Source organism: Undibacterium sp. Dicai25W (genome assembly GCF_049340505.1).
Taxonomy (GTDB): Bacteria; Pseudomonadota; Gammaproteobacteria; order Burkholderiales; family Burkholderiaceae_D; genus Undibacterium; species Undibacterium jejuense.
The window spans coordinates 536,317-593,987 of sequence record NZ_JBMPOQ010000001.1; the positions used below are offsets into that span (position 1 = coordinate 536,317).

Annotated in this window: 54 protein-coding genes (1 of these 54 running past the window's edge); 28 read left to right on the forward strand and 26 right to left on the reverse strand. The window is 47.2% G+C overall.

Annotated elements, in window-relative coordinates; all coding sequences use genetic code 11:
- Both ftsZ and ACO0KY_RS02535 read left to right on the forward strand, forming a co-directional pair.
- Window positions 1-245: the final stretch of a cell division protein FtsZ gene (gene ftsZ, locus ACO0KY_RS02530; protein WP_186911044.1), read on the forward strand. The gene continues 955 nt to the left of window position 1, outside the view; the window shows 245 of its 1,200 coding nt (coding positions 956-1,200); the start codon falls outside the window, past its left edge; it ends in the stop codon at window positions 243-245.
- A gap of 413 nt (window positions 246-658) precedes the next feature.
- On the forward strand, window positions 659-1,165 hold the full coding sequence (locus ACO0KY_RS02535) for a peroxiredoxin (RefSeq protein ID WP_423043939.1): 507 nt from the start codon (window positions 659-661) through the stop codon (window positions 1,163-1,165).
- Between the two features lie 48 nt (window positions 1,166-1,213).
- Here ACO0KY_RS02535 and ACO0KY_RS02540 read toward each other — a convergent pair whose 3' ends face one another.
- Window positions 1,214-1,606: a GNAT family N-acetyltransferase gene (locus tag ACO0KY_RS02540; protein WP_423044158.1), complete on the reverse strand. Its 393-nt coding sequence runs from the start codon at window positions 1,604-1,606 to the stop codon at window positions 1,214-1,216.
- A gap of 165 nt (window positions 1,607-1,771) precedes the next feature.
- Here ACO0KY_RS02540 and lpxC point away from each other — a divergent pair, with 165 nt between their 5' ends.
- On the forward strand, window positions 1,772-2,707 hold the full coding sequence (gene lpxC, locus ACO0KY_RS02545; protein ID WP_422992193.1) for a UDP-3-O-acyl-N-acetylglucosamine deacetylase: 936 nt from the start codon (window positions 1,772-1,774) through the stop codon (window positions 2,705-2,707).
- A 101-nt stretch (window positions 2,708-2,808) separates the two neighbouring features.
- Here the strand turns inward: lpxC and dxs are convergent, their stop codons facing one another.
- Genes dxs through ACO0KY_RS02560 form a run of 3 tightly spaced genes read right to left on the reverse strand, consistent with a single transcriptional unit; the run spans window position 2,809 to window position 5,853 of the window.
- The gene (dxs, locus tag ACO0KY_RS02550; protein ID WP_423043941.1) at window positions 2,809-4,686 is read right to left on the reverse strand and encodes a 1-deoxy-D-xylulose-5-phosphate synthase; all 1,878 of its coding nucleotides are present in this window, start codon (window positions 4,684-4,686) and stop codon (window positions 2,809-2,811) included.
- A gap of 13 nt (window positions 4,687-4,699) precedes the next feature.
- Window positions 4,700-5,587: a polyprenyl synthetase family protein gene (locus ACO0KY_RS02555; RefSeq protein ID WP_423043943.1), complete on the reverse strand. Its 888-nt coding sequence runs from the start codon at window positions 5,585-5,587 to the stop codon at window positions 4,700-4,702.
- The gene (locus tag ACO0KY_RS02560) at window positions 5,584-5,853 is read right to left on the reverse strand and encodes an exodeoxyribonuclease VII small subunit (protein WP_423043945.1); all 270 of its coding nucleotides are present in this window, start codon (window positions 5,851-5,853) and stop codon (window positions 5,584-5,586) included. The genes ACO0KY_RS02555 and ACO0KY_RS02560 overlap by 4 nt, the downstream gene beginning before the upstream one ends.
- A 380-nt stretch (window positions 5,854-6,233) precedes the next feature.
- Here ACO0KY_RS02560 and ACO0KY_RS02565 point away from each other — a divergent pair, with 380 nt between their 5' ends.
- A complete protein-coding gene (locus ACO0KY_RS02565) occupies window positions 6,234-8,513 on the forward strand; it encodes a DUF1631 family protein (RefSeq protein WP_423043947.1) in 2,280 nt (759 codons plus the stop codon).
- Window positions 8,514-8,671: 158 nt separating this feature from the next.
- On the opposite strand, the gene ACO0KY_RS02570 is transcribed toward ACO0KY_RS02565, so the two are convergent.
- Both ACO0KY_RS02570 and ACO0KY_RS02575 read right to left on the reverse strand, forming a co-directional pair.
- Window positions 8,672-9,631, reverse strand: coding sequence for a lipase secretion chaperone (locus tag ACO0KY_RS02570; RefSeq protein WP_423043949.1), 960 nt, complete (start codon window positions 9,629-9,631; stop codon window positions 8,672-8,674).
- Between the two features lie 35 nt (window positions 9,632-9,666).
- Window positions 9,667-10,599 (reverse strand): lipase family alpha/beta hydrolase, encoded by a 933-nt coding sequence (locus ACO0KY_RS02575; protein WP_423043951.1) that lies wholly within the window; start codon window positions 10,597-10,599, stop codon window positions 9,667-9,669.
- A 518-nt stretch (window positions 10,600-11,117) separates the two neighbouring features.
- Here ACO0KY_RS02575 and ACO0KY_RS02580 point away from each other — a divergent pair.
- Entirely contained in the window at window positions 11,118-12,218 is a 1,101-nt protein-coding gene (locus ACO0KY_RS02580) for an aromatic ring-hydroxylating oxygenase subunit alpha (protein ID WP_422997828.1), read from the forward strand.
- Between the two features lie 232 nt (window positions 12,219-12,450).
- Window positions 12,451-13,308: a sulfurtransferase gene (locus ACO0KY_RS02585; RefSeq protein ID WP_423043954.1), complete on the forward strand. Its 858-nt coding sequence runs from the start codon at window positions 12,451-12,453 to the stop codon at window positions 13,306-13,308.
- A 78-nt stretch (window positions 13,309-13,386) separates the two neighbouring features.
- Here the strand turns inward: ACO0KY_RS02585 and ACO0KY_RS02590 are convergent, their stop codons facing one another.
- Complete coding sequence (locus tag ACO0KY_RS02590; RefSeq protein WP_390312936.1) at window positions 13,387-14,139, reverse strand: ZIP family metal transporter; 753 nt, start codon at window positions 14,137-14,139, stop codon at window positions 13,387-13,389.
- A 134-nt stretch (window positions 14,140-14,273) separates the two neighbouring features.
- Window positions 14,274-15,155, reverse strand: a complete 882-nt coding sequence (locus ACO0KY_RS02595) for a dienelactone hydrolase family protein (protein WP_186911031.1) — start codon at window positions 15,153-15,155, stop codon at window positions 14,274-14,276.
- Window positions 15,156-15,610: 455 nt separating this feature from the next.
- Between ACO0KY_RS02595 and ACO0KY_RS02600 the strand changes: the two genes are divergently transcribed.
- Both ACO0KY_RS02600 and ACO0KY_RS02605 read left to right on the forward strand, forming a co-directional pair.
- The gene (locus ACO0KY_RS02600; protein WP_423043956.1) at window positions 15,611-17,047 is read left to right on the forward strand and encodes an ATP-binding protein; all 1,437 of its coding nucleotides are present in this window, start codon (window positions 15,611-15,613) and stop codon (window positions 17,045-17,047) included.
- A 309-nt stretch (window positions 17,048-17,356) separates the two neighbouring features.
- Window positions 17,357-19,054, forward strand: coding sequence for an L-lactate permease (locus ACO0KY_RS02605; RefSeq protein WP_423043958.1), 1,698 nt, complete (start codon window positions 17,357-17,359; stop codon window positions 19,052-19,054).
- Between the two features lie 67 nt (window positions 19,055-19,121).
- Here the strand turns inward: ACO0KY_RS02605 and ACO0KY_RS02610 are convergent, their stop codons facing one another.
- The 8 genes from ACO0KY_RS02610 to rbsK form a co-directional block, all read right to left on the reverse strand.
- Window positions 19,122-19,520 (reverse strand): cytidine deaminase, encoded by a 399-nt coding sequence (locus tag ACO0KY_RS02610; protein WP_423043960.1) that lies wholly within the window; start codon window positions 19,518-19,520, stop codon window positions 19,122-19,124.
- 72 nt (window positions 19,521-19,592) lie between these two features.
- Entirely contained in the window at window positions 19,593-20,435 is an 843-nt protein-coding gene (locus ACO0KY_RS02615) for an isopenicillin N synthase family oxygenase (protein WP_186911027.1), read from the reverse strand.
- 9 nt (window positions 20,436-20,444) lie between these two features.
- A complete protein-coding gene (locus ACO0KY_RS02620) occupies window positions 20,445-21,437 on the reverse strand; it encodes a nucleoside hydrolase (RefSeq protein WP_186911026.1) in 993 nt (330 codons plus the stop codon).
- Window positions 21,438-21,592: 155 nt separating this feature from the next.
- Window positions 21,593-22,564 carry an ABC transporter permease subunit gene (locus tag ACO0KY_RS02625; RefSeq protein ID WP_186911025.1) on the reverse strand — a complete coding sequence of 324 codons (972 nt, stop codon included), beginning with the start codon at window positions 22,562-22,564 and terminating at the stop codon, window positions 21,593-21,595.
- The gene (locus ACO0KY_RS02630; RefSeq protein ID WP_423043963.1) at window positions 22,561-23,640 is read right to left on the reverse strand and encodes an ABC transporter permease; all 1,080 of its coding nucleotides are present in this window, start codon (window positions 23,638-23,640) and stop codon (window positions 22,561-22,563) included. Before ACO0KY_RS02630 ends, ACO0KY_RS02625 begins: the two co-directional genes overlap by 4 nt.
- A gap of 80 nt (window positions 23,641-23,720) precedes the next feature.
- On the reverse strand, window positions 23,721-25,250 hold the full coding sequence (locus ACO0KY_RS02635; protein ID WP_186911023.1) for an ABC transporter ATP-binding protein: 1,530 nt from the start codon (window positions 25,248-25,250) through the stop codon (window positions 23,721-23,723).
- A 110-nt stretch (window positions 25,251-25,360) separates the two neighbouring features.
- A complete protein-coding gene (locus ACO0KY_RS02640) occupies window positions 25,361-26,356 on the reverse strand; it encodes a BMP family lipoprotein (RefSeq protein ID WP_186911022.1) in 996 nt (331 codons plus the stop codon).
- Window positions 26,357-26,601: 245 nt separating this feature from the next.
- Window positions 26,602-27,531, reverse strand: a complete 930-nt coding sequence (rbsK, locus tag ACO0KY_RS02645) for a ribokinase (RefSeq protein WP_186911021.1) — start codon at window positions 27,529-27,531, stop codon at window positions 26,602-26,604.
- A 423-nt stretch (window positions 27,532-27,954) separates the two neighbouring features.
- On the opposite strand from rbsK, the gene ACO0KY_RS02650 reads away from it, so the two are divergent.
- Together ACO0KY_RS02650 and ACO0KY_RS02655 are read left to right on the forward strand one after the other, a co-directional pair.
- Window positions 27,955-29,082 (forward strand): carbohydrate kinase family protein, encoded by a 1,128-nt coding sequence (locus ACO0KY_RS02650; protein WP_423043966.1) that lies wholly within the window; start codon window positions 27,955-27,957, stop codon window positions 29,080-29,082.
- Window positions 29,067-29,981: a pseudouridine-5'-phosphate glycosidase gene (locus tag ACO0KY_RS02655; RefSeq protein ID WP_186911019.1), complete on the forward strand. Its 915-nt coding sequence runs from the start codon at window positions 29,067-29,069 to the stop codon at window positions 29,979-29,981. Before ACO0KY_RS02650 ends, ACO0KY_RS02655 begins: the two co-directional genes overlap by 16 nt.
- Before the next feature lie 117 nt (window positions 29,982-30,098).
- Here the strand turns inward: ACO0KY_RS02655 and ACO0KY_RS02660 are convergent, their stop codons facing one another.
- The 7 genes from ACO0KY_RS02660 to ACO0KY_RS02690 form a co-directional block, all read right to left on the reverse strand.
- Window positions 30,099-31,457: a DUF3426 domain-containing protein gene (locus tag ACO0KY_RS02660; protein ID WP_423043968.1), complete on the reverse strand. Its 1,359-nt coding sequence runs from the start codon at window positions 31,455-31,457 to the stop codon at window positions 30,099-30,101.
- A gap of 5 nt (window positions 31,458-31,462) precedes the next feature.
- On the reverse strand, window positions 31,463-32,374 hold the full coding sequence (prmA, locus tag ACO0KY_RS02665; protein WP_186911017.1) for a 50S ribosomal protein L11 methyltransferase: 912 nt from the start codon (window positions 32,372-32,374) through the stop codon (window positions 31,463-31,465).
- A 165-nt stretch (window positions 32,375-32,539) separates the two neighbouring features.
- Entirely contained in the window at window positions 32,540-33,907 is a 1,368-nt protein-coding gene (gene accC, locus ACO0KY_RS02670; RefSeq protein ID WP_423043970.1) for an acetyl-CoA carboxylase biotin carboxylase subunit, read from the reverse strand.
- 66 nt (window positions 33,908-33,973) lie between these two features.
- Window positions 33,974-34,432: an acetyl-CoA carboxylase biotin carboxyl carrier protein gene (accB, locus tag ACO0KY_RS02675; protein WP_423043972.1), complete on the reverse strand. Its 459-nt coding sequence runs from the start codon at window positions 34,430-34,432 to the stop codon at window positions 33,974-33,976.
- 144 nt (window positions 34,433-34,576) lie between these two features.
- Window positions 34,577-35,014, reverse strand: a complete 438-nt coding sequence (gene aroQ, locus ACO0KY_RS02680) for a type II 3-dehydroquinate dehydratase (protein WP_423043974.1) — start codon at window positions 35,012-35,014, stop codon at window positions 34,577-34,579.
- 72 nt (window positions 35,015-35,086) lie between these two features.
- Complete coding sequence (locus tag ACO0KY_RS02685) at window positions 35,087-35,629, reverse strand: TlpA disulfide reductase family protein (protein WP_186911013.1); 543 nt, start codon at window positions 35,627-35,629, stop codon at window positions 35,087-35,089.
- A 35-nt stretch (window positions 35,630-35,664) separates the two neighbouring features.
- Window positions 35,665-36,258: a hypothetical protein gene (locus ACO0KY_RS02690; protein WP_423043977.1), complete on the reverse strand. Its 594-nt coding sequence runs from the start codon at window positions 36,256-36,258 to the stop codon at window positions 35,665-35,667.
- A gap of 93 nt (window positions 36,259-36,351) precedes the next feature.
- Here ACO0KY_RS02690 and mpl point away from each other — a divergent pair, with 93 nt between their 5' ends.
- The 9 genes from mpl (at window position 36,352) to ACO0KY_RS02735 (ending at window position 44,658) form a co-directional block, all read left to right on the forward strand.
- A complete protein-coding gene (mpl, locus tag ACO0KY_RS02695; protein ID WP_186911012.1) occupies window positions 36,352-37,746 on the forward strand; it encodes a UDP-N-acetylmuramate:L-alanyl-gamma-D-glutamyl-meso-diaminopimelate ligase in 1,395 nt (464 codons plus the stop codon).
- Window positions 37,743-38,324 (forward strand): YqiA/YcfP family alpha/beta fold hydrolase, encoded by a 582-nt coding sequence (locus tag ACO0KY_RS02700; protein ID WP_423043979.1) that lies wholly within the window; start codon window positions 37,743-37,745, stop codon window positions 38,322-38,324. Before mpl ends, ACO0KY_RS02700 begins: the two co-directional genes overlap by 4 nt.
- Window positions 38,302-38,958, forward strand: coding sequence for a chorismate--pyruvate lyase family protein (locus ACO0KY_RS02705; protein ID WP_423043981.1), 657 nt, complete (start codon window positions 38,302-38,304; stop codon window positions 38,956-38,958). The genes ACO0KY_RS02700 and ACO0KY_RS02705 overlap by 23 nt, the downstream gene beginning before the upstream one ends.
- 137 nt (window positions 38,959-39,095) lie before the next feature.
- On the forward strand, window positions 39,096-41,216 hold the full coding sequence (locus ACO0KY_RS02710; RefSeq protein WP_423043983.1) for a ribonuclease catalytic domain-containing protein: 2,121 nt from the start codon (window positions 39,096-39,098) through the stop codon (window positions 41,214-41,216).
- Between the two features lie 51 nt (window positions 41,217-41,267).
- Window positions 41,268-42,161: a TonB family protein gene (locus ACO0KY_RS02715; protein WP_423043985.1), complete on the forward strand. Its 894-nt coding sequence runs from the start codon at window positions 41,268-41,270 to the stop codon at window positions 42,159-42,161.
- Complete coding sequence (gene aroE, locus ACO0KY_RS02720) at window positions 42,158-43,042, forward strand: shikimate dehydrogenase (RefSeq protein ID WP_423043987.1); 885 nt, start codon at window positions 42,158-42,160, stop codon at window positions 43,040-43,042. The genes ACO0KY_RS02715 and aroE overlap by 4 nt, the downstream gene beginning before the upstream one ends.
- A 27-nt stretch (window positions 43,043-43,069) precedes the next feature.
- Complete coding sequence (mtgA, locus tag ACO0KY_RS02725; RefSeq protein WP_423043989.1) at window positions 43,070-43,765, forward strand: monofunctional biosynthetic peptidoglycan transglycosylase; 696 nt, start codon at window positions 43,070-43,072, stop codon at window positions 43,763-43,765.
- The gene (locus ACO0KY_RS02730) at window positions 43,762-44,226 is read left to right on the forward strand and encodes a hypothetical protein (protein ID WP_423043991.1); all 465 of its coding nucleotides are present in this window, start codon (window positions 43,762-43,764) and stop codon (window positions 44,224-44,226) included. Before mtgA ends, ACO0KY_RS02730 begins: the two co-directional genes overlap by 4 nt.
- 42 nt (window positions 44,227-44,268) lie before the next feature.
- Window positions 44,269-44,658, forward strand: coding sequence for a diguanylate cyclase (locus ACO0KY_RS02735; RefSeq protein ID WP_423043993.1), 390 nt, complete (start codon window positions 44,269-44,271; stop codon window positions 44,656-44,658).
- Between the two features lie 21 nt (window positions 44,659-44,679).
- Here ACO0KY_RS02735 and ACO0KY_RS02740 read toward each other — a convergent pair whose 3' ends face one another.
- Complete coding sequence (locus ACO0KY_RS02740) at window positions 44,680-45,453, reverse strand: substrate-binding periplasmic protein (RefSeq protein ID WP_423043995.1); 774 nt, start codon at window positions 45,451-45,453, stop codon at window positions 44,680-44,682.
- A gap of 64 nt (window positions 45,454-45,517) precedes the next feature.
- A complete protein-coding gene (locus ACO0KY_RS02745) occupies window positions 45,518-45,808 on the reverse strand; it encodes a YbaK/EbsC family protein (protein ID WP_423043997.1) in 291 nt (96 codons plus the stop codon).
- A gap of 152 nt (window positions 45,809-45,960) precedes the next feature.
- Between ACO0KY_RS02745 and ACO0KY_RS02750 the strand changes: the two genes are divergently transcribed.
- Window positions 45,961-46,761, forward strand: a complete 801-nt coding sequence (locus ACO0KY_RS02750) for a glutamate racemase (protein WP_423043999.1) — start codon at window positions 45,961-45,963, stop codon at window positions 46,759-46,761.
- A gap of 95 nt (window positions 46,762-46,856) precedes the next feature.
- Here the strand turns inward: ACO0KY_RS02750 and recG are convergent, their stop codons facing one another.
- Window positions 46,857-49,001: an ATP-dependent DNA helicase RecG gene (gene recG / locus ACO0KY_RS02755; protein WP_423044001.1), complete on the reverse strand. Its 2,145-nt coding sequence runs from the start codon at window positions 48,999-49,001 to the stop codon at window positions 46,857-46,859.
- Between the two features lie 206 nt (window positions 49,002-49,207).
- Between recG and queA the strand changes: the two genes are divergently transcribed.
- From queA to ACO0KY_RS02795, 8 genes are all read left to right on the forward strand, one after another.
- The gene (queA, locus tag ACO0KY_RS02760) at window positions 49,208-50,266 is read left to right on the forward strand and encodes a tRNA preQ1(34) S-adenosylmethionine ribosyltransferase-isomerase QueA (RefSeq protein WP_423044003.1); all 1,059 of its coding nucleotides are present in this window, start codon (window positions 49,208-49,210) and stop codon (window positions 50,264-50,266) included.
- A 63-nt stretch (window positions 50,267-50,329) separates the two neighbouring features.
- The gene (tgt, locus tag ACO0KY_RS02765) at window positions 50,330-51,463 is read left to right on the forward strand and encodes a tRNA guanosine(34) transglycosylase Tgt (protein WP_423023414.1); all 1,134 of its coding nucleotides are present in this window, start codon (window positions 50,330-50,332) and stop codon (window positions 51,461-51,463) included.
- A gap of 237 nt (window positions 51,464-51,700) precedes the next feature.
- Window positions 51,701-53,224 carry a flavin monoamine oxidase family protein gene (locus tag ACO0KY_RS02770; RefSeq protein WP_423044005.1) on the forward strand — a complete coding sequence of 508 codons (1,524 nt, stop codon included), beginning with the start codon at window positions 51,701-51,703 and terminating at the stop codon, window positions 53,222-53,224.
- 250 nt (window positions 53,225-53,474) lie between these two features.
- On the forward strand, window positions 53,475-53,810 hold the full coding sequence (gene yajC / locus ACO0KY_RS02775; RefSeq protein ID WP_186910999.1) for a preprotein translocase subunit YajC: 336 nt from the start codon (window positions 53,475-53,477) through the stop codon (window positions 53,808-53,810).
- A 76-nt stretch (window positions 53,811-53,886) separates the two neighbouring features.
- On the forward strand, window positions 53,887-55,788 hold the full coding sequence (gene secD, locus ACO0KY_RS02780; RefSeq protein ID WP_423044007.1) for a protein translocase subunit SecD: 1,902 nt from the start codon (window positions 53,887-53,889) through the stop codon (window positions 55,786-55,788).
- A 27-nt stretch (window positions 55,789-55,815) separates the two neighbouring features.
- Window positions 55,816-56,754, forward strand: coding sequence for a protein translocase subunit SecF (secF, locus tag ACO0KY_RS02785; RefSeq protein WP_423044009.1), 939 nt, complete (start codon window positions 55,816-55,818; stop codon window positions 56,752-56,754).
- Window positions 56,755-56,834: 80 nt separating this feature from the next.
- Complete coding sequence (locus ACO0KY_RS02790) at window positions 56,835-57,092, forward strand: hypothetical protein (RefSeq protein ID WP_423044011.1); 258 nt, start codon at window positions 56,835-56,837, stop codon at window positions 57,090-57,092.
- A gap of 119 nt (window positions 57,093-57,211) precedes the next feature.
- Window positions 57,212-57,604, forward strand: coding sequence for a VOC family protein (locus tag ACO0KY_RS02795; protein ID WP_186910995.1), 393 nt, complete (start codon window positions 57,212-57,214; stop codon window positions 57,602-57,604).
- Window positions 57,605-57,671 lie beyond the last annotated feature (67 nt).

Below are 57,671 nucleotides of genomic sequence, written 5' to 3' on the forward strand. Positions count from 1 at the left end.
ACATCCAGTTAGTACAAACACCAATGCTGCGCACAGGCACTAACAATGAACCAATGATGGCTGCTGCTGGTGTGGCAAGCACGACAGTATCTAACGGCATGGCAAGCGCGGCACCAGCATTTGACGGTCTGAGCAAACCAGCTGTATGGCGTCGCGAGTCTGCTTCTGATACCGTTCGTGCGCTGGAAAAAAATGGCATGGAAACGTACGATATCCCTGCCTTCTTGCGCAAACAAGCTGATTGATTATTCTTGCGTGCCGGATCAGGCAGAGTCAGCTAGCAGCTTTAGTGACAAGCTGGTATTGACGGCGAAATAAGAATCCGCATCGATATGATGCGGATTTTTTTCCTTTTTTTTTCCTTTGCTCAGCCTTGATGAGGCGAAATACATGCCAACATCTATAATTGCAAGCGACACTTCGCTTGCAGACCTAATTATATTGGCAGCGTCTAGTGTAGCCCCTCCCCTTTTTGAGTGTCTTTTTAGGAAGGTATTGAATACTCAGGTCGATATTTGATCAGCTTTCTGCAAGTTTTTTGTTACTCAGGCATACTTCCGGCGTGCGCGGGCATTTGCTGTTTATGCTATGCACCCCGCCACCCATTGCCATGCCAACCCGGCGGCAGATTATTTTGAACTACACGAAAGGAATGATGATGAGCATACAAATCGGTCAACAGTTACCAGCGGGCAGTCTGGCAGAATTTATCGAAGTGGAAGGCGAGGGCTGCAGCATAGGTCCAAATACTTTTCAGGTGGCAGATTTGGTGAAAGGCAAAACGATTGCAATCTTTGGTTTGCCAGGTGCTTATACTCCGACATGCTCAGCAAAACATGTTCCTGGTTACATTGCTCACGCCGCAGACTTAAAAGCTAAAGGCGTTGATGAGATCTGGTGTATCTCTGTGAACGATGCGTTCGTGATGGGCGCATGGGGTCGCGATCAGAAGGCAACTGGCGTTGTTCGCATGATGGCCGATGGCAATGCGGATTTTAGTAAGGCTTTGGGTCTGGATGCAGATTTCAGTAAATTTGGTATGGGTACGCGTTCACAGCGCTATTCATTGTTGGTAGTTGACGGTGTCGTTAAACAACTCAACATTGAAGAAGGCGGTAAATTTGAGGTATCCAACGCCGAAACTTTGTTAGCTCAACTCGCTTAACTCAGTGATATTAAGGCAGCGCTTTGCCATTCTGGCTGGCGCTGTTTTCTATATTGTTTTATGCATAATATGGGACTGCATGCCAAAGCCCAGATTATCGTAAAACTGTATTGCATTGCTATTGAAGTCAAACACTTCCAACCTTACTTCTGCCGCTCCGTTTTGCTTGCCCCATTGGCAAGCTGCATCCATCAAGGCTTTGCCTATTCCGGTTTGGTGGTGATGTTGATCAACCACGATAGTGCCAATACGACAGATCTTGTTAGTGTGTAAAAACGGATTTTTCATGGTTTCGCTGATGCTGGCGGTGATATAACCGATCATCACACCCCCGATCTCGGCAATCAGATGGACATTCTCCGGCAAATCCAATCTTGCTTTCCAGAATAGACGTTCAAAAGTCGGATCGATATTTTTAACAAATACCTGCGGTGCAGCCAGATGATGTTACTGGTTGATTTGTTGACTCAGTGAGCAAATGCCATCGAGATCGGCAGCGATGGCAGCACGAATGCTCAGGGATGGGTTCGTCATGGGATTCTCTGGTTTTGGACTCATTTTGCACAGTGTTACATGGAGTTTGGAATGAATCGCTATAATATCGGCATGTTAAAGCAAACAACAATTAAACAATTAGTCAAAACCGTCGGTGTCGGTTTGCATTCTGGTACGAAAGTAGAGCTGGTATTGCGACCAGCGCCGGTCGATACCGGTATTATTTTTACCAGAACTGATCTCGAGCCTCCACTGGTTTTTCCTGCTGACGCCATGAGTGTCGGCGATACCCGTATGGCATCCACTTTGTCCAATAATGGGCAGCGTGTGTCGACGGTTGAGCATTTATTATCAGCCTGCGCCGGACTCGGTGTTGATAATTTATACATCGATGTCAGTGCTGAAGAAATTCCTATCATGGATGGTTCGGCTTCTTCATTTGTGTATTTATTGCAGCAAGCCGGTTTGCAAGAACAGTTGGCACCGAAGAAATTCATCCGTGTTTTAAAACCAGTCGAAATCCGCGAGGGTACAGGTAAAGCGGAAAAATGGGCTCGCCTCGAACCATATGATGGTTTTAAATTACATTTTTTCATTGAGTTCAATCATCCTGCTGTAGATGGTACTGTGCAGACGGCAGAGGTTGATTTTGAAAAAGTGTCGTTTGTGAAAGACGTGGCCAGAGCCCGGACTTTTGGATTTATGCAGGACGTAGAAATGTTGCGTGGCATAGGTTTGGCGCGCGGTGGCTCGATGGAAAACGCGATCGTAATGGATGAGTACCGGATACTGAATTCCGATGGGTTGCGCTTTGATGATGAGTTTGTACGCCACAAAATTCTCGACGCGATCGGCGACTTATATTTAATCGGTCATCCATTCCTGGCGAGTTACACAGCGCATAAATCTGGTCATGGTCTGAACAACCAATTGCTCCGAGCTTTGTTAGCCCAACCCGACGCCTATGACATCGTCACGTTTGATGATGTACAAGGCGCACCGGTAAGCTATTCTGAGCAGAGTCAGCGCGAGTGGACGTTGATGTGAATATATGAACCAGGGCTTGTTCCAGGTTTTAGATAGAAAAATGGCCACCGTCAATTTACACGGTAGCCATTTTTTTAGCCCTACACTTCGTTTCTAACTACTCAGGAGTTTGCTGCGAGTTTAGGCACTGTGTTGAAAATCTCAGGAAAACGAGTGCGTATTGATGCTTCTATTCCTTTAGCATCCAAACCGCATTGACTCAGCAGTAGATGTACATCGCCATGATCAATAAACTTATCTGGAAGACCGAGGATCTGGATTGGAATTTGAATTCCAGCTTCTGACAATGCTTCCGCAACCGCCGAACCTGCACCGCCCATTGTGCAGCCTTCCTCCACTGTGATTAACGCATCATGTGTGGCGGCCAGTGACTTGACCAATTCTGTATCAAGAGGTTTGATGAAACGCATATTGGCGACGGTGGCGTTGAGCGCCTCAGCCGCCTGGATTGCTGGATGAACCATAGAGCCAAAAGCCAGAATGGCAACTTTTTGACCTTGACGCTTCATTTCACCTTTACCAATAGGCAACGTGTCTAAATTACTTTCGACTTTCGAGCCTAAGCCAGCACCGCGCGGATAGCGAATCGCTGCCGGTCCTGGATAATGGTAACCAGTGCTTAACATCTGACGGCACTCGTTTTCATCGGCAGCAGCCATCACCACCATATTTGGAATGCAGCGCAAATACGCTATGTCGTAGTTACCCGCATGGGTAGCACCATCGGCACCAACCAGACCCGCACGATCAAGCGCGAAGGTAACGTCCAGATTTTGTAAAGCGACATCGTGTATCAACTGATCGTAGGCGCGTTGCAAGAACGTCGAGTAGATCGCCACCACAGGTTTTAATCCTTCACAAGCCAGGCCAGCAGCAAAGGTGACCGAGTGTTGTTCTGCAATGCCAACGTCAAAATAGCGTTTTGGGAATTGCTTTTCAAATTCCACCATGCCTGAGCCTTCGCGCATCGCTGGCGTGATGCCGATGAGCTTCTTGTCAGCGGCCGCCATATCGCACAGCCATTGGCCAAACACCTGTGTGTAAGTCAGCTTGCTCGACGTGCTTGGTTTGATCCCTTCGGCCGGATTGAACTTCCCAGGACCGTGGTACAAGACTGGATCTGCTTCTGCCAATTTGTAGCCTTGGCCTTTTTTAGTGACCACGTGTAAGAACTGTGGACCTTTCAGGTTACGAATATTTTGCAACGTCGGGATCAGCGATTCCAGATCATGACCGTCAATAGGGCCAATATAATTGAAGCCAAATTCTTCAAACATGGTGGCAGGAACCAACATGCCTTTAGCGTGTTCTTCAAAACGTTTGGCTAATTCCAACATTGGCGAAGGTAAAACCGATTTACCGACATTGCGTGCTGCGGCATAAAATTTGCCTGACATTAAACGCGCCAGATAACGATTCAAAGCGCCGACCGGAGGTGAGATCGACATGTCGTTGTCGTTCAAAATCACCAGCATATTGATGTCGTCATACACACCAGCATTATTGAGTGCTTCAAATGCCATACCCGCGGTCATCGAGCCATCGCCGATCACCGCAACGGAATGTCTGTCTTCCCCTTTGGTACGGGCAGCTAATGCCATCCCCAAAGCGGCAGAAATCGACGTCGACGAGTGTGCGGTACCAAATGTATCGTACTCACTTTCTGAACGACGCGGGAAACCTGAAATACCATCGAACTGGCGCAGTGTATGCATCATATCGCGACGACCAGTAACGATTTTGTGTGGGTATGTCTGATGCCCCACATCCCAAACGACGCGATCCTCTGGCGTGTTGTAGACGTAATGCAAAGCGATCGTTAGCTCTACCGTGCCGAGGTTGGAAGATAAATGACCGCCTGTTTTAGAAACTGACTCAAGCACGTATTGGCGTAGCTCGGCTGCGTACGAATGTAATTGCTGACGGGTCAAATGACGCAGGTCAGCAGGGGAGTTAATTTGTTGAAGTAAATTCGTCATAGAAGTCTGCCGGTTATGCTTGTCTTTGCACGATCAGATCGGCCAGGTCGTGCAGGTATTGTGCGTTTTCGCCAAACGGCAACAAAGCGTTGTGTGCATCGTTGCATAGTTGTGCTGCTAAAGTTTGTGAAGCCGGTAAGCCCAATAAGCTGACGTAGGTCGGCTTATTATCCGCAGCGTCTTTGCCAGCGGTTTTGCCCAGTGTTGCTGAATCTGCAGTAGCATCAAGGATATCGTCCACAACCTGGAATGCCAGGCCAATTGCAGCCGAATAGGCATAAAGCGCTTCGGTTTCGCTGCTCGATAGGGTTTTTCCACTCATCGCGCCAAGCAATACTGAAGCACGAAGTAAGGCGCCAGTTTTTAAGCGGTGCATTTGTTCCAATTGTTCACGGCTCAACGCCAGACCAACGCTAGCGAGATCAATTGCCTGGCCACCACACATGCCAACTGACCCTGAAGCTTGTGCCAGTACGCGTACCATGGACAACTTCATCTGTGCATCGCCATTACCTTCCGATAAAACAATAAAGGCTTGTGCTTGCAAAGCGTCACCGACCAGCAAGGCAGTGGCTTCGTCATATTTGACATGCACCGTTGGTTTGCCGCGGCGCAACTCATCGTCATCCATGCACGGCATATCGTCGTGAACTAAGGAGTAAGCGTGAATCATCTCGACTGCACATGCAGCACGACTTAATAATTCTTCCGGGGCGTTAAACAAACGTCCGGCAGCAAACACCAACAAAGGGCGTACCCGTTTTCCGCCGTCCAGGGCGGCGTAGCGCATCGCTTCATGCAGTTGCTGCGGAACGATGTCACATTGCGGAATGTATTCTGAGAGTGCTTGTTCGCAATTTTCCTGGGTATTTTTCATCCAGGTGCGGAAATCCAGACTCATGCGAGATCCTCGTCGTTATCCACGTTAAAAGGTTTTAGAATTCCAGTTTCGAGCACTTTGACCTGCTGCTCAATCTTATCGAGCTGATTTGCGCAATATTTAATTAACTCAGAGCCTCGCTGATAAGCCACAACAGATTGTTCCAGCGCCAAATCGCCTGCTTCCATTTGCTTTACCAATTCGCTTAATTCCTCCATTGCGGCCTCAAACGAAGCTGGTGGAGAAGCCATTTCTTGCGTAGTTGCAATGGTGTTTTTTTTAGGCATAAAATGTTTATTTACAAATATGGCGCACAAATACGCGAAAAAGTTTAACCCTCTATTTTAGAGCAATCTATTCATATTGGCGCTAAATTGTCATAGTTATACAAGAAATACTTACAAAATGTAATGTTTGTTTCAGTTGTGAAATCGAATTGTTGGTATACGGTAATTAAAATAAAAAAAGATGCCAAAATTGTGAATACAACATTTCCACATGGAAATTAAGCGTATATAGTTCCACATAGAAAGGTGTTTATTTTTCCGCCTTTTCAGGGAAATTGGCTGTCGTTAGCTTAAGTTGTAAAAATGTAAAACCCATCGCTAGCATACATGTTTAGTTGTTATGCTGTCGATGAAGTGTCGAATCTTGTCGGACTTTAATTATGAGTCATTCCAAAATCACATCTTCTGAACTGGCGGGAGCAGTTATTCCTCGCCCGGAGATGTTGCGTGGTTTGACTCCGTTAGCCAGTCACCTAACTATTGCACAGGTAGATGCGTTTTCGGCGCGACTAGCAAATGCTTTACTGGCCTATTCTGAACAAAGCATGGATTCGCGCATCGCCAATCTCAGCTTTAATGCGGGCCAATTGCTTAAGAAAAATGCTTACGCGTTCTATCACATCGCCTCAGTAGAGCTTGAAAAAGTATTTAAGCACGAAACCGAGCTGTTACTCACAGCTGGTGATGTTAAAAAAGCGGTTGAAACTAAAGACGGTGACTTTAGTTTGGTTAGTTATGAAGAAATGGACCAAAAGCTGACCTTGAGCCGGGTGAGCAGAGCGATAGAGCTCGATAGCGCGGAACAATATGCAGCCTTGAATATGCGATTGTCTCACCTGCTCGACCGAGAGACTTTAAGCATTGGGCAAAATCCATTTCGTCCCGAGGTTTTTTTGCGCGCGCTATATGTCGCCTGGTGTGCTTTTGACCCGGAAGAAAGCAGTCGCGAACTCATTTTGCCGCTGCTTCGCGTCGACATTTTGTTTGATCTCGAGCCTATATTGCTGGAACTTAATCAGTGGTTGATCAATAAGGGCGTATTGCCTGATTTGCAAGAATCATATCGGATACAGCGTAAGCAAAGCAAGTCACACGTTGTTGAAAAAGACAATGATGCTCAAGTCGATTCAACGAATGAATTTGGTGAAGAATCCAGCAGCAACCAAAATCCAGTGCGTCGCAAATTAAAGGCATTTTTGTCTGGTGGTCGTGGCAAAAAACATCGATCCGGTGATCCATCTTCTTCTCATTTCGGCGCTAACCATCAAAGCTCCGATTATGGTGTCCCCGGCAGCACAGACGACGCGATCAATTCGGCCCTTTTCCGGCAGTTGGGTGAGTTCCAAAAGAGTGTCAAATTTCAGCAATTAATGTCTGAGGCGCAAGATGTTATGCGCCTGTCGCAGATGCGTGAACATTTGTCTGAAAGCATGGGAACTGGCGTAGAAAAGCACACGCTGGATTTGTTGTCGCAGGTTTTTGATAGTGTTTTCCGCAATCAGGATATTCCCGCGCATGTCAAAGAATTGATTTCGGTATTGCAAATTCCGGTACTCAAAGCGGCCCTGATCGATAAAGAGTTTTTCTTTCAGGAGCAACATCCTGCGCGCCGCCTGATTGATTTATTGTCACGTTATAGTCCTGCACTGGATAAAACTAAAGGCAAACAAGATCCGCTGTATCAGACCATGCAAAAGAATGTGCAGCGGGTTTCACAAGAGTTTGATCAGGAAATTGCCTTGTTTGATGAGGTCGTCAACGACCTCGAATCCTTCATTGCTAAAGAAGAGCAAGCTAGCGCGCAGGCATTAGAAGCACCTATTCAGAAGGCGCTTCGTAAAGAAAAAATCAAGCAAGCCAACATTACTGCCACACATGAGGTGGCGATTCGTGTCGGCAGTGGCGAAGTGGTCGCATTCATAGAAACCTTCCTGGAAAATCGCTGGACGAAGGTATTGACGCTCGCCTACACAGTGCAGGAAGAAAAGCCACACGCTGTTGCTGATGCGATCAAAACCATGGACGATTTGATTTGGAGTGTAAAACCCAAGATCACATTGCAAGAGCGTCAGGAATTATTGAATCGTCTGCCAGCTATTTTGGCACGCCTGAATAAATGGCTGAGCCTGATTAAATGGGAAGATGTTGATCGCGTACAGTTTTTCGCTGATCTCGCAGAATGTCATGCTTCGATTGTAAGGGCGCCGTTAGAACTTTCCCCAGAGCGCCAGGTTGAAATTGCGGTTGAGGCAGCTCAAAAAGCAGCAGAACGTCGTTTGGAAAAACGTGTAGCCGCTGAACAAGCTGCCGCATCTGCGCCTCCACCAATATCAGAAGAATACGTCACCACGGTATCTCAGTTAGAGCGCGGCATCTGGTTGGAATTTATCAAAGAAAACGACGAAGCCCTGAGAGTCAGATTGGCCTGGGTGAGCCCTATGCGCAGCCTTTACATCTTCACTTCCAGCGAAAAAGAAAAGAGCTTCTCTATTGGCGCGCCAGAACTGGAAAAAGTCTTTAGCGAACAACGTGCGAAAATTTTGGTGCTCGATAAGGTTGTTGACAGAGCATTGCTGGAAGCGCTTGACCATATCCCTGACGAAAATAGTGACAGCGTAGAATCTGCTGATACAACGAACGTCGCTGAAACAACAGCATAGCGAGTAATACGGTTATCTACTGCTTGCTTCCCTTCCTGCTAAAAGCACGCAACTAAGACGGCATGCGTGGCGCTCGCAACCCACCGTATCTGATCTTACTCAACCGCATCGAGTTGGGCCGTCTATCCTAGGCACTAGAAATAAATGTTTTATCAGCGTTACTCGTAAGCAGCCAATCTTCTCTGTTCCTGACTTGTAAAATATTTATTTCTCAATTGCTGCAAAGCGCGTTGTTTGTCATTGTCATTGTCACTGGCATTTGTTGGTGATGATGTAAGCTGCTTGCGTTGCTCAAGATATTGGCTAATACGACCGTTCCAGTCATTGATATCGCGGTCGACTTGGGCAAGACGATTGGCTGCTTCCGGGCTGGTTGCAGCGGCGCGCATGCGATAAATGCCGTCTTCGCTGGCACCTTCATTACGCATTTTTTTTGCTTGATCTTCTAGCCGGATTACTTGATATGGCGCATCTTTTGCCGCTTTCAGATCTGCAGGCATATTTTTATCCAGTGTCTGCAATTTATTGCGTCTTTCGGCGTCGGTTAAGGTTTTGTCCTGGCTAATGGCGAGGCGTGACAGGGCGTCCTGATCGTAGGCATCGTCAAACCCGAACATCGCCTGGATTTCTTGCTCGCTAAAAAACTGTGAACGTAATTGGCGCATGCTTTGCCACTTGTTGTTGACCGCGCTAAGAAGATCAGCGTTGGAGGACATGTTTGAACTGGCATTTTTTTCGAGTTCGACCAAGGCTTGTTTAAAAGCGATGTAACGTTTCAATAATTCCTTTGCTTGTACAGCAGCTTTGATTTGCAATTTTTGATCGAGAATTTTATCGATTTGCGATTGAATTTCGGGAAGACTTTTTTCACCGATTGCTGAAAGATAGTAGTCAAACAAGCGTTTTAATTCAGCATCTAATTGCAGATCACCTTCTTTGTTTTGTTGAATATCGCCGTCCGTGCTCGTTCCTTCGAGCGAATGAACGAACGCAAATTGATGGTCATTTGCAGTCAGGTGAATCTCGTGGTTTTTGTTATCAGGTTTTAATAGTTGTAGCGAAAAAAAAGCGGTGACTATCATCACCGCTAACAGCAAAAATTTTGTTCTGGTTTTCATATCTGACTCCGCGCCGGTCATGTGGTCAGGATGGCTTACAGTCCGCTATTTTTTAAGCGATTCGCTTGTTGGCGGTAGACTGTCACTGGATTTGTTTCGAAGATGTTGACCAGCCCGATAAACTGATTGACTTCATCGAGATGGTTCATGCCGTAGTCATCGCGAATGACTTTACCTAAATGAGACGAGCAACTACCAACCAGGCCATCATTTTTTTCGCCCGCGAATGCCAATGATGTCAGCACTAATGCCGGATCGGACACGTCAAAAATATTGGTGGCAGGTTGCGCACCACTCCACGAATAATACGAAACGCCATTCACCTGATAAGCGCCTTCGCCGCAGGCGCTGGTAGGAATGCCTTCCGGGTGGGCTGCATTAAACTTCAGTGATCCCGCAGTGCTCAAAGAGTTTGCTGCGCTTAAAGCATTTTGAGGTAATTTTGGTTGGCCGGAAAGGAAGCTGATCAACGATGCCAGACCATTGCTTAAGGAAACAACAACAGCATTGGAGTAGCTGCCAGGTGGTGCAACACCGAGCAGAAAGTCAGCAACTTTGGAGCCTTTATTCACACCGCCAACGGATGTGACCGATGCGACCAAATCTGGTCGTACCGAAGCCACATAGCGGGTGGTTGGTCCACCGTGGCTATGCCCGATCAGATTTACTTTGCTGGCACCAGTAACAGCCAAAATTCTTTGTACTTCGGCTAATAATTGTTCACCGCGTACTTCGGTACTGTTGGCTGCAGATACCTGAGTGACAAAAACCTTGGCGCCATCGGCGCGCAACGCTTCTGGAATTCCATAAAAATATTCTACTGGACCAATATTGTCGAATCCAAACAGGCCGTGTACTAACACGATAGGGTATTTTGTACCCGTATAGCCTGTTGCCCATGCCTGTACCGGTAGTAAAGACAACGCGATTAAGAATGCAGCTACTTTCTTCATCAGTGTTTTGTTCATTTTGATTCTTTCTTAAAAAGGTGATTCAAATGAAACCGGGCGGGACTGAAATACATCGCCATTTTCGGCGCTGTTTAATTCAGCCTGGTTGAGATTAGTTTGTCGTGAAAGTGAATAGCAAGTTGCTGTGCAACAAATTTAAATGTCTAAAAGACAATTAAATTTGTCTGAACAAAAGTGGTATTAACGCTCGTTCATAGGGTAAAAATTAACTTGAAAGAATATTTAGAAAATGATCTTGATGATTAGATGTTTTTTACTAAAAAACAATAATGTGTTATTCATGACACACTCTGACGAGCCTGTTGATTTACGCTAAGGACTTGATTTCTCTCAGAATTTATACGAATTTAGAGCAAATTTCATTTTTTCAGGTATAATTTTGGGTTCTGTCCAAAATTTCCTCTTCAAGTCGTTTGATCGTTTGAATTTTCGTCTGGTCTGAAACCCCAGTCGAAAACAGGTTTTTGTGGATTCTTTCTCTCTTAGGTTGGTGCAAATTAATTTGGGGGGTGGGGATGTCCGATCTGGCTTCTTTGTCTACACTCGCGCGTTCTGACGCGCAACTTCCGGTGCATGTGTATTTTGACGAAACGTTGTTGCAACGTGAAATCAAAGACCTGTTCCAAGCTGGTCCACGTTACGTCGGTCATGAACTGATGGTACCCAACGTGGGTGACTTTGCGACTTTACAGTCCGAAAATGAAGGTCGTATGCTGGTGCGCAATGCGCATGGCATCGAACTGATGTCTAACGTCTGTCGTCATCGTCAGGCGCTGATGTTTAACGGCCGTGGTAACACTAATAATATCGTTTGTCCTTTGCATCGCTGGACCTATGACCTCAAAGGTGAGCTCATCGGTGCGCCACATTTTGCTGACACGCCGTGTCTGAATTTAAAGCGCACGCCGTTGCAAAATTGGAATGGTCTGCTGTTTGAACAAAATGGCTATAACGTGATGGAACGCATGGGACAACTCAGCGTGACCAAAGACCTTGATTTCACTGGCTATATGCTGGATCACGTGGAAGTGCATGAATGTGATTACAACTGGAAAACCTTTATCGAAGTTTATCTGGAAGATTATCACGTCGAACCATTCCATCCTGGTCTCGGTAGTTTTGTGACTTGCGACGATCTGCGCTGGGAATTCGGCGAAGATTACAGCGTACAAACCGTTGGTGTGAATAGTGGTTTGCTCAAATCAGGTTCCGAAAAATACCGTAAGTGGCAAGAGCAGGTGCTGCAATTCCGTAATGGCGAACCACCAAAATACGGTGCCATCTGGTTGACTCTCTACCCGAATATCATGGTCGAATGGTATCCACACGTTCTCGTAGTTTCTACTTTATGGCCGACTGCGACCGGTAAAACCCGCAATGTGGTTGAGTTCTATTATCCCGAAGAAATCGTGCTTTTCGAACGCGAATTCATCGAGGCAGAACGTGCTGCGTACATGGAAACTTGTATCGAGGATGATGAAATCGGTTTGCGTATGGATGCGGGCCGTAAAATTTTGCTCGATCGTGGTGAAAATCAGGTTGGTCCGTATCAGTCGCCAATGGAAGATGGTATGCAACATTTCCACGAATGGTACCGTCGCCGTATGTCGTTTTAAATTGCTTTTGTACGGCGGGTTGCATTTCCCTTACAAAAATCTCCAAAAAGCACGCTCGGAATGGCGTGCTTTTTTTTCGTCCCTACATCTGCCAATGACATCTCGGCCAAAACAATGTGATATTGTCGTAGTGCTTAAGATGGTATCGAGTATGCAAATTCCACTTAGATATGAGAGTTAGAATTTGCATTCCGCCCATAATTTCAACACTGAACACATTGCGGAGTTGCCCATGCACTTACCTACATATTCCACGCTGATCAGCGCACAAGATTTATTTACTCATATCAGTGACGAACGTTGGGTGATTCTCGATTGCCGACATGACTTAATGGATACCAATGCAGGTTCTCAGGCTTACGCGGCTGGACACATACCGCAAGCCCAATTTGTGCATCTGGATCAATCACTATCAGCACCTAAAGTGAGTGCTGATGGCGTATTTCGTGGTCGCCATCCTTTACCAGACAAGCAGCAGTTCATACAAACTTTGCGTCGTTTAGGTATTAGCAATGACACCCAGGTGATTGCCTATGATGCACATGGCGGTATGTTTGCGGCGCGCTTATGGTGGATGTTACGCTGGGTTGGTCATGCCGCTGTGGCGGTATTGGATGGTGGTTTACCTGCTTGGAACGCGTTGTCTTTCCCTGTTACTACGGATGTTCCGCCTGCTCGTTCCGGTGACCTGAAGGAGCAAGCATCGTTGGTAGCTCAAGTTGATGTTGCTGCGGTGTTCGCTAACATCAGTAGTGCAGAATTTACCTTGGTTGATGCGCGGGCCGCTGATCGCTATCGCGGTGAAAATGAAACGATAGATCCGGTAGGTGGACATATTCCCGGTGCGCTGAATCGCTTCTTCAAAGACAATTTGGAGGCGGATGGGCGCTTTAAAACAGCAGATCAATTGCATGTAGAATGGTCTGCCTTGCTAACACAGCCCGAAAAAACAATCATGCAATGCGGATCTGGTGTTACTGCCTGCCATAATTTACTAGCCTTAGAAGTTGCCGGACTCAAAGGTGCAGCCTTGTACCCGGGTTCATGGAGTGAGTGGTGTTCGGACAGTAGCCGTCCAGTTGCGCGTTAAACAAAAATGGGAACACACGTTCCCATTTTTTATGACTGATTTGGTCCCCGTTAGGATGGTTATACGTCAATTCTATAATTAATGATTTCTGGTGACAAAGAGCACAATCAATACGCCAAGCGTAACCAGAATAATTTGCGGAATCGTTTCTTTTAGTGTTGTTCTGCGCTGCATTTGCGGCATCAGGTCGCTGACAGCAATGTAGATGAAGCCGGAAGACGCACAGACCAATACGTAAGGAATCATGCCATTCGCGTGTTCCAGGGTGTAGTAGCCAAGCACGCCGCCCAGTACCCCCATCATGCTGCAAGCAAGATTGTACAAATACGCGCGGGTACGGCTGAATCCGGCATTCAGTAAGACAATAAAGTCGCCTATTTCTTGCGGTATTTCATGTGCGATGATGGCAAACGCTGTGACAAAACCTAACTGTGGATTCGCTAAAAATGCCGCGGCAATCAGGATGCCATCGGTAAAATTATGCATCCCGTCGCCGACTAAAATCATCCAGCCAGCTTTACCTGCCTCATGGGCATCATGGCCATGTTCGTGATGGTGCCCGTCTCCTTCGTGGTGATGCGAATGACGCAAAATAGCAAATTTTTCTAACAGAAAAAATGCCAGCAGGCCACCGAGCAGACAAGCGAACAACGTGTGTGGATCAGCTTTGGATTCAAATGCCTCTGGCAAAGCGTGTAATAACGATGTGGATAACATAATACCAACCGACAACGCTACCATCCGTTCTACCATTTTGGCGAGCAGTGAAAACGAAAAAATCGCGGCGGCAGTAATACTTAATACACCAGCGAGTGACGTGGTGATTAGTATGGAAATCAGCGTGGAGTGAATTTTAAACCTCAGGTTAATTTGCAACTAGGTTGCAAATTAGAACACAGAGCCGGAGTTTCTGCAAATCCGGCTCTGTTTTTATCATCAGATTGATTGTTCTGAACTCGTCAGTATCAGACTACGCCGTGTGTTTTAAACCATGCCACGGCGCGTGACCAGCCATCTTTAGCGTCTGCTTCTACGTAGCTAGGGCGGTAATCCGCATGGAAGGCATGTCCCGAGTTATCAAAGACCTTAAACTCGGAACCACTTTGGCCTTTTGCCAAGGCTTCTTTCATTTGTTCTACGGTAGACACCGGAATGCCAGTATCTTTGGCGCCATATAAGCCAAGAATAGGTGTTTTTAAATTTGCGGCAATATCAATCGGATTGTTTGGTGACAACGGTGTTGGATCACTCACCAGACGCCCGTACCACGCTACTCCTGCTTTGACTTTTGGATTGTGAGCAGAATACATCCAGGTAATACGGCCACCCCAGCAAAAACCAGTGATTCCCAATCGTGACACATCGCCACCATTATTTTCTGCCCAGGCTACCGTTGCATCCAGATCTTCCATAACCTGGGCGTCGGGTACCTTGGCAATGATGTTTTGAATGAGTTCTGCGACGGATGGGTATTGATTGACATCACCCTGACGAATGAACAAATCTGGAGCGATCGCCAGATAACCCAGTTTGGCAAAGCGTCTGGCGACATCGGCGATATGCTCATGTACACCAAAAATTTCGGAAATGACCAAAATGACAGGAAGCTTATTTTTACCCTGGGGTTTAGCGAAATACGCTGGTACTTGCTGCCCTTTGACAACTAACTTGACCGTGCCGTCTTCGAGGCCGGTCTTATCGGTTTTTATGACGGTTTGCGCACACACTGGTAATGCGGCAGCTGCAAAACCAACACCCACCGCCGTTTGTATAAAATTACGGCGATTCATTGGTTCAGATTCATCAGAACTTCCTGTCAAACTGTTAAACTCTTGGCGATGTTGCATCGTTTTCTCCAGTACGGTTAAGGATCGTCATTTCACAGACTCTCAGGGCAAGACCAATTTCCTGACATATCTTAGCTTGAAATTCTTTGGTTTGATGTAACGTTAACTTGCACCTAACGATTATCTCCGTTTGCTCTGTTTCTGCACGATATGAAGCTGCCATACGCTTGTTATATTTATGTGCCTATAATATTACTTTGAAGATAGATCGTTTTGTACGCATTGTAAAAGTAGCTGGATTTTTAGATGTCTAACGAATCCTTACCCCAAGGTGAGAAATGATTGTCAGGCTGAGCCGATTTTTTCATTCTTTAATTGGTTATTTTACGATAACTGCGGCCGTGTCTTTTTCGCTACTTATTGCGGGTGTTTTTTATGATGGGAACCGCACTCTTAAAACAGCGGTTTTTGAAAATGTAAAATCGAGCATCAATCAAACTTCACAGATACTGAATATGACGGTATCAACCTACGTGATCCGGAACGACCTCAAAACTGTCAAAATCTTTTTTAGTGAAATGCTGGATCAGCATGCTGAAAACGGTTTGATCTATGTCGTTATTCTTGATTCGGAAGGTAAGGTTTTACTGAGCACCTTAAACGCTGAAAATAAGCTCGCCATACCAACACCAGAGAGTGAGTTTGAAAACGCAGCCTTAAAGGATGGTGTGATCCATATTCGCAATCCCTTGCTGTTAGCCCATCGTGAAACGGGATTTTTACAATATGGATTTTCTACTAAAAGCTTAATTAACGCGACATCCAGAGAACAACAACGCTCATTGCTCAGAACTTCTGCGATTATGTTGGCGACATTAATCGTAACCTTGTTTTTAGGCTGGCGTATTTCACGTCGGTTGAAGCAGATGGCCTACGCTAGCCAAGCAATTGTTTCTGGTCATTACGATCAAAAAATTGATATTTCAGGGCGTGATGAGCTTGCCGCACTGGGTAACGATTTTAATCAAATGGCGTTTGAAATTGATAAGAAAATCAAAGAAATCACCGTCTTAAATCAAACCCTGGAACAACGAGTCGCCCAGCGCACTTCAGAGCTGGAACTGTCGAATCGATTGCTATCCGATAATTTGCAGTACCTAAAGAACACGCAAACGCAACTGGTAAATTCAGAAAAACTGGCCAGTCTCGGATCTTTAGTGGCAGGTGTCGCACATGAACTTAATACTCCTATCGGCAATGCCTTGACCGTTGCCACTTCGCTTATCGATAAAGTCAATCAGACGCAGAAAGAATACGCGGCTGGGAATCTCAAAAAATCACTACTGGAACGCCATTTCAATACACTTAACGAGGCTAGCTACTTACTCACGACAAATATCTTGCGAGCATCAGAATTAATCGTCAGTTTTAAAACGATTGCGGTTGATCAGACTAGCGAATTACGCAGAAAATTTAATCTAAAAAAACTGATTTCAGAATTGGAGCCCACATTACGTTTGCAATTAAAAAAACGCAAATTGGATTTGAGGGTGGATATTGCTGATGATGTGGTAATGGATAGTTTCCCTGGTCCATTGACGCAGGTCATTTTTAATTTGTTCAATAATAGTTTGCTCCACGCTTTTGAAGATATGGATGAAGGCGAAATCGAAATTAGTGCCAGTTTGCACGGTTTGACGCAAGATCACGCCCTCATTTGCTTCTCAGATAACGGCGCTGGCATTCCCGAGCAAAATCTTGTGCGCGTGTTTGATCCTTTCTTTACCACCAAATTTGGACAGGGTGGTTCAGGTCTGGGTTTGCATATCTGTCATAACCTGGTCGAGGCGGTGCTAGGTGGTAGTTTGAAAGTATTTTCAGAAAAAGGGCATGGCACTCAGTTTGAAATATTAATTCCTTTGTATGCGCCGGATAACCTCAAAAAAGCGTAATTCAATTTCAATCTACTCTGGGGTTAGATCATTCTTTGTAGGGTTTTTTTAATTTTTAAGTCTCGTTATCGACGCTATATAGTTGTGATTTTCACGATAAGTCTGGCAATCAGCTTTCTTTAAGGAGCAAGCATGCGCTCATCTTTAACCTGAGCAGCTTACTGTTTTGTTCAAAACTGCTAAAAAATTCAACGATCGCTGAAATTCATTTCATGCTTTTCGAATGATTTTCTGTCATCTACCTGTCGTACCATCCAAAACTCAGAGCCAATCAGGTTCGATGCAAGAATAAAACGACAAGGAGATAAGATGGTCTGGAGTCAGGTGTATGACCCGTTAGGGAACGTGTGGTTGTCTGCTTTGATGGCAGCGATACCGGTGGTGGTGATGTTGGCGTGTATAGCCTTTGGTCACATGAAAGCGCATTACGCAGCTGGTTTGGGGCTCATTAGCGCCTTGTTAGTCGCTATCTGGGGTTTTGGTATGCCCGCTGGTCTGGCGTGGAATGCAGCCGGTTTTGGTGCAGCCTACGGACTGTTGCCAATCGGTTGGATTGTACTCAACATCATTTTCTTGCATCAATTGACGATAGAAAATGGCTCTTTCAATGTGTTGCAGGATAGCCTCACCAACATCACAAATGACCGTCGCATACAATTGCTGCTGATCGCATTTTGCTTCGGTGCATTTTTTGAAGGTGCGGCTGGTTTTGGTACTCCGGTCGCCGTCACTGCGGCGATTATGATCGGTCTTGGCTTCTCGCCGCTTGCCGCATCTGGCTTGTGTTTGATCGCCAATACCGCTCCAGTCGCCTACGGTGCGTTGGGTACGCCTGTGATTGCGCTGGCAGCAGTGACCGGGCTTGATCTGATGCAACTCTCTGGCATGATAGGTCGTATCTTGCCTTTGTTTTCTTTGCTGGTGCCATTCTGGCTGATCTGGGCGTTTGCAGGCTTCAGAGGTATGTTGCAAATCTGGCCGGCAATTCTGGTCGCTGGCTTGAGTTTTGCGATCCCACAATATCTGGTCTCTAACTATCATGGCCCATGGTTGGTTGACGTGGTGGCAGCGATTGTTTCTATGGTCAGTCTGATCTTCTTCCTGAAAGTCTGGAAACCCGCCAAAGTCTGGACGTCGGTTTCTTTAAAAGGTCATGCCGATGATTCAGGTGTACCAGATGTTGCCAGCGAGCGACCACATGGACATGAAGCCGATGTGGGCGCTGCGATCTTCAAAAAGCACGATGGTCGTGCCTTGGTGATGGCATGGATGCCGTGGGTTATTTTGACGATCCTCGTATTTATCTGGGGTGTGCCAGAATTTAAAAAATGGGTTGACGGCATTTCTATTTTTAAAATCCCTTTCAGCGGTCTAAACAATATGGTGCAAAAAGTCGCGCCAGTTGTGACAACACCACATAAGGAGTCTGCGGTCTACGTACTTAACTGGCTGTCGGCGACGGGTACCGGTATCTTCATCGCGAGTGTATTGAGCGGCGTCATGATGAAGTACCGTCTGCTGGATTTAGTGCGTATTTATCTGCGCACCATTTGGTTAGTGCGCTATTCCTTATTGACGATTGTCTTGATGCTGGCGTTGGGATATCTGACACGTTATTCAGGTACCGATGCAACCCTGGGAATTGCGTTTGCCCACACTGGTAGCTTATATCCGATTTTCGGTACTTTATTGGGCTGGATGGGTGTCGCTTTAACTGGATCTGATACTGCAGCCAACGTTTTGTTTGGCGGTTTGCAAAAAACAACAGCAGAACAATTGGGCTTAAATCCCGTCTTGATGGCATCTGCCAATAGTGCTGGTGGTGTAATGGGTAAGATGGTGGACGCACAAAGTATCGTGGTTGCCAGTACTGCGACGCGTTGGTATGGACATGAAAGCAGCATTCTGCGCTTCGTATTTTTCCATAGCCTGGCTTTAGCGGTGTTGGTTGGCTTGTTTGTGTTCTTGTTGGCTTACGTGCCGCCGTTTACTGCACTGGTACATTGATGTGTGAATAAAGACCCATGTCCTGCTTGCGGGACATGGGTACAAAGCTACCGCTATTTACCTCTATTTATTCCGGCTTCAAATAAAACGCATCTGGCAACTGCGCACCAGCGGTCGTCTCTTTGATATCGCCTTTGATATTCGTCAGCACGACTTCAAGTTCAGGTCCACCGAGTTCGATGATCACCTGACGGCATGCACCACAAGGTGCGATCGGGCCCTCGGTGTCGCCAGTGACAGCGATTTTGGCGAAATCGCCAGGGCGATAACCTGCTGCAACGGCGCTAAACAAGGCAGTACGTTCGGCACAATTGCATAAACCATACGACGCATTTTCGACGTTGCAACCATGGAAAACTTTACCGTCTTTGGTCAGCACTGCAGCGCCGACTTTGAATTTTGAGTAAGGTGCGTACGCACGTTCACGAGCAATGTTTGCTTCGCTAATCAGTTCCTGAGTATTCATTTTTTATTCCAGTGAAAAAGGCATGTCGTTCAACGGCATGCCTTTGTTTTATAACGTCACTAATCGTGAGTATTATTTTTTAACGCCTAATTCGCGCAGACGTTCTTGCAGGTAGCTACCAGATGTATGGCGCTCAGAAAGCACAACATCAGGACGCGGATGCAAGAATAGCGGCAAAGAAATACGTGATTTTTTCGCTTCTTCGCCCGTTGGATTGAGCACGCGATGAATCGTCGAAGGATAGTAACCTTGCGATGCTTCATCGAGCATGTCGCCAATATTGACGATCAACATACCAAAATCGCATGGTACGTCATGCCATGCGTCGTCCTTGCCTAACACTTGCAAACCGGCTTGAGTCGCCGCTGGCAAAACCGTCAGCAAATTGATGTCGCCATGGGCTGCCGCACGTACCGCATCTGGTTCTTCGTCGCCGCGTAATGGTGGGTAATGCAATACACGTAACAAAGTCAGATCGCTGTCCGTAATCATGTCTGACAAAGGCATAGAATACTTAGCTTTGATTTCTGCAGGGGTATGATCTTCTACCCATTGCAATAACTCTGCTGCCAGCTTAGAGCCTTCAACATAGTATTCGCGTGCTGCATTCGATACTTCAGAAGGAACGCGACCCCATGGGTAAACGTGATAGAACTCTTTTAAGTCACGCTTAGCGAAACCCTTGGCTGTTTCAGAAATTTTTGGCGAAAAATAGCCATCCATTTTTTCAGCATCAAATGTGTATTGATTCTTCGCATCCGTCTGGAAGAATTCATACCATTCCTGATAAATGGTGTTGAGCAGATTTTGCGACAAAGGGTGGTTCGTTAACACGCCAAAGCCGGTTTGATGCAGGCTTTCAGTGAATTTTCTGGCAGCATCCGGATCACGATAATCAACTGGTTGAATATGCATGATTGCTCCTTAGTTGCTCAAAGGTGCTTGCAACCAATTGCTGCTCAAGGTTGCATCGATCAGTTTGGAGCACGCTTCTGCATCGACCTTCATGCATACGCGGGTTTCTGGTTTGCTGGCTTCCCAACCTGCTTGTGGATACGGGATAGGCAGTTTTGCCATCATGGTCTGACCATTGCCAATACCTTCTTTGGCAACGCGTACGCGGCCAGATTGGGTTTCGAAAATTTCTGGTGCAACCAACCAGACAAACGCCAAAACGTCATGACCGTAGCAAGCATGGCCCAGATCTGGACGAATGCTTTGGTAGAAGTTGGCGTAGAAGTTCACAGCGTGGGATAACGTATCCATCGCCACGTGTTTGTGATGCTGCGCCAGACGTGCAAAGAATGTCGAAGGCAATACCACGCGGTGTGTGACATCCAGACCAACCATAGTCAGGTCCCAACCAGCTGTAAATACCAGATCAGCAGCGTCAGGATCGTTCCATACGTTAGCTTCCGCCACTGGGGAAACATTGCCTGGTTCATCAACGGCACCAGCCATTAATACAACTTTTTTCAACAACTTAGGCAGTTGTGGTTCCATCTTCAATGCCAGGCCCAGATTACCCAATGGGCCGACTGCCACCAGCGTAATTTCACCTGGATGTTGACGCGCCATTTTGACGATGAATTCCGCCGCGCTTTCAACTTCTGCTTTGCCGCCGACTTCGATACGTGAAGGCAGATTGCCCAAACCGTCAGCGCCGTGGATGAAGTCAGGTGGCGTACCTGCCGCTTTTGCCAATGGAACGTTCACGCCTTGCGCTACTGGAATATGGCGGCCAGCGATACGTGTCAGATACAGCGCGTTGATGGTTGCCTGCTCAACGTAGACGTTACCAAAAGTCGTGGTGATACCAACGACATCGATATCCGGATGCGCGAGTGCAAAGTACAGCGCCATTGCATCATCTACACCTGGGTCGGTATCAAAAATGACTTTGTGTTTTGTTTGCATGGATGTTCTCCAAAAAATAACTCCGGCTGGCCATTGGACAGAACCCAGACGCGAAGCGATTTGTTGCGGTTGACCCGGTTCAAGGAGGCCGTAAATTGCGCTTTTCCTGAAACTGATCTGACTGCGTCCGTGGTGACAGCCAGATCATCAATTCTTTATCGTGATTTTACAAATGGTACGCCGATGGCTTTTGGTGCCACCGATTTTGCCATCAGACCTGCCAGTACGATGACGGTAACGACATACGGGATCATCTGAATTAATGAGCCAGGGACTTTACCGATCACAGGGAAAACCACGCCTTCAATTTGTACTTGCAAGGCTGTGAAGAAACCAAACATCAGGCAACCCAATGCGGTTTGTAGCGGACGCCAGTTACCAAACACCAATGCAGTTAATGCCAGATAGCCGTTACCAGCCGACATATCACGTAAGAAAAATCCGCTTTGTACAATGGACAAATACGCGCCGGAGAAGGAGCACAGTACGCCAGCACAGATCATTGCCATAAAACGGGTGCGCTCAACATTCACACCAGCCGCATCAGCCGCATGGGGGTTCTCACCCACGGCACGCAAACGCAGGCCAAAGCGGCTGTGATACAGCACCCAGTGCACCAGAGGAATCAAGCCAAATGCCAGATAGACTAAAACACTATGCCCGCCAAGCAGCTTCGTGTAAAACCAGCCGAAAAACGGAATATTGGCGACCGCTGCAGAGCCCGGTAGCACGATGTCAAACAAGCGTGCTTCACCCAGATCAGGTGTACGGCCACCTTGCGTAAAGAAGAATTGTGCCAGCACGAAGGTCAGTCCGCTTAACGCGATATTGATCGCAATACCAGCGACCAATTGATTCCCTTTTTGCGTAATGCTGACAAAGGCTTGTATCAGGGCGATGAGAACCGATACGCCCACACCTGCCAATACGCCCAGCCATGGATTTTGTGTGGTAAATGCAACGGCGGCAGAAACAAATGCAGAAGCTAACATTTTGCCTTCGAGTGCCAGATCAACCACCCCACTGCGCTCGGCAAACAAGCCTGCCATGGCGGCGAACATCAGTACTGGGGCATTGCGGATGGTGGACACCAGTATGCTGGAAAATTGAAAATCATCAAACATCATTTTTCCTTACGTTTTAACAGTGCGGACAGAGCTGGCGCATATAGATTTTCCATCGCACCGCAGAACAAAATAATCAGACCCTGAATGAAAATAAAGGTCTCTGGTGGAATATTTGGTTTTTCCAATGAAAGGTCAAATCCGCCTTGTATCAATGCGCCAAATAAAATGGCAGACAAAAAGATACCGATCGGATGTTGGCGACCCATCAAAGCAATCGCAATCCCGATAAAACCAGCGCCGGCAGGGAAGTTCAGGTTCAGATAGTGCGTAGAACCCATCACAGAATTAACCGCCGCCAAGCCCGCTAAGGCACCGGAAATCATCATTGTCACGATGATGGTCTTTTTGATTGAAATACCTGCATAGTGTGCTGCATGCTGATTCAAGCCAGTGGCGCGCAGTTGATAGCCCCATGTGGTGCGCCATACCGCAACACCGTAAATCACCAGAGCCACAATAGCGAGAAGGAAACTGATATTCAACGGTGTTTCACCCAGGATTGGAAACAAGCCATTTAATTTTGGCAACCAGGAACTGTCGGCGAACAAGCGACTTGCAGGATTTTGCTGGCCATCCGGAATCATCAAGATGATCAAGTAGTTCATCAGGTTAGCAGCAATAAAGTTAAACATAATCGTCGTGACGACCACGTGACTGCCGCGTTTTGCTTGTAAGTAGCCAGGCAAAAATGCCCACGCTGCACCAAAAATCGCACTGCTAGCAATCGCTAGCGGTATTAAAATCCAGCCCGGTAAATGCGTATCTAATGCAAGTATTAACAGCGTCAGGCCCAAGCCACCGATATACATTTGACCTTCACTACCGATATTAAACAAACCTGCTTGCATCGCTACCGATACTGAAAGACCAGTAAAGATAAAGGTCGCAGCGTAAAACAAGGTATAGCCCAGACCTTCAGGGTCAAGCACTGCTGCATTGACCAGAATTTGTAATGATTCTATGGGATTTTCTCCCAGTAAATAAATTACACCTGCCGCCACCAGCAGGGCAGATAACAAATTCAGTAAAGGCAGGGCAAAGGTACTGGCCCAACGGGGCAGGTCGGCTTGATTCATACGTGTAAACTTTATCGTCGCTGTTAGCTATCTATTTTTCGGAACTTATGTCGGGGTATTGGAAATGGTGGCGAGTCGCACTAATGTTTGTGCAAACCACCCATCAATAAGCCGATACGGGTTGCATCAAATTCTTCCACTTTCAATTCACCGGTGATCGCACCGCTGGACATGACTAAGATGCGGTCAGCCAATGCGCGGACTTCTTCCAGTTCTACCGATACCAACAAAATGGCAACACCCGCATCACGCATCGCCAGTAAGCGCGCGTGCAAGCTTTCTATTGTGCCGATGTCAACACCACGGGTTGGTTGGCCGACCAGCATGAGTTTTGGATTGGCATCAATCTCACGTGCCATCACCACTTTTTGCTGATTACCACCGGATAACAAAGCGATACGCAAATGCGGATCAGCAGGGCGCACATCAAATTTGCGCAGCATCTCGTTGCAGTTACTCAGAATTTGTTTGTAATCGAGTAAACCAAACGTTTTGCCTAACTTCTTTTGGTAGCCGAGAAAGCTATTCATCATTACTGAAAAATTTTTGACGACCGCATCACGCAAACGATCTTCCGGTACATGACCTATGCCACGTTCGCGATACACGGCTGGCAAGCCGTCGGCATCTTTGCGTCCAGCATAAGGTAGCGTTTTTCCTTGCATCGTAATCGAGCCGCTGGACGGCAAACGCATGCCACTTAAAATTTCCAGTAACTCGCTCTGACCATTGCCCGAGACACCTGCAATCGCGACGATTTCACCAGCACGGATGTTAAAGTTCAGATCCTTGAGCAAACTCACCTGTTGATCATTGACCAGATTGAGACCTTTGACGTCCAGCACAGTGTCGCCGGGCGCATATGCTGCGCGTGGCAATTGTGTTTCAATCGGGCGACCCACCATCAATTCAGCTAATTGTTCTTTATTGGTTTCAGCGGTGACGACGGAGCCCACGACCGTGCCGCCACGCATCACCGTGACTTCATCGGTGATTTCTAAAATCTCTTGCAGTTTATGGGTGATCAGGATAATAGTCTTGCCTTGCTCTTTGAAAAGACGCAAGACTTCAAACAAAGATGCGGTTTCTTGTACCGTCAACACCGCTGTAGGTTCATCCAGAATCAGGATGTTAGCGCTACGATAAATTTGCTTCAGAATTTCCACACGCTGCTGCACACCGACTGACAAGTCTTGAATTTTATCCAGTGGATCGACTTCGAGATTGTAGCGTTTACAGATGTCGCGCAAGGTTACTTCGACTTCTTTGCGGCGTGATGCCAAACGAAAGCCGCCTTCGCCACCAAGCATCACATTGTCGAGTACCGTCATATTTTCTACGAGCATAAAGTGCTGATGCACCATGCCGATGCCAGAGACGATGGCTTCGTGGCTATTGCGTATCTGTTGTTCCTGACCGTTGATGAGCAACTTGCCGCTATCTGCCTGATAGTAGCCATACAAAATGCTCATCAGGGTCGATTTACCCGCACCATTTTCACCGATGACGCCATGTATCGAGCCCGATTCAATGGAAAAGCTCACATCGCGATTGGCCTGTACCGCACCAAAGCGTTTGGAGATGTGTTGAAATTCGACGGCTGGCTGCATACTTTCGGGATTCCGGATAATGGATAATAAAAATAGGGGACAGAGGTAAATACGCTAGTCTAAAAATTTCGGGGCGCTATCCAACAGCGCCCCGTTTGCCAGATCTTAAATCAGACCGGGCACTTATTTGCATCGCGGAAATCAACTACTTTGATCTTGCCGCTAATAATGTCTTGCTTCGCTGCATTGACACGTTTTTCTACGTCGGCGCTCACTACGCTACGATTGTCTTTATCCAACGCCCAGTCAACGCCGCCTTCTTTCAAACCTTTGTAAGTCACGCCACCTTTCCAGGTGCCGTTTTTAACTTCCATAAAGCTGTCGTAAATCACTTGATCAACGCGTTTTACCATGGAGGTCAGCATATTGCCTGGATGGATGTAGTTTTGATTGGAATCGACACCAATACCTAATTTGCCTTTTTCTTTGATTGCTTGCAAAGTACCCATGCCGCTACCACCTGCCGCAGCAAAGATTACGTCAACACCACGTTCCATTTGAGCGCGTGCCAGCTCACCGCCTTTGGCAGGGTCGTTCCATGCTGCCGTTGTGGTACCAACCATGTTTTGTACAACATCAATTTTGCTGTCGGTTGCTTTTGCACCTTGGGTATAACCGCAAGAGAAGTTGCGGATCAAAGGAATATCCATGCCACCGACAAAGCCAAGCTTTTTCGATTTGCTGGATAAGGCTGCCGCGACACCAACGAGGTAAGAACCTTCTTGCTCTTTAAACAGAACGGAGTTGACGTTATCGCCCTTAGCAACGCCATCAATGATCACAAATTTTGTCTTTGGAAATTCTTTGGCGATATTTTGAACTGCTTGTGCTTGCGCAAAGCCGATAGCTGCAATCAGGTCTACATTCTTACGTGCCAGATTGCGCAACATCTGTTCAGCTTGTGTATCGCTGGCGACCTGCACTTCAATGACATTGATTTTGGTTTCTTTTTTGAAACGATCTGCGCCTTCAGAAGCCGATTGATTGAAAGACTTATCAAATTTGCCGCCCGCGTCATAGATTACCGCGACTTTAGGATCAGCCGCGTAGACGCTGCTTGCTGCTAACAGACCAGCCAGAGAAAGGCAAATTTGCTTGAGTTTCATGAGAGCTTCCTTATTCAGATGTCGGGGTGTGAAGGCGATACGCCGCGGTTTTAATCCAGTTTTCTGGTTTCCTGCAGCCGGAAAATATTCGCTGTCACTAGCCTAACATGTCAGCAGCGTTTGCTCTGACATAGAGGCGAAATTTTATCAAATACTGATGTTGCTATGGATATTGCTTATTTTATTGCTTAGTTGTTTGTCTAGCGACTCTGACGGTTAGCACCCAGGCATCGCAAACATAACACTTACATCGCCTTACGTTGCGCCATGAAATCCAGTACTTCCTGACGTTGTGGAATCGATGTTTGAGCTCCTAAACGCGTTACTGTCAATGCGGCAGTATATTGTGCTTCGATACTGGCTTCCAACACGCTAAGGCCGTTGGCAATGCCTACGGCAAATGCACCGACAAAGGTGTCACCCGCGGCTGTTGTATCTAGCACGTCAACCTTCACTGCCGGAATGAACTTAGATCCAGCTTGCTGCGTGATCAGTGCGCCGTTGCCACCCATTGTCAAAATAATAGTCACGATGCCCATTGCCAGCAATTTTTCTGAGGCAGTTTGCGCTGTTACCTGGTCAATGACGCTGATGCCGCTGAGCTGAGAGGCTTCTGTTTCGTTCAGAATCAAGAAATCAACTTGTTTCAAGAGCACTGGGCTCAAATCCTGGGCTGGTGCGGGGTTCAGAATGACTTTGACCCCTTGTTCACGCGCTACTGCAATCGCATGTTCAACGGTAGCAATTGGTGTTTCGAGCTGGCACAGCAATAATTGGGCACCGTTGATACCTGAGCGTGCCGCGTCTATATGTTGACTCTGCAGGCAGGCATTGGCTCCGGCAGCTAAAACGATACTGTTATCGCCGCCATCCTCCACCAGAATGCCGGCGACACCAGTAGCGACACCAGCAACGGTAGTCAGATGAGTAATATCTATGCCTTCAGCAGACAAGCATTGTTTTGAGAATGCGCCGAATCCATCGTCGCCTACGGCACCGATGAAGTTAACTTGTGCACCTTGACGAGCTGCAGCAACCGCCTGGTTGGCGCCTTTGCCGCCAGGAATTTGGCGAAATTCATGGCCATGTAAGGTTTCGCCAAGCGCAGGCATGCGCGGAGTGCGAAAGACCAAATCCATATTGACGCTGCCGACTACCGTTATGCGTGGCTTCATAATGCTATTTTCTCGATAAAAAGTCATTACGCAATCGTTTGCGCAATCGATTTCGTATTTAACTATGGTCAAATGCGCTCGTCAAGCGCATTCTCAATTTTTGGTGAAATTTTGTGCAATTTTAAGACTTGCGATGCGTCTCCGTGATAGTGCAAGCGGTCATTTTTATGATTTTGATCTCGCTTTTTTTGTGCATTCTCAGCGATCAAGATTGTGGGGCTGATAGCACTGGCTGTCAAATGAGAATTGACTCTGATGCCTGGGATTTTATGTGGATATATTTAAAATTAACTAGAAATTCATTATTCGCAATCCAGATTGACAGTTTTAAAACAAATGTTTATTGTCCTAAACAATTGTTCCATAGGTTTTCCCTTAGTCAGTCTTTTTTAGTCCCTTATCGTCCTTCCATATGCCGCGCTCATGAATAAAACAATATCAAAAAGGGATCTGCTATTTGAATTGATACGCGCAAACCCCTATATTTCACAGCAAGAGCTTGCGCAGCAATTGCAATTATCCCGTTCAGCGGTCGCTGGTTATGTCGCTAATTTAACAAAGGACGGTCGCATTCTGGGGCGTGCTTATGTATTACCTGACGGTCGCCCGATTATTTGTATAGGTGGTGCAAATATCGATCGCAAATTGCGTAGTAAAGCGCCATTACAGATGGGTACCTCTAATCCGGTCAGTCAGGATGAGAGCTTTGGTGGCGTGGCGCGCAATATTGCTGAAAACCTCGCCAGGCTCGGTTCTTCAGTGCGACTGTTGTGTGCAGTTGGTGATGATGGTGCAGGACAGAGTTTACTGGCGCAGGCCGACTCGGTCGGTATTGATGTGTCCGCAAGCCTGCAAGTCAAAGGTGAATTGAGTGGTAGTTATACCGCTTTATTGAGTGATACCGGTGATCTTGTGTTAGCGATGGCGCACATGGAATTGTGTGAAGCGTTGACGCCGGCTTTCTTGCTCAGTCGTCAGCAACAACGTGCGAATGCCGTCCTGACCGTTGTTGATATGAATTTACCTTCCGATAGTATTCAATTGTTGATTGATGAGGCGAAGCAGAATCAACATCCTCTTGTGATCGTCGCAGTGTCCCAGCCTAAAATGGCGCGTTTGCCGGAGCAGCTCAGCGGCATACGTTTGTTAATATTAAATCAGGGTGAGCTGGAGCAGCGCAGTGGGCGTGTTTTCGCTCACCATGAAGAAATTATTGAGGCTGGACGTCATTTGCAGTCGCAAGGTGTACAAGATGTGATTGTCACTTTAGGTGCTGAAGGCGTATTGTTCAGCAATAGTTTGCATCGTGATGATTGGACGTTTTGCAAAGCTGAAGATGTCGGGGCTGCTGAAGTGGCAGATGTCACTGGTGCTGGCGATGCTTTTACCGCAGGCGTTTGCTGGTCACTCAATGAAGTAGCAGATGACATCTTTCTGGCCTGCCAACGCGGGCTGAAAATGGCTGCGATCACGGTAAGAACAACAACGACGGTTGCGCAAACTTTGCACCCATCATTATTTAACGAGGAAACATCATGCAATCCTATTTGAATTTTTCTGAAGAGGTCCGTGCTGCCAAACTGTCTGGTAAGCCAGTCGTCGCTTTAGAGTCAACCATCATCTCCCATGGCATGCCGTATCCGCAAAACGTGCAGACCGCACGCGAGGTTGAGGCCATTATTCGCGAACAGGGCGCGGTTCCGGCAACGATTGCAATCATCAATGGAAAAATTCACATCGGTCTTTCAGATGCGGAATTAGAACTGCTGGGACAATCCAAAGATGCATTAAAAGTCAGCCGCCGTGATTTGCCGTATGTATTGACCAGTAAAAAACTCGGTGCCACAACAGTGGCGGCGACCATGATTTGTGCAGAATTGGCTGGTATTTCAGTATTTGTTACTGGAGGTATTGGTGGTGTGCATCGCGGTGCTGAAACCAGTTTTGATATTTCTGCAGATTTGCAAGAGTTAGCCCGTACTTCGGTTGCGGTCGTGTGTGCTGGTGCTAAGTCTATTCTAGATTTGGGTTTGACTTTGGAATACCTGGAAACCCACGGAGTACCTGTCGTCAGTGTTGGGCAAGCTGCGTTTCCGGCATTTTTTACTCGTGATAGTGGTTACCGCGCCGATTTTCAATTGGATACTGCTGATGAACAGGCGGACTTTATTCACGCCAAATGGAATCTTGGGTTGCGCGGAGGGATAGTCGTCGCTAATCCGGTTCCGGAGTCTGAGGCGATGCCTAAAGATGAAATTGATGGCATCACTGCGCAAGCTTTGCAAGAGGCGACACAGCAAGGGATTGCTGGCAAAGCAGTCACACCATTTTTATTGAGCCGAATAAAAGAGCTGACTGGCGGCCGTAGTCTGGTGACGAACATTGCGCTGGTCAAAAATAATGCGAAAGTCGGTGCGCAGTTGGCGCTGGCTTTACACAAAAAGCACTAATACCGTAGGGCTACCCAAGCAACATAAAAAGCGGATCACGTGCACTGCGGTGCTGGAGATCCGCTTTTAATTTCACTCTTAAGATAGTGACTGTTCCACGGTCAGACCTACAGGGTTTTATGGATAAAATACGCTGACGTGGTAACCGGAAGCTTTCAGCTTAGGTAATTCAAAATAGAGTTTAATGTTTTGCTGGCTCTTAGGCGCAAAGCCTTTGCTCAGGGCGTTTTTATCATTCAGGTAGTCTGACGGGGCAAAGGCTTTTTGCAGCACGGCCTTGTCTTTTTCGTCGTTTAAAACCAGTTCGACGTGCGGCCATGTCTGCACCGTTGTGCCGTTATTTTGCAGTTGCATGGTCAGTGCAAAAGCCTTTGCATCGGGTGGCGGTGATTCCAGCTCATTCGATTCCAGCGTGATATGTTCTATTTGCGCTGGCAGACCAATCTGGCAATGGATGACACCACAGGCTTGCGTCAGTACCGGACGTGCTTCTGGGAAGTTAGCGGAAATCTGCACCCGGAAAATATATGCTAATTGCAGTAATAAGGCTGGTAGCAAAATCAAACAAGAAAGCAGCATTGCTATCCGTACTATGCGTCCGCGCTTTTGTTCGCGTTCGGCTTTCCGTACAAAATCTGGCTTGTCTTCCGCTCTCACATCTTCTACGGCATCGCTGACCGAATCTTCGGAAAGTGCCGCATGTTGCGCCAGTGCGGCCTCTGCCTCGCCAATGTAAGGTTCGCGCGGTTCTTCATCTGCTGCATCGGAAGCGAAGCGCAGTGATGCCAGTTCATCATCTGTGGCATTCGCTCGATCTATTTCAGGATCTGGATGTTCTGCCGTATCAGTAACAGACCATGCCGCATCGGTGGAATCGAGGAGGGCGGCTTTGGTATCGAGTTCTGCTTTTGTCGCCAGATTGGCTGGTGGCGTTGCATGGATGCTTGGATCATTTTCGTCTTCACCAAGATCAAAATCGAGTGATGCGGCTGAATCGGGCAGCACTTCTTCGGGCACTTTTTTTTTCGGAGCGCGTGTTTCGCTTAATTGTTCAACTTGTTCACTGACTTCTGCGCCATGACTTACTAACTTGTCGCTGTGCGCGGGGTCAGCGTGATCTTCATCATCATCTGGCGGCAGAATAGAGAACGATTCATCAAACGCTTCTGTATGCTCGACAATATTTTCGACTTCCGCTGGCGGTTGTTCCTGAACCGGGCGTTGATGAATAGTATGTACTTCGTCTTGTGCTGCGGCAGGTTCAGATTTGGTGTTTGTTTCCAGTGCAGGAGTCGTCTGATTGCTTCTTGTGATGCCAACTGCCGCTTTGGCGGTATCAAGTGGAATCAGGTGTTCAACACCATTAAAGGTTTGCTGGCACGAGCCACAGCGCACCAGGCCGGCATGCAATTTCAGTTGGTCATTGGCGACTCTGAAAGTAGTCTGGCAGTGGGGGCAGCGAGTGGCTAGTGCCATTAGAATTATCCTGCTAACTGACCAGACAAAGCGACCCAACCTTCATGCTCTGCCCAGACGCTGAGTTGAATAAATGGTGCATAAGCGGCCGCCACTTCTTCCGCCTGACGCGCTAACACACCGGATAAGATTAAAGAGCCACCGGCCGCTACGCGCCCGGCCAGCATCGGCGCCATTAATTTGAGTGGGCTAGATAAAATATTCGCCACAACAACATTGAATTTCTCAGAAGCCGGGTGTGCCTCGCCAAATTCGGCCGGTAATGCGTATTCAATGTCGCATTGATTGCGTTCGGCATTGTATTTTGCTGATTCAATCGCTTGTGGATCGATATCCACGCCGACCACATGACTTGCGCCCAATTTTTTAGCGACCATCGCCAGAATGCCTGAGCCACAACCGTAATCTAATACGCTTAAATCTTTTGGTGCGTGCGCTTCCAGCCATTCCATGCAGAGACGGGTAGTGGGGTGGCTGCCGGTACCAAATGCCAGACCCGGATCTAATTCCAATATCAGTGCATCAGCATCCGGGGCATCGTGCCAGCTAGGGACAACCCAGATGTTTTTGCCGATATGGATAGGCGCAAACTGTGATTGCGTCAGGCGCACCCAGTCTTGTTCTTCGACTGGACGAGTGGTGTAAGTTGGTGTTGCTGCCAGGGAGATGGCTGCTGCTGCTTCGGCAACAATGCTTGCATGGTCACTGTCAACTTCAGCTAATGCAACAACGCGACTACGATCCCATGCAGTTTCATCTGGTTCCATACCAGGCTCGCCAAACAAGGGCTTTTCGTCTTCTGTACCTTCGTCTGCATCTTCAACGGAAACTGATAAGGCGCCAGCATCCATCAAAGCGTCTGATAAAGGCTCAGCATGAGCACGTGCTACTTCGATGACAATTTCTATCCAAGCCATGTTATTACTTTCTATTACTTTCTATTCCTACGTTAAAACCAATACACCTAATGCAAGTTGCACAGAGAAAACGCCAAAGGGCAACATCGGGATTTGATATAAAGAATACACTCTATTCTAATCCTTCTGTGCCCTTTGTGCCCCTGTATTACGAGGTCTTAAGCTTTACTTATTTTTCTTCGACAAATCTGGCATGTCTGCCAGTTTATGTTCCAGATAGTGAATATTGGTGCCGCCTTCGATAAAGCGTGCGTCAATCATTAATTCTCGGTGCAGCGGGATATTTGTCTGAATACCTTCTACAACCATTTCTGATAATGCGATTTGCATGCGGCGTATCGCTTGTTCGCGCGTTTCGCCGTAGGAAATCACTTTACCTATCATGGAGTCATAGTTAGGCGGTACAAAGTAACCTGCATAAGCATGGGAATCGACACGAATGCCAGGCCCACCCGGTGTGTGCCAGGACGTAATGCGACCAGGCGATGGTGTGAACTTAAATGGATCTTCAGCGTTGATGCGACATTCAATCGAGTGACCTTTGATCGTAATGTCACTTTGTTTGAAACGCAATTTTTCGTTGAAAGCAATGCGGATCTGTTCTTGTACGATATCCACGCCAGTGATCATTTCTGTCACCGGATGTTCAACCTGAACGCGGGTATTCATTTCGATGAAATAGAATTCGCCGTTTTCGTACAAAAATTCAAATGTACCAGCACCGCGGTAGCCGATTTTTCGGCAGGCAGCAGCGCAACGATCACCAACTTTTTCTATCAGTTTGCGTGGAATGCCTGGTGCTGGTGCTTCTTCGATCACTTTTTGGTGGCGACGTTGCATAGAGCAATCGCGTTCGCCTAGCCAGATTGCATTTCCGTGCTGATCGGCGAGAATCTGGATTTCCACGTGACGTGGGTTTTCCAGGAATTTCTCCATATACACTTCCGGATTGCCAAATGCCGCGCCAGCTTCTGCCTTGGTCATCGTGACTGCATTAAGCAAGGCTGCTTCTGTGTGCACGACGCGCATACCGCGACCACCACCACCACCTGCTGCTTTGATAATGACAGGGTAGCCAACTTTGCGTGCGGTTTGGAAGATAACCTTAGGATCGTCAGGCAATGCGCCTTCAGAGCCGGGTACACAAGGGACGCCAGCTTCTATCATCGCGTGTTTGGCGGATACTTTATCGCCCATCAGGCGGATAGATTCTGCACGTGGCCCGATAAAGACAAAGCCAGATTGCTCTACCCGTTCCGCGAAGTCGGCGTTTTCGGACAAGAAACCGTAGCCAGGGTGGATTGCTTGTGCGTCGGTCACTTCAGCTGCGCTGATAATCGCAGGCATGCTGAGGTAGCTCAGATTCGATGGCGCTGGGCCGATGCAGACAGATTCATCGGCGAGTTTGACATATTTTGCTTCGCGGTCGGCTTCAGAATGCACAACCACGGTTTTGATACCCATTTCGCGGCATGCGCGCTGAATACGGAGCGCGATTTCACCACGATTGGCGATAAGAATTTTTTCAAACATGATTTAACTTTGCTGTGGCAATGGTTGCAGCTCTTGGTGTCAGTAAATTGAACACGCTAGCCCGGATTAGCCAATGACGAACAGTGGTTGGCCGTATTCAACCGGCTGACCATTTTCGACCAGAATTTGTTTGATCACGCCGTCGAAATCGCTTTCGATTTCATTTAATAATTTCATTGCTTCGATAATGCACAGAGTGTCGCCTTTGTTGACTTGCTTGCCGATATCAACAAACGGAGCGGAACCTGGAGAAGAGGAGCGGTAGAACGTGCCAACCATTGGTGACTTAACGATCTGACCTTCTGGAATTGCTGCGACTGGCGCTGCTGCTGGCATTGGCGCTGCAGCCATTGGTGCTGCTGGTTGATGCGCTTGCGGTTGCTGCTGCATCATCACCACTTGGTTTTGGGGTAATGCGGAAGATTTAACGATGCGGACTTTGCCTTCGCCTTCGGTTACTTCGAGTTCGGCGATGTCCGATTCTGCAACGAGGTCAATCAGGGTCTTGAGTTTTCTTAAATCCATGTGTAATCCCCTTAAAAAAGTAGTTCTGAATTATCTGAAGGGCGCAATATAGAACGATTCTGAAGTTCTTGCAATGCTGCCGGATTGCGGATTGTACATTAAAATAAATGAAAATGTACGTTATTTAAGCGAAGTTAAAAGAAATTAGATATTTTTTAGAGAAAAATCAATTGCCATGCGATAACCGTCAGTGCCGCATCCGCAAATCACAGCTTTCGCGATTGATGATAAAAAGGAATGGTGACGGAAGGCTTCCCGCGCATGGATATTGGAGATGTGAACTTCGATAAACGGGATGGCGACGCCAGCCAATGCATCACGTAATGCGACACTGGTATGTGTCAGACCGCCGGGATTGATGACGATGGCGTCAACCTGTTCGAGGCGCGCTGCATGAATGCGATCGATTAGAGCACCTTCATGATTACTCTGAAAAAATGTCAATTCGGCACCTGCTGCTTGTGCTTGCGCATGGGCAGCTGCTTCCACTTCGGCTAGAGTCGTCGCGCCATAGGTAGCAGGCTCACGGGTGCCGAGTAAATTCAGATTGGGGCCATTCAGTAGCAGCAGTTTGCGTGCCATAGTCGGATTCAATTTGACGAAGATGGCCGCATTTTGCCGCTAATGGCTACAGATTGGCAAGGAAAAAACGACTTACTTTGACTTTTCCGCAGAAAATTTGGTGATGTCAGCACGTAGCTCGTCCATCTTCAGTCGTCCAAGATAGCTTTTGACGACTTTGCCATCGGCGTTAATTAAGATGGTAAAAGGCAGACCGCCAGCCTGGTTGCCCATTTGTCGTGACAGTTCGCTGCCGTCCATGCCTGCCACATATAAGGGATAGCTAATATTGTATTTCTTGGTAAATTCGGCAATATTGCTTGGGCTATCGATGCCTAAGCCTATGATTTGCGTCGATTTACCTTTGAATTCTTTTTGTAAGGCAGATAATTCAGGCATTTCCTGTACACAAGGCGCGCACCAGGTTGCCCAGAAATTCACCACCAGGAAGTGATGTTGCCATTGATTGAGTGCTTGCGGCTTGCCTGCGCTGTCTGGCAGTGTTTTCGCGAGCAACTGTGCGACGGCCTTGTCTTGAGGCGTTTCTGGAGTGGTATTTAGGTTCCCGGCGTAAATTCCAAGACTCAGACCCAGTGCTGCCATGATGGCGGCGAGCGAGATTATTTTTTTGTTCATCATTTTGTTCATCATTAACTCAGCTTCTATGAATGTTAGATTTCAGACGCGATTAAGGCTTGCAAGGCGTTCAGGTTGGCGCGTTCTATACCCTTGCCATTTCCACTGCGGATTGCATCGTGGTCATGCAGCACCAGATGAACGCCTTCGTTTTCAAACATAAAACTCAGGGTTTCTATGCTTTCGTTGCGCTTATTAAATGTTTCCGAGACTTCAAACTGCACATCTTTATTTAATAAGAAGATGGCAACATCCTTATTGTTGTCTGTGTATAGGTGTAAATAGATATCCGAATGAGCGCCAGCGGTACCATTTAATACCGAGCCGACCAGATAGGGATTGAAGCGCTCAAGCTCTGCCATTAACTTTGCAGCGAGTTGCCTTAATTGCAAAAGTCGTTGAGGTTGTGTGTCGCCGAAAAATAATTCGTTGTATTCGCGAACTTCTTGTTCTATTTGCTCGTTATCCGGCAAGACATCGCCTTTGAGTTTTTGATTGCCAAGTAATTGTTTGGCTGCTTTGCGCTTGGCAGAGGCGTAATCGGCGCCGTCTTCCGCAATCATGCGGGCGGCAAGTGCGGCGATTTCTGCTCGCAATGCTTCAGCTTCGGTAGGAGTGTGGATCATCATGTTGGCATCATAACTCAAGATCTATCCCTTCGTGCATAGGGAAACCACGCAGCTCTCAGGTAGAATTACGGGATTCTGAAAATAAGTGAAATTATGCATATTCATATCTTAGGTATCTGCGGCACTTTTATGGGTGGACTTGCTGTTTTAGCAAAAGAAGCCGGGCACACCGTCACCGGCTGTGATGCTAACGTCTATCCGCCGATGAGTACTCAGCTTGAGGCGCAAGGCATACAACTGACGCAAGGCTTTGGGGCGGAACAAGTGGCGCTGGAACCTGATTTATATGTCATTGGTAACGTGGTTTCGCGCGGTAATCCTTTAATGGAAGAAATTCTGAACCGTGGTTTGCCTTATGTTTCTGGTCCGCAATGGATGGGGGAGCATATTTTGCGTGATAAGTGGGTTCTTGCCGTGGCTGGTACGCATGGCAAAACGACCACATCAGCGATGTTAACCTGGATACTTGAATACGCGGGATACGCACCGGGCTTTTTGATAGGTGGTGTTCCGTTGAACTTTGGTATCTCTGCGCGTCTGCACGGAAAGCAATCCTCGGACTTTTTTGTCATTGAAGCCGATGAGTACGACACGGCGTTTTTTGATAAGCGTAGTAAGTTCGTCCATTACCACGCCAAAACCGCCATTCTGAATAATTTAGAATATGATCACGCCGATATTTTTCCTGACGTGACAGCGATAGAAACACAATTCCATCATTTGGTTCGTACTGTTCCGGGTGTCGGTCGTTTAATTGTGAATGGCAACGATGAGTCGCTGGCACGCGTGGTAGCGCGTGGCTGCTGGAGTGAAAAAGAATTTTTTGGTCAGGATCAGGCGTGGCGTCTGGTGTTGAGCGAGGGTGAAGATTTTGATGTGTACTTTAATAATGAGTTGCAAGGCACTGTGCATTGGCAATTGAATGGCGAACACAACCGTCAGAACGCGCTGGCAGCGATTGCCGCAGCGCGCCATGTCGGCGTTACGCCTGCGATCGCGATTGCTGCACTGGCTGAATTTGTTAACGTCAAACGCCGTATGGAAATCCGTGGCGTTGAGCATGGTGTGACTGTGATTGACGATTTTGCCCATCATCCGACGGCGATTACCACCACCGTGGCTGGTTTGCGGCGCAAGCTTGGTACTGCTCGTATTCTGGCTGTGTTAGAACCACGTTCAAATACCATGAAGCTCGGTACCATGAAACAAGCCTTGCCGGATAGTCTGAAAGAAGCGGATTTGGTGTTTGGCTTCGGTGCACACGAAGGCAAAGACGCGCTCGGATGGGATCTGGCGGAAGCTTTATCGCCGCTTGGTAATAAGGCACAGAGCTTCCACCAGTTACCAGAATTAGTCGAAGCGATTGTGGCGGTAGCACGCCCTGGTGATCATGTGTTGGTGATGAGTAATGGCGGTTTTGGTGGCGTTCATCAAAAAATATTGACTGCGCTCAAAGCTAAACATCACCCTGAGGCAGGCTCAGTATGATTTTGTATTTGCATGGTTTTCGTTCGTCGCCAAGTTCGTTCAAGGCGCGCAGGATGCAAGAATATATGCAGCGCATTGGACGTGCTGCAGAATTTTTTTGTCCTGCTTTATCACCGTCACCTGCTATGGCGATCGCGCAAGCAGAACAAATCTTAGACGGTACTGATCCGGCTGATGTCACCATCATTGGTTCTTCGTTGGGCGGTTATTATGCCACCTGGTTGGCTGAAAAATATGGCTGCAAAGCGATGCTGGTTAACCCTGCGGTGAAACCGCCACGTGAATTAGAAAGCTATGTTGGTGTTACCACGTATTACCATAGCGATGAAGTGTTCGAATTTAAAGCAGAATACGTCGATGAATTACGCGCTTTAGCCATCGCTGACATCACTCAACCGGAACGCTACTTTTTATTGGCAGCCACTGGTGATGAAGTTCTCGATTGGCGCGAAATGGTTACCTTTTATCAGGGCGCGCAGCAATTAATTATTCAGGGCAGTGATCACGGTCTGGCAGAATTTGCCGACATGTTTGATCAGTTAATGGCATTTTGTGATGGCAAACAAGCTCATGCGTGATGTTTCAATGCCAAACTGTAGCAAAGCGATACGTCGCTCTGCGCTTGCGCATTGGGTTGAGCATGTCAACACTGTTGAGACCTCACCAGCGATGCAGGATTGGTTGTGTAATCGTAATTCATTGACCGCAAGGTTGGTGGCGCGTTGTCAGCAATTCAGAGTACAGCGTTTGTCGCAAAAGCAGAGCCGCTGTCTTGTGGATGAGTTTGTCGAAATCGGGTTATCACGTCCAGCCAAAGTGCATGAGCGTGAAGTGTTGTTGCGTTGTGACGGGGTGGCAATGATCTACGGTCATACGGTAGTGCCATTGTCCGCTACAGCAAGTCAGTGGCCCTTGTTTCGTGCTCTTGGTGAAAAGTCGCTTGGTAGTACTTTGTTTAATGATCCTTTGGTTAAGCGCGGTGTTTTATCGTATGCCCGTTTGCATGCAAGTCATCCTTTGATGCAAAGAATTAAACGTGAAGTACCTGAAGTTACTGCTACTAGCTTGCCTGCCAGAAGGTCTTTATTCTGGCGTAAAGGAGCTTGTTTATTGGTGACCGAGGTGTTTTTGCCGACCATTTCCAGTTTGACGCTCAAAGAGAAAGCGCCGCTTGAATTATCGCAGCAAGAGCCGCTTGTCCGCACTGCATAAAGCTATACGGTGAAATAAAAAAATTGAAATATAGGAGGGGAGTGAAAGATGCTCCCTACAATACAGCAAATGGTTGGCGTGAATGACGTCAGATGCGCAACGGTTTGCAAACACAGATGTTTATAAAGAAGTCTTGAATGAATTTATTTTTTGAAGAATCCGGCGATTTTAAAGCAGGTAGTGTGCTGTCTCAGGCAGGCGAAGCCTATCAGGTAGAGTTAGCGAGCGGTAAGCGTAGCAAGATCAAAGCGAAAGACGTGTTGCTGCAATTTACTGCCCCTGATCCAGCCACGTTGCTTGAGCAAGCAAAGGCAGCAGCGACGGAAATTGACCTGGAATTCTTATGGGAAGTGGCAGGGCAAGAAGAATTTGGCTTTGCTGAATTGGGCGCCGAATACTTTGGCCATGCGCCACATCCGGTAGAAGCGGCTGGATTGATTTTTGCGTTGCACTCTGCGCCTGTGTATTTCTACAAAAAAGGCCGTGGTCGTTACAAAGCGGCACCAGAGGCTTCACTCAAAGCAGCATTGGCTGGTATCGAAAAAAAGAAGCAACAATTGCTGATTCAAGCGGGTTATGTAGAAGACTTAAAACAAAACAAGTTACCAGACGCAATGAAAGCATTGGCGTTGCAGTTATTGTTTAAACCGGATAAAAACAGCATTGAATACAAAGCATTGGCAGAAGCTTGCGATGTGATGCAAACCTCAGCACAGCGTTTGATGCTGGCGGTAGGTGGTATCAGTAGTCCAAAAGATTTACATCTGGCGAAATTTCACTTTGAGAATTTTCCCAAAGGTGTCGCTTTTCCAGCAATCCAGGTTCCTGCATTGCCTACTGATTTACCAGTTGCGGATGTGCAGGCATTTTCTATTGACGACGTCACCACGACCGAAATTGATGATGCCTTCTCCGTAGTGGAACTCGGTGACGGCAAGCTACGTGTGGGTATCCATATTGCAGCACCAGCATTAGGCATACAACGTGGTGACGCGATTGACCAAATTGCACGTGCCCGTATGTCGACGGTGTATATGCCGGGTGACAAAATTACGATGTTGCCAGATGATCTGGTCAATACTTATACGCTTGGTGCAGGACAGACCCGTCCTGCTTTGTCTTTGTACGCTACGATTAATACCGACGACTGGTCAGTCATAGCAACAGAAACCAAAGTTGAAGCGATACCGATGGCGTCGAATTTACGTCATAACGATCTGGATGCCTTGGTTACGGAAGAAAATCTGGCAAATAACGCCGGAGAATATCCGCACAAAACCGAAATTGCCCACATCTGGAAGTGGGCGCTGGAATTAGAAAAAGGCCGCATGGCAAAGCGCGAAAGTTTTGGCATGAAACCAGAGCAAACTAATCGCGTCGATTTTAATTTCTATGTAGAAGATGATGTGGTCAGCATCGTGCGCCGTAAGCGTGGCGCACCGCTAGACAAAATGGTTGCTGAGCTGATGATTTTCGCGAACAGCACCTGGGGTAAGCTGATGGCGGATCACGGCATTCCGGGTATCTATCGAGCCCAAGGCGTCGCTGGTGGACGTGGACAGGGCGGTTGGGCCGGACGTATGCAAGTGCGCATGCTGACCCACGCAGCACCGCACCAGGGACTAGGCGTTGATCAATATGCATGGAGCACTTCACCATTGCGTCGCTACACCGATCTGGTCAATCAATGGCAGATTATCGCTTGCGTCGAACACGGCATTACCGCGCCTTTGGTTGCCACTTTCAAACCGAAAGACGCTGATCTGTTTGCGATTGTTTCTGGCTTTGATGCAGCTTATTCTGCGTATGCTGATTTCCAGAATAATATGGAACGTTACTGGTGTCTGCGCTGGTTGCAACAAGAAAGCGCACGTCAGGTCGATGCGGTAGTGCTGAAAGATGAAATTTTGCGACTGGTCGATATCCCACTCGTGATACGCTTACCGGGGATGCCGCAAACGGCGCGTGGTGCACAAGTGAAATTGGATATTTTGCGTTGGGATGAAGTCGATCTCAGCGTTGAGGCACGTTTGCTGGAAGTCTTGAATACCGTCACTGAACTTGGTGAGGATGAGGGTATGGAAGAAGAATTAGAAGCGGAGTTGGAGCAAGAAGCGAAAGCTGAAGCTGCCAATGCTGCGGACAGCGAGGTTGTCAGCGATGTTGTCAATGATACGCAACCAGAATTTGAGAATGACGAAGATGGTATTTCGGCTAACCCAGAAATTACTGCTTCTCAAGAAAATTCGCAGCCATAATTGTTGGATAGTGTCCAACCTGAGATCAACAATAAGACAGGTAACATACCATTGAAATCTATTTTCGATAATTTGATACTGACTATCGCCATCACGATTTCCGTGATGGCGCACGCGGTTTTGATGCTGGTTCATTTCGTCGTCCCTGATACTGCAGAAACCAAGGCCGCTGATCCAGGCTTAGAAGTGATTTTGGTGAATTCCAAACACGATAAAAAGCCTTTAAAGGCGGAGGCATTGGCACAAGCAGATCTGGATGGTGGCGGAGCGAACGATACAGGACGTAGTAAGTCACCGCTACCCGATATGCAAAAAAGCGAGGATGGCGATAATGTCCGTGCCGCGACCAAGCGCATAGAAGAACTGGAGCAACAGCAAAAGCAGTTGCTGGATCAAGCTAAGCAGCAAGAAAAATTCCGTTTGCCACAACAGGATAAACGTCGACTCGACGATAGTCGTTCACCTGCAAAGGGCGACGATGATTTAAACACGACCAAAGCCTTGGCAAGGATGGCGGCGGAGATTTCTCAAACTATCGAAGATCAGAACAAACGTCCTCGTAAAACCTTCATTACACCGAGCACGCAAAAAGTCGGTTATGCGATGTATTACAAAGAAATGCAAAAACGCATAGAAGATTTTGGTACTGTGCATTTTCCGCAAAAAGAAGGCAAAAAGTTGTATGGCGAATTGATTGTGTATATCCCGATTTTTCAGGATGGCACAATCTACGAAAAAGATGGCGGCCCGCGCATAGAAAAATCCTCCGGTAGCAAGGCCCTTGATAAAGCGGCGTTGCGCATCGTGAGACACGCTGCACCGTTCGGAAAATTCCCGCAAAACATGCGTTCGACGGACAAAGATGATTTATGGGTGGTGATTACCCGTTTCAAATTTACCCGCGACGAACAACTGGAAACCGAATTGCGCGGAGGTAAAAGTTGAATACGCACTTACCTCATAACGTAAGTGAAGCCGAATCGGAAAGAACCGATCAGTATGTGGTGATTGGCAATCCGATTGCGCACAGCAAATCTCCTGCTATCCATGCTGCTTTTGCACAGCAGATGGCGCAAACGATGAGATACGAACGTCTACTCGCACCAATTGACGGTTTTGTCGCGAGTATAGAAGCCTTTCGTCAGCAAGGCGGAAGAGGCGCTAACGTGACGGTGCCATTTAAGCTGGAAGCTTATGCGCTGGCAAGCAAGTTGACACCGCGCGCAGCGGCGGCTGGCGCAGTCAATACCTTGAAATTTGATACCGATCACATCATCGGAGATAACACTGATGGAATGGGGTTGGTCGCTGATATTGTCAACAATGCTGGCATCAACCTGTCTGGTAAACGTATTTTGTTACTAGGTGCCGGTGGTGCTGCGCGCGGTGCAGTATTACCGCTGTTGGAGCAATTGCCCGTATCATTGACGATTGCTAATCGCACACTTTCTAAAGCACAGGATTTACAAAAAATCGCGCATGATTTTTTACCTGATGCGCAAGTTGATTGCGCCAGTTTTTTGGATGTGGCAGGCCATTTTGATGTCATTATTAATGCAACTTCCGCTAGCCTGAATGACGATGTTCCGCCTATATCAGCTACTCTATTCAGCCCACAAACCTTGGCCTACGACATGATGTACGGTGCGCAACCAACCGCCTTTTTACGCTTTGCGGAACAATCAGGCGCAATATGCCGTGATGGATTGGGCATGCTGGTAGAGCAAGCCGCGGAGGCGTTTTTTGTGTGGCGTGGCGTGCGTCCGCAGACGTCAACGGTATTAGCAAATCTGCGTGAAGAATTGCCCGCTTCAAAACCTGCTTGAAGTTTGCTTGAAGTCTTTATTTAAATTATGAAAATCTTTCGTCGTCTTGTTTTTTGGCTAGTCGGAGTGCCGCTGTTATTGGTGCTGTTATTGCAGGCCTATTTTTTTCTGCAGATCGCCTGGTGGGTGAATTTCAATCCATCGTCGACGAGCTTTATGCGCCATCAGCTCAGCGTCTTGCAAGAAAAAAATCCAGATGCGAAATTGCAGCATCAATGGGTTCCTTACAATCGTATTTCTAATAATCTGAAGCGCGCCGTCATTGCTTCTGAGGATGACAGCTTTGTTGATCACGAAGGTGTTGATTGGGAAGCGATGCAAAAGGCTTATGAGAAAAATCAAAAGAAGGGTAAGGTCGTTTCAGGTGGTTCTACCATCACGCAACAACTGGCTAAAAATTTGTTTTTGTCTGGCGAGCGCAGCTATTTGCGTAAAGGGCAGGAGCTCATCATTACCTACATGCTGGAATCGTGTATGAGTAAAGAAAGAATTTTAGAGATTTACTTGAATTCGGTAGAATGGGGGGTGGGTGTATTTGGTGCAGAAGCTGCGTCGCAGCATTATTACCATATTAGTGCTTCGGCCCTAAGTGTTGCACAAGCTGCACGCTTGGCCGTGATGTTACCGAAACCCCGTTACTTCGATAAAAACCAAGGCTCTGGCTACCTGCAAAGACGCACAGAGGTTATTGTTAAACGTATGAACAACGCAGAACTTCCATGAATTTACACCGTCAACGTGGTATCAGTTTAATTTGGGTATCTGTATTTTTTATGACTTTGGCAGCCGCCGGTATGACCTTGCTATATACGGTACGCTACGGTCATTTGCCGTTTCAGGAAGTCTGGACACGCTGGGGAAAATCGGCAAATGTCATCGGCAATGAATTACAGAAAGCATCCGGGGTTAAAGAATTAAATTTACCAGGTCAAGAGAGCAGTGGAGTGCGCGCACCAGTGACCGTTGAATCTGGCGTACGTCGTTGTATGATTAACGGTAAAACCGTTTTCTCTGATACTGAATGCACCGATCAAAATTCAACGACTAAACACCTTAAACTCAACGATACTCAGGGTTTTGTTCATCCTAAGCCAGCGAACACTGACGATCAGGCAGCCAGTGGAAGTGAACAGGAAATGCGTTTTAAGATGATCGACAAAGCGATCAACAGGGCCGATCACTGATACACCATAACATCGTCATAAAACAGGAAGTATGAGGTTAGCATGTCAGCGATGTCATTGAGTCACTATAATTTGCGTGCAGATCGCGAAAACATAGCTCTGCTCAAAGATTTTTATTGTGAATTTGTAGGACTTAAAGTGGGGCCGCGTGCTGCCCTCAATAGTTATGGATTTTGGCTGTATGCCGGTAATCAGGCAGTTTTACATTTGTCTGAGATACGTCATGGCGAGCAACGGCAATCTGAATTAAAAACTAGTTTTGATCACGTTGCATTTAATTGTTTAGACAGTCAGGCGATGCAAGAGAAGTTGCATCAGGCTGGCATCGTTTATCGACTTGCAGAAATCCCCGCATCCGAGGATTTTCCGACTCAACAGCAAATTTTTTTCAATGATCCGTTAGGAAATGGCATAGAGCTAAACTTCGTTTAAGTTGCAATATACGGGCTAAAACTATTTTTCTTTTAAATAGACTGCGCGCGCATCCTTAAACGCTTTGCTCTTACGTACCTTCGCACCTGCTTCCCAAATTGTTTGTACAAGTGAAGCATTCGTATTATAAAAAGAGGTATTAAATAAGAGAAATTGCTCTGCCACTTTGACAGGTTCAGCTTCTTTTACCATAATTTTTTCTAAATCGGGATTCAGTGTAAGCAGTCTTTGTGCTTCGTAATTTTGTAATACGATGACTTCCAAAGAATGAGATTTGAGAACCGCGACCAGATCTTCGCTGGTTGGCAAATAAGTGACTTGATAGCCAAGTTCTTCCAGATCTTTGCCTGCGCTATAACCGAGTTGTACGCCAACGCTTTGCTTACTCAAATTTTCAAAGCGGTGGTTTTGCCACCGTATCGCGCTATCAAATCGACGATAAATGAGAAAGCTATCCGTAAACAGACTCAATTCCTTATTGAGCCCTCCCTTGGAATCGACTGGATAGCTACCCCACTTAGCACGATCTTTATTGAAACTGGCTGCGATTACTGCATGAATACGCCCCTCTTTTACCTCATTCTGACAACGCTTCCAAGGTAGACGTATTAGCTCAAACTGCATATCCACCTCTTTTTCTATCATATGAATTTCCGAAATGACTAAGCCTTCATTGGTTCCGGTAATCCAGGGGTAGACCGAGTCGTCTTCGTAGCAGAATTTGAGATTGACGCCTTCAGCGTGAGCGTGCGAAAAAAACATGCCGAGAAGTAACAACACAATAATTCGTGACATAGCAAGTTCTCCGCAAAACGAGAATTTTCATTTTAGGCAGAAAATTATTAAATGAAAATGTTTTTTAGATCGCCAGCCAATTCTGATTGGTCTTTGCAGATACGGCAAGTGTGATTTTTATGCAGGGTATTGCTTGCGCTAGCTTTTTAGAATCCAGTTTTCTATCGCCCGGCAAAACCGCAAGGACCAGGATGTTCTCATCTTCTTTGGCGCGACAGAGCATGGCTTTGGCCCCTTGTCCTACTTCCGTTCCACGCACGGCGGCAACTTTTTCACTATTGCCTTCGGAGGCGTGATGAATTTCTCTGAAGCGGGCATTGTTGGTTATCAGCAAAGATTTTAGTTTTTCAAACATCTTCATTCCTTTTATACTTTGATAAAATTTTTTGCACATGCATTGAAATTTTGACTTTCAGATTCATTGTACAAAGCACGGCAAAAGCTGTCAGGTCAGTGTGTCGGATCCCGCTACTGATCTTTTAGATTAATTTTAGGTGTTACTCAATAATGAAACTTCATCGCCCTATAGGTGTTTTTGATGCGGGTATCGGTAGCTACGCTATCGTAGAAAGAGTCCGTCGTCGCTTCCCATCTCAAGATATTGTCTATTTTGCTGATCGGGCTAGTTTTCCGTATGGCACAAAGACACCGCAACAATTACTGCAATCTGTACGAGCCGCGACAGAATATTTGCAACGTCAAGGCTGTGAAGCCGTAGTGTTAGCATCAAACGCGCCGAGCATCGTTGTTCTTGATGACTTGCGCAAGGCGGTCTCTGTACCCGTTATTGGTGTATTTCCTCCGGTGCGTGAAGCCTTGGAAAAATCTGTTTCTAAACACGTAGCGATTTTGGGTGTGCAATCCATGGTAACCAGCGCGGCGATGCAAGCTTACGTCGCAAGGAACACATCGCAACATGACAGCGTGGTTTTGAGCAATGCATCGTCATTAGTTGATCTGGTAGAGAATTTTGATTTTCTTAATAATCCGGAATTCACACAAAAAACTGTGAGTGATTTTATTACGCAACTACTTAGCCAATATCCGACATTGGATGTGATGACAATGTCTTCCACGCATCTTCCGTGGTTGAAATCTTTTTTCGAAACTGCGGCACAGCAGGTGACTTTTCTTGATCCTGCGGATACTGTATTGGCACAATTGGAACCATATGTTTCAGAAGGTGATGGCGTCACGCAATGTCTGGCGACGGCGACAGAGAAATTGAGTTTGTCGGCATTTAATGATGCGCTGGCTTCGTTGCAAACATCTTTGACTGCGACTTTAGTTGAAACCTTGGTTTTGTAGGGCGGCTACAATCCGCTAGTTGTGATGTTTACGCGATTCCGTGTGGGTTGCAATCGCCTTGGGGAATTGTGAAGATTTATACTTTTGATGTAGGGTTAAACCCGCAAAAACTCTTCGCGATTTCCCAGCCAACGTTCCAGATGTGCAGCGACCGTTACCGGATCGTTTTTCAATAAATCATCGGCCAAATTACGTGCTTTTTCTACCAACCATTGATCGGTTTCAAGATTCGCGAAACGTAACATGGCTTCACCAGATTGCCGCGCACCGAGGAATTCACCAGGGCCGCGTAGCTCCAAATCTTTACGCGCGATTTCAAAGCCATCATTACTTTCACGCATGGTTGCAAGCCGTTGTTTTGCAGTGCCACCGAGCGGGCCTTGATACAGCAGCAGGCAGACGCTGGCAGCTGCGCCGCGACCTACACGACCACGTAATTGATGCAACTGCGACAGACCAAAGCGTTCCGCGTGTTCAATCACCATCAGACTCGCATTGGGTACGTCAACGCCCACCTCAATCACCGTGGTTGCGACCAACACTTGACTGCGATTGTGAATAAAATCATCCATAACCTGCTGTTTTTCTGCCGGCTTTAAGCGACCATGTACCAACCCTACGTTGATGCCCGGTAGCGCGGTGGCAAGCATCAAGCGGGTGTCGGTGGCGGTTTGTAATTGCAAGGTTTCAGATTCTTCGATCAGCGGGCACACCCAATACACTTGCTTGCCTTCCTGGGCGGCTGCGTGCACACGAGCGATGACTTCATCGCGACGATTCTGATCAATCACACGCGTAACGATCGGTGTACGACCGGGCGGCAGCTCGTCAATCACAGAGACTTCCAGATCAGCAAAATAGGTCATCGCCAGCGTGCGAGGAATTGGTGTGGCTGACATCATCAGTTGATGCGGGACTTTGCCTTGCTCAGCTTTGTTCGCCAGATTTAAACGTTGGCTGACACCAAAACGATGCTGCTCGTCGACGATCACTAATCCCAATTTTTTAAACTGCACCGTATCTTGAATCAGCGCATGGGTGCCGATGACCAGTTGCGCTTCGCCAGAACTGATTAAGGCATTGGCGGCGTCTTTTTCTTTTTTCTTCAGACTACCAGTCAGCCATGCAGTCTTGACGCCCAAAGGTTCTAGCCAGGCGGCGATTTTGCGGAAATGTTGTTCCGCCAAAATCTCGGTCGGTGCCATGAGCGCAGCCTGATAGCCATTATCTATCGCTTGTGCTGCAGCGAGCGCAGCGACGATGGTTTTACCGCTACCGACATCGCCTTGTAATAAGCGTTGCATAGGATAACTGGCACGCAAATCATGCCGAATTTCAGCTAGCACTTTTTCTTGGGCGCCCGTTAGTGAAAACGGCAAATTGAGTAAGAATGCATTGCTCAGTTCACCGACCACCGGTAAGGCATTCGCACCTTTGCTACGGCGTGTGATTTGCGCGCGCTTGAGCGATAATTGTTGCGCCAATAATTCGTCAAATTTGACGCGTTGCCAGGCTGGATGTTCGTGTTCTATGAGGCTGTATTGATCGATGTCTGGCGGCGGGTTGTGCAGTATGCGCACGCTTTCTTCGATGCCTGGCAATCCCAGTGCCGCCAATCGTGCTGGTGATAAGGTGTCGCGCCAATGCATGCGGCTTAGGGCGTTGGCAATGGCTTTGCGCAATAGTGCTTGGGGTACGCCCTCGCCGGAAGGATACACCGGCGTTAATGCCGTCGCTAATGGCGCTCCCTCATTGACGATTTTGTACGTCGGATGCACCATTTCTGCACCGAAGAAACCATGCTTTAATTCGCCCCGTGCGCGGACACGCACACCGACTGCCAATTGTTTGAGTTGACTGCCGTAAAAATTTAAAAAACGCAGCACTATTTGGCCGCTATCATCAGAAATGGTAACAACTAGTTGTCGACGCGGGCGATATTGCACATCCGATTCGGTAACGACACCTTCAACTTGTGCTGTGCTGCCACCACGCAATGAGGCATCGTGCATGCTGGTGATGCTGGTTTCATCCTCATAGCGCATTGGCAGATGCAAGGCAAAATCCATGTCTTTACGCAAGCCTAATTTTGCTAGTTTGTCACTGGCTTTGACGGTGCTACTGGCTGCAGGCTTTTTTACGGCTTTTTTTGCTGAGGATCGACCATTGCTTTGCGTATCATCTGATTTATTGATGATTTCAGGGGCTGCGGCGATGGGATTTGGGGCTTCAGCTGCCATGGGTGTAAAATGGTGGGTTTGGCTGTTCGCGTCGTTTAAAAAATTTGGCTGATTTTTTGTTTCTATAATGGGGACAGTGGCAGAGTTACTGCGTTTCTTTTCTTATATTCGCAAAAGCATAGCATACCGCAAACTATTCTACTGATTTTTTATACAGTGTCCAGCATTTTGTTTTCACCTTTTTGACCTTTTTTGGTTTTCCGAGCATGAAATATACTCTTAGTGACTTTGATTTTGATTTGCCAGAAGCCTTGATCGCGCAAATACCTTTGCCAGACCGAACTGCTTCACGCTTATTGCATGTCGACCATGAGCAACTCGTAGACCGTCATTTTTCTGATTTAATCGAGCAATTGAATGCCGGTGATGTCCTGGTGTTTAATGATACGCGGGTTCTCAAAGCACGATTTTTTGGTGTGAAAGAATCCGGCGGCAAAGTACAGATGTTGGTCGAACGTGTTTTGTCCAATACAGAAGAAAATCGCAGTGTTCTGGTTCAGATGCGTGCCTCCAAAGCGCCTTTGCCGGGTAGTAAAATTCGTCTGGCAGATGCGTTTGATGTTGTCGTAGGTGAGCGTGAAGGTGAGTTTTTTACGCTGTTTTTCCCGTCGGATATTTTCGATTTGCTAGAACAGTACGGACGTCTGCCGTTGCCACCGTATATCGAGCATGATGCTGACGAGTTTGACGAGCAGCGTTATCAAACCGTGTATAACCGCGTACCGGGTGCTGTCGCAGCGCCAACCGCTGGTTTGCACTTTGATCAAAACTTGTTGCAAGCTTGTCAGGCTAAAGGTGTGCAGCTTGCTTATGTGACTTTGCACGTCGGTGCTGGTACTTTTCAGCCCGTGCGTGTAGAAAACCTGAACGAACACGTCATGCACAGCGAGTGGTACACAGTGCCGCAAGAAACTGTGGATGCTGTTCGCGCCGCCAAGGCCCGCGGTGGGAAGGTCGTTGCGGTTGGTACAACCAGTATGCGGGCGCTGGAGTCAGCATCGCAATCGGGTCAGTTAGAAGCCGGTAGTGATGACACCCAATTGTTTATTACACCAGGTTATGTATTTAAAACTGTGGATCGTTTAATCACGAATTTCCACTTACCAAAATCAACGTTGATGATGCTGGTATCGGCGTTTGCAGGTTACGATAGCATCAAGGCTGCTTATGCTCATGCAATTGCACAACAATACCGTTTCTTCAGTTATGGCGACGCAATGTTACTGAACAACACCTCAGGTGATCAAGCTGCAGCGAACGAATAAGTCGGATTAGAAAAAACGAATCATTTAGCGTGCCCACGACATAGTAGGGCACAAGGAAAGAATATGCTGGAATTTACACTGATTAAAAAAGACAAAACCACCGCAGCTCGTCGTGGTCGCGTCAAAGTCAATCATGGTGAAATCGAAACGCCGATTTTTATGCCAGTGGGTACGTATGGCTCGGTCAAAGCGATGTCACCCTTGGAATTAAAAGAGATTGATGCGCATATTATTCTCGGCAATACCTTCCATCTATGGTTGCGTCCTGGTCTGAGTGTGCTCAACAAATTCGGCGGCCTGCATGATTTCATGGGCTGGGATAAGCCTATTCTCACGGATTCGGGTGGATTTCAGGTATTTTCGCTGGGAGCCATGCGCAAGATTACCGAAGAAGGCGTGAAATTTTCTTCACCGATCAGTGGCGAACGTTTGTTTTTGTCGCCAGAAATTTCGATGCAAATTCAACGCGCTTTGAATTCTGACATCGTCATGCAGTTTGACGAATGCACACCGTATGAAATCGATGGCCGTCCGGCGACGACAGAAGAAGCGGGCAAATCCATGCGCATGTCTTTGCGTTGGGCCAAGCGTTCGATTGATGAATTTAATGCGAATGAAAATCCGAATGCCTTGTTCGGTATCGTGCAAGGTGGCATGTTTGAAAACCTGCGCGATGAATCGCTAGCGGGTTTGAATGAATTAGGCTTCCATGGGATTGCCATTGGCGGTTTGTCGGTGGGTGAGCCAAAAGAAGACATGATGCGCATTCTGGCGCATACCGGCCCTAAATTGCCAGAAAACAAGCCGCATTACCTGATGGGCGTTGGTACACCAGAAGATCTGGTCGCAGGCGTGGCGAATGGTATCGACATGTTCGATTGCGTGATGCCAACTCGCAATGCGCGTAATGGTTGGATCTTTACTCGTTTTGGCGATGTGAAAATCAAAAATGCGCGTTACAAAGAAGATAAAGAACCTTTGGATGCGACTTGCGAATGCTACACCTGCAAAAATTTTTCACGTGCGTATTTGCATCATTTACACCGTACTGGCGAAATCCTGGGTGCGCGTTTGAACACGATACACAATTTGCATTACTACCTGGATTTGATGAAAAACATTCGTAAAGCGCTGGACGATGAGCGTTTCCCGGAATTTGTGCAGCAATTCCATGCTGATCGTGGTCGGGGTATATAAATTTACCTGAAGATTCAAAGCATCAAATTGAATTGATGCAGTCCAAAAAGGGTCGCGCTGCGGCCCTTTTTTACGTTTGTCATAACGATATGAGTTTTTCAAATATAGTCGGTGATTCACGGCTTTTTGCCGCTCTCCGAGGGTAAAATCGCGTCTGACAGATTTTCTGCATTGCTGATAGCTCTGTGGCTGAGATCAACGCTCGCCGCATAGACCTAAAAATAAAAAGGAGACAACATGAATTTTCATCCTGTGGTGATCGCGGGTGGCGGTATTGCCGGTTTGTATTGCGCCTGGCGGCTCGCTGAGTCCGGTCAGCAAGTGGTGGTGTTGGAAGGCTCTGCGGATCGTTGGGGTGGTCGCATCGAGACCGAAGACCTGGATGGCTTTACCGCTGAATGGGGCCCAATGCGCTTTGAACCGACGCTGCAACCACGCTTTGCTGGTTTATGCCGTGATCTGGGCGTGAAGCTGATTGATTTTAGTGGCCCGGTAGGGGAAGAGGTCAATGCTCCAACCTATGATTTGCCGGATGAAGAACTAGGACTCAATTCATTGCAATTGCTTAAACGCGGCATCATGTTAATCATGGGGCAATCACCCGATGATCAGGCCTGGATCGATAAGCAAACGGAAGCGGATTACCAGCGTATGCGCAAACACGCGCAGTTGAATGGCCAGCCTTTATGGAGTATGGGTTTCTGGAACGCGATGTCGGCACAAGGCGTGTTGTCGCATCTGGCGCTGACCAAATTGCGTGATACCGGCACCTTTTATCACATGCTGCCAGAAAATCTGAATGCAATTGAATGGATCATCTGGTGGTTGCGTGCCTTGAAAACGATAGGTCAGGAACTGGCAACGATTGATGGGGGCAGTGCCAAGTTGACCGATAGCATCATGGTCAAATTGCGCGCATCAAGTAATGTCACACTGGCTGGTGGCCATACCTTGAAAAGCTTCAAACAAGTGGCGATGGGGCAGCCGCGTCTGGAGCTGGAAATCAATACCAAAAATGGCGTGATCCAGTTACAAACTGACCGCCTGATTTTGGCGTTGCCGCGCTTGCCATTGGTTAAATTGGCATCTTCCTTGCCAGAGCACGTGGCGAGCCAGCTCGATTCCGTGAATGGCTTCCCGATGCTGAAGTTGTTCTTCGTCACCGATGCGCCGTGGTGGGATTATTCGCAAAAGCCGCAGCAGTATGCGAGCTGCTTGCCAACCCGAGAGATTCATTATTTCCGCCGCCCAGAGAATAAAGACAAAGACGGGCACGGCATGGTTTTGTTATACATGGATCGTCCTTCGACCGAGTTCTGGAAGCATTACGTGGTTGAGGGCGATAAGCACGATCGCGCAGAAATTGATCAAAATGCCAAAATCGTAGAAGCCTTCTCTTTGTTTGTCGCTCGCGATGTGAAACGCTTGATTGATATTAATCGTTCTGGTTTGAGCCTGACAGAGCAAGCACGGCACATGTTTGAAGAAAAGAGTCTGGAAGAAACCGCGGCGTTTATTAAAAACTCTGTGATTACCTATGGCATCCGCGATTGGGCACGTGCACCGTATGGCGCTGCCAATCACGGTTGGCAGCCAGGCGTACGTTCATGGAAGGTGATGGACGTATTTAAAGCCTTTGATTTTGGATCTGGGGCTAAAAACATTCATATTGTTGGTGAAGCGTATTCTGATTATCAGGGGTTTGTCGAAGGTGCATTGAACACGGCTGAGTTGGCGCTAGAAACAATGAACGTTGCCTGAAATTGACTGCAAATCTGGTACGGTTTTGCTATGGCAACGCCAAAAATCATCAAAAAAATGAATGAGATGATGAAGTTTTGCTAGCAAAACACAGTAAAGCGCACGAAAAAGCGGTATTTTTGCGTGCCAATGCTAGAATGTGGCGCTTTGCCAATTGAAAATTACCCATCTGTCACGATATATGGGTAATTGCAACGAAAGCGGCTTGTTTTGATGGGCTGCTGTCTCTTATAACGAATGGAGTCTTAACGTGTTTATTTCTAACGCTTACGCGCAGTCCGCAGGTGCTGGTGGTGTATTTGGTGGCGATGGTGGCTTGATGAGTTTCTTGCCATTGGTGTTGATGTTTGTGGTGTTGTACTTCTTGATGTTACGCCCACAAATGAAACGTCAGAAAGAACAAAAAGCCATGATGGATGCGTTGGCGAAGAATGATGAAGTCATCACTTCTGGCGGCATTCTGGGCAAAGTAGTCAAAGTGACTGAAGCCTACGTGACCTTGGAAGTGTCTGAAGGCACTGAAATCGTCGTGCAAAAAATTGCTGTGACGATGTTGTTGCCTAAAGGCACCATCAAAGCGATTTAATTAGCAAACACCGGCAACGCAGTCCATTAAGTCTTGGACTGCGTTGTGCTTTTTAGCTTCCACTTCTTTTTTTATTATGAATCGCTACCCACTCTGGAAGTATCTGTTGATTTTGATCGCGCTGGTTTTTGGCGGTTTATACACGGCCCCGAATTTTTTCGGCGAATCACCGGCCGTACAAATCAGTAGCGCGAAATCGACAGTTAAAATTGATAACAGTTTGTCAGACCGTGTTGAACAGGCCTTGCAACAGGCTGGTCTCAAAGACAACGGCATTTTTTATGATTTCAATGGTTTACAAGGAACAGTGCGCGCGCGTTTCGCGGATACTGATACCCAGTTTAAAGCCAAGGACGTGATTGAAAAGGCCCTGAATACAGACCCGACCGATCCTACTTATACGGTTGCTTTCAATCTGCTGTCGAATACACCAAAGTGGATGCAAAGCCTGAACGCTTTACCTATGTATCTGGGTCTGGATTTGCGCGGCGGTGTGCATTTCTTGATGCAAGTTGATACTAAAGCCGTGTTGAACAAACGTATACAAGGCTTGCAATCGAGTGTCCGCGCGATTTTGCGTGATAAAGAAATCCATCATGCTGGCATTAGCCGCGAAGGTGATGTGATCGGGATTAAATTCCGTGACGCTGAAACACGTACGGCAGCAAAGGCCGCTTTGGTAACGCAATTAACGGATGTGAATTTTGTTGACGTTGTGGGCACTGATGCGACTGAATTTAATCTGCAAGCGAGCTTGAAACCAGAGGCACTGAAAGCTGTTGTTACTGAAGGTGTGAAACAAAATATTTCTGCCTTGTCTAAGCGTGTTAACGAATTGGGCGTCGCAGAGCCGATTATTCAGCAACAAGGTCCAGATCGTATCGTTGTGCAATTGCCTGGTGTTCAGGATGTTGCTCGCGCCAAAGAAATTATTGGTCGTACTGCAACGTTGGAAGTGCGTTTGTTGGACGATAGTGTGATTGGTCCAGTGGATACCAACACGCCAGTGCCTTTTGGCGCTGAATTATTCAAATCTAACCGTGGCGAATGGTTGATTTTGAACAAAGACCCAGTAGCGACTGGTGATTACATTACTGGCGCTTCTGCGAGCTTCGATGAACGTCAACAACCAGCCGTGTCGGTAGATATGAACGGCGATGGTGGCCGCAAAATGCGCGAAGCTACCCGCAATCGCATCGGCAAACGTATGGCGATCGTGTTGTTTGAAAAAGGTAAAGGCGAAGTGTTAATCGCCCCAACCATCAATGCGGAGCTCGGTTCACGTTTTATTATTACTGGTATGGGTACAGCTTCAGCCTCGGCTGATCTGGCCTTGTTGTTGCGTGCAGGCTCGTTGGCCGCACCAATGGAAATCATCGAAGAGCGTACCATCGGACCTCAATTGGGTGTGGAAAACATCAAGCAAGGCCGCAATTCAACTTTGTATGGTTTCGCTGCAATCTCCATCTTCATGGTCGTGTATTACATGTTGTTCGGCGCATTCAGTGTTCTGGCATTGTCGGTCAACTTGTTATTGCTGGTCGCTACTTTGTCCCTGTTGCAAGCAACACTGACATTGCCTGGTATTGCCGCGATTGCTTTGGCTCTGGGTATGGCGATTGATGCCAACGTCTTGATTAACGAACGTATCCGTGAGGAATTACGTGGCGGAAAATCACCACAAAAAGCGATTGAAGAAGGTTTTGGACACGCATGGGCAACCATTCTTGATTCCAATGTGACTACTTTCATCGTTGGTCTGGCCTTGTTGATTTTTGGTTCCGGTCCGATCAAAGGGTTTGCTGTGGTGCATTGCCTGGGTATTCTGACGTCGATTTTCTCTTCCGTGTTCGTGTCGCGCGGTGTGGTGAATCTCTGGTACGGTCGCCAAAAGAAACTGACTTCGCTGTCTATCGGTCAGATCTGGAAACCAACTGGTGATACAGTCGATACAACTGACGTTACTAAACAATCGTAAGTCTAGATAAGAATTCAGGAATTCATTATGGAATTATTCCGCATTAAAAAAGACATTCCTTTCATGCGCCATGCGCTGATTTTCAATGTCATTTCTGCTTTAACGTTTGTTGCTGCCGTGTTTTTCTTGCTGCACAGAGGCTTGCATTTATCTGTCGAATTTACCGGCGGTACGGTAATGGAAGTATCGTACTCCAAAGCCGCTGACGTTGATTCTGTGCGTAAAACGGTAGAGTCCTTGGGTTTTGTTGATGTGCCGGTGCAAACCTTTGGTAAAGCACAGGACGTGGTGATTCGTTTGCCGTCACCGAAAGAAATTTCGGCAGACGATCAAGCGAAAAAAGTGTTCACTGCTTTGCAGGCCGCTGACCCAGATGTGAAGTTGCAACGTACGGAACAAGTTGGTTCACAAGTGGGTGACGAGTTAATGCACGATGGCCTGATGGCTCTGTTGTTTGTGGTCATTGGCGTTGTGATTTATCTGGCGATTCGTTTTGAATGGAAATTTGCGGTAGCAGCGATTTTCGCTAACTTGCATGACGTGGTCATCATTCTTGGTTTCTTCGCGTTTTTCCAGTGGGAATTTAACTTGTCGGTATTGGCAGCAGTGTTAGCGGTACTGGGCTACTCGGTCAATGAATCCGTGGTTATTTTCGATCGTATCCGCGAAAACTTCCGTAAGCAGCGCAAGATGACGGTCGAAGAAGTCATCGATAATGCCATCACTAGTACCATTTCACGTACAGTGATCACGCATGGCTGTACACAGATGATGGTGTTGTCGATGTTGTTGATCGGCGGCCCGACTTTGCACTACTTTGCTGTCGCATTGACGATTGGTATCTGCTTCGGTATTTACTCATCGGTATTCGTGGCGGCTGCGATTGCGATGTGGCTCGGTGTTAAACGTGAAGATTTGATCAAGCCAGTAAAAGAAAAAGACGAGACAGACGGCGCTGTCGTTTAATCGTTCATCAATTAGAAAAGCCAGCTTGCTGGCTTTTTTTATTTTAGGCTCTTTTGCTCGTTTGTAGAAGTTTGTGGCTCGTGAAGCCCGCCGTAGGTGTTGCCGTGTATAGCGTTTGGCAAACCCCACAAGGTATTAAACTGGGGAGCGCCTACCGTCAAGCTGCCGAATGGATACGAGGCCAAGAAACTTTTTCATGTTGTTATCATAGTAATATCAATCATTTAAATAGTACAAGTAGCGCCGCATACTTTGCGTTGTTGCAGCGCATTTATCCAAACGATGATGGTGAACCAGCGATGATGACTAGGATCACTGCGATGAATGGACTGGAATAGACACTTGCGTTTCAATGATGGATTCGATTTATCATCAGACGTACTTAGCCTGGGTCCAGTTGATTTTGTATTATCATTCAGCGATGTAAATCTAGGCGCAAAATCAATAAGGAGAAAACATGTTTAGTCACGTGATGCTAGGTTCAAATAATATCGAAAGCTCAAAATTATTTTACGATGCTGTGCTGGGAGTTCTGGGGGCCGGTGAGGGATTTCGCAATATTTCTCCGTCGGGTTACACCAGACTCTTCTATCGACACGATGGCAACAGTTTTGGCATTACTGAGCCTATCAATGGAGAGGTTGCAACGTTTGCCAATGGCGGCACAATAGGTTTCAAATGCACCTCGGCTGAACAGGTGCAAAAATTTCATGATACGGCGATTGCTCATGGTGGTCGAACCTGTGAAGACCCGCCAGGTCTGCGTGAGGGAAGCATGGGAGCAATGTATCTGGCCTATGTTCGAGATCCGGATGGGAATAAGTTATGTGCGGTTTATCGCGTTAAATAAAAAAATGGCCAGGTTTTCTGGCCATTTTTTTCGTCCTCTGCTGTCGCCAGTTATTTGCTGAAGCATA

What these genes read in the sequence shown, in the direction of transcription:
- ACO0KY_RS02535 (WP_423043939.1), top strand. Translation starts at nt 659, where the DNA reads ATGAGCATACAAATCGGTCAACAGTTACCAGCGGGCAGTCTGGCAGAA.
- lpxC (WP_422992193.1), top strand. Translation starts at nt 1,772, where the DNA reads ATGTTAAAGCAAACAACAATTAAACAATTAGTCAAAACCGTCGGTGTC.
- dxs (WP_423043941.1), bottom strand. Translation starts at nt 4,686, where the DNA reads ATGACGAATTTACTTCAACAAATTAACTCCCCTGCTGACCTGCGTCAT.
- ACO0KY_RS02555 (WP_423043943.1), bottom strand. Translation starts at nt 5,587, where the DNA reads ATGAGTCTGGATTTCCGCACCTGGATGAAAAATACCCAGGAAAATTGC.
- ACO0KY_RS02560 (WP_423043945.1), bottom strand. Translation starts at nt 5,853, where the DNA reads ATGCCTAAAAAAAACACCATTGCAACTACGCAAGAAATGGCTTCTCCA.
- ACO0KY_RS02565 (WP_423043947.1), top strand. Translation starts at nt 6,234, where the DNA reads ATGAGTCATTCCAAAATCACATCTTCTGAACTGGCGGGAGCAGTTATT.
- ACO0KY_RS02570 (WP_423043949.1), bottom strand. Translation starts at nt 9,631, where the DNA reads ATGAAAACCAGAACAAAATTTTTGCTGTTAGCGGTGATGATAGTCACC.
- ACO0KY_RS02575 (WP_423043951.1), bottom strand. Translation starts at nt 10,599, where the DNA reads ATGAACAAAACACTGATGAAGAAAGTAGCTGCATTCTTAATCGCGTTG.
- ACO0KY_RS02580 (WP_422997828.1), top strand. Translation starts at nt 11,118, where the DNA reads ATGTCCGATCTGGCTTCTTTGTCTACACTCGCGCGTTCTGACGCGCAA.
- ACO0KY_RS02585 (WP_423043954.1), top strand. Translation starts at nt 12,451, where the DNA reads ATGCACTTACCTACATATTCCACGCTGATCAGCGCACAAGATTTATTT.
- ACO0KY_RS02595 (WP_186911031.1), bottom strand. Translation starts at nt 15,155, where the DNA reads ATGCAACATCGCCAAGAGTTTAACAGTTTGACAGGAAGTTCTGATGAA.
- ACO0KY_RS02600 (WP_423043956.1), top strand. Translation starts at nt 15,611, where the DNA reads ATGACGGTATCAACCTACGTGATCCGGAACGACCTCAAAACTGTCAAA.
- ACO0KY_RS02605 (WP_423043958.1), top strand. Translation starts at nt 17,357, where the DNA reads ATGGTCTGGAGTCAGGTGTATGACCCGTTAGGGAACGTGTGGTTGTCT.
- ACO0KY_RS02610 (WP_423043960.1), bottom strand. Translation starts at nt 19,520, where the DNA reads ATGAATACTCAGGAACTGATTAGCGAAGCAAACATTGCTCGTGAACGT.
- ACO0KY_RS02615 (WP_186911027.1), bottom strand. Translation starts at nt 20,435, where the DNA reads ATGCATATTCAACCAGTTGATTATCGTGATCCGGATGCTGCCAGAAAA.
- ACO0KY_RS02620 (WP_186911026.1), bottom strand. Translation starts at nt 21,437, where the DNA reads ATGCAAACAAAACACAAAGTCATTTTTGATACCGACCCAGGTGTAGAT.
- ACO0KY_RS02625 (WP_186911025.1), bottom strand. Translation starts at nt 22,564, where the DNA reads ATGATGTTTGATGATTTTCAATTTTCCAGCATACTGGTGTCCACCATC.
- ACO0KY_RS02630 (WP_423043963.1), bottom strand. Translation starts at nt 23,640, where the DNA reads ATGAATCAAGCCGACCTGCCCCGTTGGGCCAGTACCTTTGCCCTGCCT.
- ACO0KY_RS02635 (WP_186911023.1), bottom strand. Translation starts at nt 25,250, where the DNA reads ATGCAGCCAGCCGTCGAATTTCAACACATCTCCAAACGCTTTGGTGCG.
- ACO0KY_RS02640 (WP_186911022.1), bottom strand. Translation starts at nt 26,356, where the DNA reads ATGAAACTCAAGCAAATTTGCCTTTCTCTGGCTGGTCTGTTAGCAGCA.
- rbsK (WP_186911021.1), bottom strand. Translation starts at nt 27,531, where the DNA reads ATGAAGCCACGCATAACGGTAGTCGGCAGCGTCAATATGGATTTGGTC.
- ACO0KY_RS02650 (WP_423043966.1), top strand. Translation starts at nt 27,955, where the DNA reads ATGAATAAAACAATATCAAAAAGGGATCTGCTATTTGAATTGATACGC.
- ACO0KY_RS02655 (WP_186911019.1), top strand. Translation starts at nt 29,067, where the DNA reads ATGCAATCCTATTTGAATTTTTCTGAAGAGGTCCGTGCTGCCAAACTG.
- ACO0KY_RS02660 (WP_423043968.1), bottom strand. Translation starts at nt 31,457, where the DNA reads ATGGCACTAGCCACTCGCTGCCCCCACTGCCAGACTACTTTCAGAGTC.
- prmA (WP_186911017.1), bottom strand. Translation starts at nt 32,374, where the DNA reads ATGGCTTGGATAGAAATTGTCATCGAAGTAGCACGTGCTCATGCTGAG.
- accC (WP_423043970.1), bottom strand. Translation starts at nt 33,907, where the DNA reads ATGTTTGAAAAAATTCTTATCGCCAATCGTGGTGAAATCGCGCTCCGT.
- accB (WP_423043972.1), bottom strand. Translation starts at nt 34,432, where the DNA reads ATGGATTTAAGAAAACTCAAGACCCTGATTGACCTCGTTGCAGAATCG.
- aroQ (WP_423043974.1), bottom strand. Translation starts at nt 35,014, where the DNA reads ATGGCACGCAAACTGCTGCTACTGAATGGCCCCAATCTGAATTTACTC.
- ACO0KY_RS02685 (WP_186911013.1), bottom strand. Translation starts at nt 35,629, where the DNA reads ATGAACAAAAAAATAATCTCGCTCGCCGCCATCATGGCAGCACTGGGT.
- ACO0KY_RS02690 (WP_423043977.1), bottom strand. Translation starts at nt 36,258, where the DNA reads ATGATGATCCACACTCCTACCGAAGCTGAAGCATTGCGAGCAGAAATC.
- mpl (WP_186911012.1), top strand. Translation starts at nt 36,352, where the DNA reads ATGCATATTCATATCTTAGGTATCTGCGGCACTTTTATGGGTGGACTT.
- ACO0KY_RS02700 (WP_423043979.1), top strand. Translation starts at nt 37,743, where the DNA reads ATGATTTTGTATTTGCATGGTTTTCGTTCGTCGCCAAGTTCGTTCAAG.
- ACO0KY_RS02705 (WP_423043981.1), top strand. Translation starts at nt 38,302, where the DNA reads ATGGCAAACAAGCTCATGCGTGATGTTTCAATGCCAAACTGTAGCAAA.
- ACO0KY_RS02710 (WP_423043983.1), top strand. Translation starts at nt 39,096, where the DNA reads ATGAATTTATTTTTTGAAGAATCCGGCGATTTTAAAGCAGGTAGTGTG.
- mtgA (WP_423043989.1), top strand. Translation starts at nt 43,070, where the DNA reads ATGAAAATCTTTCGTCGTCTTGTTTTTTGGCTAGTCGGAGTGCCGCTG.
- ACO0KY_RS02730 (WP_423043991.1), top strand. Translation starts at nt 43,762, where the DNA reads ATGAATTTACACCGTCAACGTGGTATCAGTTTAATTTGGGTATCTGTA.
- ACO0KY_RS02735 (WP_423043993.1), top strand. Translation starts at nt 44,269, where the DNA reads ATGTCAGCGATGTCATTGAGTCACTATAATTTGCGTGCAGATCGCGAA.
- ACO0KY_RS02740 (WP_423043995.1), bottom strand. Translation starts at nt 45,453, where the DNA reads ATGTCACGAATTATTGTGTTGTTACTTCTCGGCATGTTTTTTTCGCAC.
- ACO0KY_RS02745 (WP_423043997.1), bottom strand. Translation starts at nt 45,808, where the DNA reads ATGTTTGAAAAACTAAAATCTTTGCTGATAACCAACAATGCCCGCTTC.
- ACO0KY_RS02750 (WP_423043999.1), top strand. Translation starts at nt 45,961, where the DNA reads ATGAAACTTCATCGCCCTATAGGTGTTTTTGATGCGGGTATCGGTAGC.
- recG (WP_423044001.1), bottom strand. Translation starts at nt 49,001, where the DNA reads ATGGCAGCTGAAGCCCCAAATCCCATCGCCGCAGCCCCTGAAATCATC.
- queA (WP_423044003.1), top strand. Translation starts at nt 49,208, where the DNA reads ATGAAATATACTCTTAGTGACTTTGATTTTGATTTGCCAGAAGCCTTG.
- tgt (WP_423023414.1), top strand. Translation starts at nt 50,330, where the DNA reads ATGCTGGAATTTACACTGATTAAAAAAGACAAAACCACCGCAGCTCGT.
- ACO0KY_RS02770 (WP_423044005.1), top strand. Translation starts at nt 51,701, where the DNA reads ATGAATTTTCATCCTGTGGTGATCGCGGGTGGCGGTATTGCCGGTTTG.
- secD (WP_423044007.1), top strand. Translation starts at nt 53,887, where the DNA reads ATGAATCGCTACCCACTCTGGAAGTATCTGTTGATTTTGATCGCGCTG.
- secF (WP_423044009.1), top strand. Translation starts at nt 55,816, where the DNA reads ATGGAATTATTCCGCATTAAAAAAGACATTCCTTTCATGCGCCATGCG.
- ACO0KY_RS02795 (WP_186910995.1), top strand. Translation starts at nt 57,212, where the DNA reads ATGTTTAGTCACGTGATGCTAGGTTCAAATAATATCGAAAGCTCAAAA.